Genomic DNA, 50,840 nt, shown 5'->3' with positions numbered 1-50,840 from the left:
CCGGAACAGAGCGCCCGGAGAGCACACTTCCAGGGCATCAGAGCAGAACGGTTCTTGTCAAATACATCCGTCAGGTATTGGCTTTGCCGGATGCTGATGTGGACTGCACCCGGATAGGCAGACAACTCCCAGCCACACGCCGCAGCTTCGGCTGTCACATACGCTGCCCGGTTACCTGTCGCCGATGCCGCATTTACGGCGCACGCCAGAACCGATCGCATCGGTTATCTCCAGCATGCCGCCGGTTGTCTCCAAGCCTTCATAAGGATCGTTCAGGAAGTGTTCGAACTCGGCGAATTCAAGCGGATAGGAAAGACGCGGCAGGCTGACTGAGAGATGTGCCGACTGCGCCGCAATGAGCCGAGGGCCGAAGGCGGTGCCCACCCGATAGCGGCGGCCGGCTACTTCGCAAAGGCGTGCGGCAGTCTGGACGTTGCGCAGCCCACCGAGCCGCATGACCTTGAGATTGAAGCCATCGCAGGCGTTCATTTTGATGAGGTCGAGGATGTCCTTCAGCGATCGCGCACATTCGTCGCCTTCAATGATGACTTGGCTCCGGTCCGTCAGGAACTTCAGGCCATCCCAATCGTGCGCCTTCACCGGCTGCTCGATGAGATCGACGCCGTATTTTTCCAGAGCCAGCATGACGGGCAGGAAATCCTTGGGGCCATAAGCCTGGTTGGCGTCGACGGAAAGGCCGACCCCGGGGCCAACCTGCTGACGCACCATCTCCACGCGCTTGACGGCCATATCGCCATCGGCGTCGATCTTGAGCTTCAGGCTGCGATACCCCTGCGCGGCCAGTTTACGGGCATCGTCAGCCATGGCTTCGGGTGATTTGAGCGGTAAGATACGCTGCAGTGGAAGCGCGCCGTGCCGGCGTCCGCCAAACAGGACATAGAGCGGTACCTCGAGCAGTCTCGCGACCAGATCGTGCAGGGCGCAGTCGAATCCGGCCTTGGTGGCGTCATGCTCGTGGATGGTTCGGCCCATGACATCGAGCAGTGCTTCGATATTGAAGGGATTTTTCCCCACGAGGGCTTCGCCTATCGCGTGAGCCGCGGCCTCCGATCCTGCAAGCGTGTCCGCGTAAAATCCCATTGCCTCGACATGGCCTTCACCCACCGTGCCATTTTCGGAAGTGAGGCTAACGATCAACCCGTCAAGGGCTGCGATCGTGCCCTTGGAGTTGGTCCAGTCGGGGTCCTCCTGCGGCTGTATGCACCTTTCAATCCGGTAGGAGGCTATTCTGGCGAGGTGTCTGGAGGGTGTCGTCATCTGGTAGTTGCCCGATCCGTCAGGTTGAGTGTCCAGCTTGAAACTGCTTTTCGAGACGCCTGCTCATCCGCGACATGCCGTTGCAGAAGATGAAGTAGAATACAGCGGCGAAAACATAGCCTTCCAGTTCCATCCCGATCCATTTGCTGTCGTTTACGGCGGCATTGATCATGCCGAGAATGTCGAAGAGGCCGATAACGATCACCAGTGAGGTATCCTTGAAGATCGCAATATAGGTGTTGACGATTCCGGGCACGGAAACGCGCAGAGCCTGGGGTAGAACGACGAGAAGATTGACTTTCCACATCGACAAGCCAAGCGATTTTGCCGCCTCGGTCTGGCCGTTGGGAATCGTCTGCAGGCCGCCCCGAACCACCTCCGCCATGTAGGCGGAAGCGAACAAGGCCACGCCGACGACCGCCCTCAGCAATTTGTCGACGGTCACCTGGGTGGGCAGGAAAAGGGGCAACAAAACGGAGGCCATGAACAGTACCGAAATGAGCGGTACTGCGCGCATGCATTCAATGAACGAGATCGAAAGCCATTTGACGACCGGCATTTGCGAGCGACGGCCGAGAGCCAGCAAGGTGCCCAGGGGTAGCGAAACGGAAATGGCGACAGAGGCAATTACGAGGGTGAGCGTGATCCCTCCCCATTTCGGTGTGCTGACAATTTCAAGCCCGAACCCGCCATACAGAAGAAAGAAGCCGAGAAAGGGAAAGATCAGGATCAGAAACACCGCGACATGCTGCTTGAAGGGTAGGCGCGGAATGATCAGATCAAGGGCGCACAAGGCGGCGATCGCCGCAAGCAGGTTTATCCGCCAGACCTGATCCTGGGGATAAAAGCCGTAGAGAAACTGGTTGAAGCGCGCCGCGATGAAAGGCCAGCAGGCACCGTTGCGAGCGCAATCCCCGGCCGAGTTACCCGTCCATGTGGCATTGATGAAAGCCCATAGGACGACGTGATAGGTCACGTAGGCCAGAACTGCAAAGGATCCCAGGGTCAACAGGACATGAAGGGGAGACTTGACCAAGTTCTCCTTGATCCAGGTTCGCTTCGAATTTACCGGGCGCGGTCGTTCCATATACTCCGGTAGCGCCGTCATCGGCTCGCTCCGGCGAGCGCGATTTTGGCATTGTACCAGTTCATGAAGCCGGAGGTGAGCAGGCTGATTGCGAGGTAGAACAAAAGGGTAATGAAGATGATCTCAATGGCTTGGCCTGTCTGATTGAGCGACGTGCCTGCGAACACGGACACAATGTCCGGGTAGGCGATGGCTACGCCAAGGGAGGAATTTTTGATCAGATTGAGATACTGGCTCGTCAGGGGTGGAACGATCATGCGCAGCGCCTGGGGAACGATCACGAGCCGCATGGTCTGGCGTCGGGTCAGGCCGAGGCTCAGCGCGGCCTCGCTTTGCCCCTTCGCGACCGCCATAACGGCGCCGCGCACGATTTCCGCGATAAAGGCGGAGCTGTAGAGCGTCAGCCCCATCAGCAGCGCGACAAACTCCGGCGGAAGCCACAGGCCTCCCTTGAAATTGAATCCCGTCAGGTTTGGTATGCTCCACTTGATCGGGTTCTTCACAACAAGGGCGGTTAGGATGACGATGGCCAGGAAGAGGCCGAACCCGAGCAAGTTCGCGTGCGAGATCTGCCGACCGGTTTGCCCCTGCCTTCGCATGGCCATTTTCGTAAGACCAAGCCACAGCAGCGCGCCGACGATTACCGCCGCCACCAGCCAGATCGTGGTAGCGGTCACAATCGGCTTTGGAATGTTAAGGCCGCGAACATGCAGGAAGGCTACGTCAAAGACGGACCAACTCTGCCGCTGACTTGGCAACGAGGCGAGAGCGACGGTGTACCAGAATAGCAATTGCAAGATGAGCGGGATATTCCGCACGATTTCGATATAGCTTCGGCACAGTTTCTGCAAAGGCCAGTTGCCCGACAGTTGCGCCATTCCAATGGCGAACCCGAGTATCGTGGACATAAGGATGCCAATAGCTGAGACGGCCAGCGTGTTGGCGATGCCGACCAGGAGGACGCGTCCATAAGTCGAAACGCCAACCGTATATGGAACGAGCGCGAATGAGATGTCGAATCCTGCAACCTTGCCAAGGAAGCTGAAGCCAGACGCCAGTCCGAGATGCGCGAGATTGATCACGGCGTTATGGACGAAGTACAAGGCAGCCAGAATTACGATCAGCAGGATCACTGTCTGGATGAGGATGGAACGAGAGCGCGCTGTATTCATGATATGACGACAAACCTCACGGACGATGGCATTCCATCAAATCCATCGCTGGCAAGAGATGGAATGCAATCGCGAGGTTCGACTTTTATTTAGCCGGCGGCGCGTACATCAGACCGCCGTCGCGGTAGAGCGCGTTTAATCCGCGGGTCAGACCGATGGGCGACTTCTTGCCCAGATTGCGGTCAAACGATTCAGCGTAATTGCCCACCTTGAGAATGATGTTGTACGCCCAATCCTGCGACACTCCGAGATCTTCACCAAGCGAATCCTCGACCCCCAGCAGGCGGCGGACGTTGGGATTAGTGGATTTTTCCTTCTGTTCGGCGACATTGTCACTGGTCAAGCCGAATTCTTCACCGAGAAGCATTGCGTAAAAGCTCCAGCGCACGACATCGGTCCACTGGCTGTCGCCCTGCCTGACTGCGATGGCCAGCGGCTCCTTTGAGATGGTCTGGGGCAGGAGCACATGGTCGGCGGGGTTTTCCATCTGGCTGCGGCGGATCGCGATCTGCGAAAGGTCGCCCGTCATGACATCGCAGCGCCGGCTGTCGTAAGCTTTGCGGATTTCATCGCTCTTGTCGAAAACGACAGAGGTATATTTCATGCCATGGGTCTGGAAATAATCGGCAAGGTTCAACTCGGTGGTAGCACCCGTACGGGCGCAAATGGTGGCGCCGTCGAGTTCCTTGAGGCTTGAGACCCCGAGATCTTTGTGCACCATGTTGCCCTGACCGTCGTAATAGTTGATCGCGGCAAAATCCAATCCGAGCTTGGTGTCGCGGCTCAGCGTCCACGATGTCGTGCGCGGCAACATGTCGACTTCGCTGGATTGCAGAGCGGTAAAGCGGTCCTTGCTGTTGAGCGACACATATTCGACCTTGCTGGGATCGCCAAAAATGGCGGCTGCCGTCGCTCGGCAGGCGTCGACGTCAAATCCTACCCATTGACCGGCGTCGTTCGGCGCGGAAAAGCCGACGAGACCCTCACTCACGCCGCATTTTATGAATCCGCGCTCCTTGACGGTGTCGAGCAATCCCGCGCTTGCTGGTGCCGCTCCAGCCGCCATCAGCGACAACGCGCCGAGGGCCATCATCCATTTCCTGCCGTTCATATTATCCTCCCAGTCGGTTTTTATTGGTTGTGCTTAGCCTTCATACTAAAGCCGCGTCGCTCGACACGACCATCGATAGCGCATTTGAAAGCCGGCGAATTCCGTCCTCGATCTGCGCGGGATCGTTCAGTGAATAGGAGAGGCGGATCGTGTTTTCACCGCCACCGTTGGCATGGAACGAGGCGCCCGGCACATAGAGGACCTTCGACTGCTCAAAGACCTGCATCTGGATCGCCGTCGCATCAATCTCGGCAGGCAATGTCAGCCAGACGAACATTCCACCTGCCGGCCTGGTCCATTCAATGCCACGCGGCATGTATCCAGAAAGCGCGTCCAGCATCGCATCGCGCTTGAGGCGGTAGGCCTGCGTAAGCGTTTCGCCCCGAGTGTCGAAAATCTTTTGTGCGACGTCATGGACGATCATCTGGTTCAGGCACCCCGAATTGAGGTCGGAGGCCTGCTTGATCGCGACCAGTTTGGAGATCACCTGGGTCGGAGCTGCGATCCATCCGACCCGCAAACCGGGCATGAGAGATTTGGAGAAAGTGCCGAGATAGAGGACGTCGGGACGCTGGGGGTGAGATTTTGCAAGCCGCAGCAGCGAAGGCATCGGTTCGCCCGAGATCTGTAACTGTTCGTAGGCCTGGTCTTCGATGAGAGGTGTCCGATATCGTGCCGCGAGATCCAGAACCGCCAGCCTGTCTTCCATCGAAAGGCTCTGTCCTGTGGGATTGCCGTAGTCAGGCATGAGGTAAAGAAATTTGGCGCCTTGCTTCAGGGCGTTTTCAAGAGCGCTGATGTCGATCGCGGAGGGGGAGGCCGAAACGGACGCGATCTCAGGTGCAAACAATGAAAACGCCTGTAGGGCGCCGACATAGGTCGGGTTGGCGACAACAATCCGGTCCCCGGCATCCAAAAAGGTTTTCCCGACGAACTCAAGCGCCTGCTGGGACCCGCTTGTGATGATGATTTCATCGAAGCTGGTCTGAGCATGCTTTGCGGACAACTCGCGTGCCAGAAATTCTCGAAGCGGAAGATATCCTTCCGAGGGGCCGTATTGTAGCGCTTGCTGCCGACGCTTGGGATCGGCAAGAATAGCGCCCGCCGCCGCGGCGACTTCGTCTGCCGGAAAGAACTGCGGATCGGGGGCGCCGCCGGCGAATGAGATCACGCCTGGTTCGGCGAGATATTTCGCCATTGCGCGAATGGCCGACGGTTGAATTGCCCGGGCGCGCCCGGAAAACAGATCGGTCCAATCGCCTCTCATGATGTGCTCCGGCTCGGCGCCGTTCCGGCTTTGGATGACCGCGGCGCTGGCTGTCGCAGGGGCCATGGCTGCATGTGTGCTGTCACCGTTGGGACCGTAAACTGACTAAAAGGACTAAAAGCTAACTATATGAACTTTCGGGCGAAGGCAATCCGAAAAAAATCCGGATACTGCGCTCATTTTGGCGCTGCTGGCATACGTTCGTCTGGATAGCGAAGAAGCCATCGAAGTCGGGGCATCTATATTATGTATTTGATATTGCACAGATATTGTTACGGAGGCCGCAGCCGGAGCCTCGATATTGCCCCGCAATCTTCAGAGCTGATGTGCCATCATCCAAAGCAATTGAAGTCTGGACAGGAGCGCAATAAGCCATATAGTCATTCTTATGGCCTATGGTGTCGTGGCGATTGACGCGAAAGAGACGTCACCTGCTACCGCGAGCCGGGCGGGGCGGGTCATTTCAAGTCGGCCTATGGGTCAACAACATCGACGGCGCAACGGCAGCGTCCGCTGCTCTTTCATGGTCAAGCTGTTCGGATTGTCATGCTAGCCACAAAATCGAAACTCCTCGTACTTGCAAAACTGCCTCCCGATCTCACTGAAGCTTTAGGCGCGTGTCACGATCTCGTATCTGCCGGAGATCGAGCCGATGCGGACCAATGCACGATAGCCGTCACCACCGCGATGCGCGGTCTCACAGCCGTTGATCTCGAACAATTCCCCGGCATTGGGCTTGTACTGTCACAGGGCGTTGGACGGGACAAACTCGATCTCGAAGCAGCGTCGGCGCGCGGCGTCCGGGTATCGATTACGCCAGACATCCTGACGGAGGACGTGGCGGATTTCGCCATCGGGCTCATGTACGCCATCGCCCGTCGAATTGCCGAGGCGGACCGGTTCGTCCGCGCTGGCCACTGGTTGAAAGTGCGGATCCCGGTCTCGACCAGTCTAGACCGCAAGCGCCTTGGAATCATCGGTATGGGCAAGATTGGCCGGTCCATCGCCCGGCGGGGAAAGGGGCTCGGCATGACGGTCGGTTACACGAACCGTAGCCGAAAGGACGATCTCGACTACCGTTACCATGACGATCCGGCAGCATTGGCGGCGGACAGCGACATTTTGATCCTGGCGTGTTCGGGAGGCCCGGAGACGCACCACATATGCGATGCGGGCGTTCTGGAAGCACTCGGCCCGACGGGCTTCGTGATCAATATCGCGCGTGGATCGGTGATCGACGAGGCGGCCCTTCTCGATGCACTCCAAGCCGATCGCATTGCCGGCGCGGCGCTCGACGTCTTCGCCTCGGAGCCAGATCTCGATCCGCGCTTTGCCGCGCTGGACAATGTTGTGCTGACCCCACATTCCGCCTCTCTCACCCGCGAGGTCCGTACAAAGCTGATTGGCTGCATGATCAAGGAGATTGAAGCGCACGAGGCAGGCAACCCGCTCAGCTACGCGATTGTCTGACGCAGGTTTGCCTATTTCAGCTTTAGATCGAAGCGCACGACGTCGCCGCGATAAATGCCTTCCGCGACGAGCACTGTAACGCCTTCGCTGTCCACGACTCGGCGGTGCACAAAGGCAACCGGCGCATTGAGCGGCATGCTCAGCGATTGAGCTATATCCATGTCGGCCGTACCGATCGTCATGGTTTGCCGGGCGTCGGTGATCTCGAGACCCTCAATGTCGTGGATCAGGCGCAACGCGGTCTTTGTCTTGACGTCCTCGAGCGAGATCAAATCCCGCAGTCTTTCATCAATGTAAATGTCGGTAATGAGGAAGGCGGCGTTCTTGCGCCAATGCCGCCGGCGGAGATGGCGATAACTCGGTGCCAGGGTGCCGATCTGATAGGCGACGCTTTGGAGTTCGACATCGCGTTCTTCAGACAGGATCTCGATACGGGCATCGTCGCTCGGACGCAGCAAACCCGACCAGTCTGTCCCTACCGAGCACCAAAGTTCCTCCAGAGGGCTGCGCCGGACGAAAGTACCCTTGGCGCGGTAGCGCTCGATCAGCTTCTCCTGCTCAAGGATATCGAGAGCTTGGCGAATCGTGGCACGGGCCACGCCGCACTCGTTGGCCAGGTCGTCGACGGTCGGAATCTGACTGCCCAACGGCCAGTGGCCCGACTCGATACGGCGGCGAAAGAAAGTCGCAAGCTGGATATACCGTGCAATCGCGCTACGGGAAAAATCCATCCTCGGCTTCGGTTTTTCATCCATGACGGTTACCGGGGCGCTCCTGTTATGCCTATGGGCTAGCTTAAGTTCTTTTTCAACCCCTGTCATGCAGCGCCCAACATCGCTGATGCCATGCCACCCTTTCGGATTCGACCGGTTCCATACCCTAAATTACAGACGCGCGCGTTTGAATCCCGGGCCTGCGGCGGCAGCTGCGGCGGCGATCATGGCCTCCAGCGTGGTCGGGTCCTGCCGCATGGCCCAGTAAAGCGGACCACCCCGACAGGCCGGGAAACCGAAGCCATGGACCATCACGACGTCGATGTCACTGGACGTAAAGGCGATCTTCTCGGCAAGAGCGTGCTTGGCCTCGTTAACGAGCGCGCCAAGGGCGCGAGCACGGATTTCGCTTGGCGCAAGCGGCTGCGCCACAATGCCTTTCTCGCAACGATAGGTGTGGATGAGTTTATCGATGGCGGGATCCGATCGCGGCGTGGAGCCGTCGGGATAGGCATACCAGCCCGCGCCCGTTTTGCGACCGAAGCGGCCGACCTCGCAGAGCAGATCGGGCAATTCGACATATCGCTCATGCGGGTCGCGCTTTGACGCCAAGTGTTTGCGACGGGCCCAGGCGATATCCAATCCCGACAAATCGCCCACTTTGAATGGTCCCATGGCGAATCCGAATTCCTCCATTGCCGCGTCGACCTCTTCGGGAGCGGCCCCATCCTCGACCAGCAACTCGCAATGCTGACGATAGGCCGCATAGATGCGATTGCCGATGAAACCTTCGCCCGGCTTGGCCAGAACCGGGATCTTGCCAAGCCGTCGCACGAGCCGAAACACCCCGGCAAGCGAATCAGCTCCGCTTCGGGGTGTTCTCACCACCTCCACCAGGCGCATGATTTGTGCCGGATTGAAGAAGTGCAAACCTATCATGTCGGTCGGCCTGCCTGTCGCTGCCGCGATTTCGCCGATATCGAGATACGACGTGTTGGTGGCAAGGATCGCGCCAGGCTTGGCGATAGCCGCCAGTTCGGCGAACAGACGCTGCTTGGCTCCCAGGTCCTCCACGATTGCCTCGATCACGAGATCCGCGTCGGACAGCGCGCCAAGACTTGTGGAAACGGTAATCCGCCTCAGGTGACCCACGGCGTCGGAAGCTTCCATCCGACCACGCTTTACCGTTGCGTCGAGAAGGGTGCAGATGCGCTTGCGCGCTGCATCGCCTGCCGCTTCGTCATGCTCGACAAGCGTCACCGGATACCCGGCTGCAAGAAATGCCACGGCGATGCCCGCGCCCATCGAACCGCCGCCGACGAGACCGATCTTTTCGATATTCCGGGGCTTTGCCGGGTAAGCATCGAAAGCATCGCGCGTCGCGCGCTCGGCAAAGAACCCGTAGCGCAACGCCTTTGCCTCCGGGCTCTGCCGCAACTGATTGAATGCGTCCCGTTCGCGCTTGAGCGCTTCCTGCGCATCGAGCGTGGCCGCATTCTTGATCATCTCGATGGCCATAGCGGTCGCCGGGGTGCCACCAGACTTCAAAAGTGCCGAGCGCTCGGCCTTTCTTATTGTCTCGTCCGGTTCCAGCGGCAGGGCCATCTGCAAGACGAGCCGTTTGCCGGCCAGTTCGCGTGCCAACGACATCGCCGCAGCGAGCAAATTTTCCTGAACCAGGAGATCGATCATGCCCAGCTTGTGGGCTTGATCGGCTGTTACGCGCCGACCGGTTGCAATCAGTTCGATCGCGCGCGCAATGCCGACGAGGCGTGGAAGTCGCTGGGTCCCCCCGGCTCCGGGCAGGATACCGAGCTTAACCTCGGGTAGGCCGACGATTGCTGTCGAATCGGCGATGCGGGCATCACAGGCAAGGGCAATCTCGTATCCGCCGCCCAGCGCAGCGCCGCTTATGGCGGCGACAACGGGGAAGGGCGCTTTTTCTATCGCCTCGATCACCGCCGGCATTTCCGGCTGGGCGAGGGGGCCCTCGAATTCCCTGAGATCGGAGCCGGAAATGAAATTGCGCCCGGCCCCGATAAGAACGAGACCCAAGGCCTTGTGATCCGCTGCTTCGCGAAGAGCCGCCATAATGCCGCGGCGCATGGCTACGGTGCTTGTATTGACCGGCGGGCTGTCGATCACCGCAAGCGCTATGTTGTCGCGAAACTCCAGGCGGACAACTGGCGGGTCAATCGGGCGTCCACTGTCTTCTTCGGCGTATTCGGGCATGCTGTACAAGTCCTGGCTGCGAGGGTGGCTTACCGCCCGACAAAAGCCGGCGCTCGCTTTTCGATCACAGCGCGCGTGGCTTCGCGCGCGTCTTCGGACATCATCAAACGGGTGCTGTAGGTCTGCTCGAGGGCGTAGCCCTCGTCGACAGACATGAATTCCACCCGGTTGAGCGATTCCTTGCCGAGCCGCAGGCCGAGCGGCGCCTTAGCTGCGACGACAGCAGCCAGTTCGTCGGCCGTGGCCTGAAGGCGGTCGCCGGATACGACGTCGCTGACCAAACCCACGCGCCAGGCTTCGTGGGCATCGATCGGTTGCCCCGTGAAGATCATCCGGCGAAGCGTGGATTGAGGGATCAGGCGGCCAAGATGCGCAGCGCCGCCACAACGCCCTACATTGATTTCGGGAAGGCCGAATTTGGCGGTTTCGGAAGCGATCCGGATGTCGCAAACGGAGGCGAGCACGCAACCCGCCCCGAGCGCCGGTCCGTTGACCGCAGCGATCACCGGCACGGCAGCGTTGCGGACTGCGGAGAACATGCGCCGGACGATTTTCGCGCGCGCCGGATCTTCTTTTGGCGTCGCGGCGAGGAACTCGTGCAGGTCGAGCCCGGCGCAGAAAGCCCGCTCGCCGCGCGCGGTCAGGATGATGCAGTTGATTTCGTCCCATTCCGAGGCCTGCTCGAAGAGGTCACCGATTTCGTCGTAGATCGCGATGGTCAAAGCGTTGACCGGGGGACGATCGAGCCAGATGCGGGCCACGCCGTTTGATTTTTCAATTTTGATCGCGGCCATGGCGGCGCTCCGTTAAACAGAAATCAGGGGTTGGATGACTGCGCCCGCGCGCGGGCGAGATTTTCGAGAATTTCCGCCCTCCGGGCTTCAGCGTTGCGGCTCAGATTGTCGTAGAGGCTGTTGCCATGAGCATCGATGGCGACGGTGAGCGGTCCAAGCCGGCTCACTTCGAGTACGGCGATGCGATAATGGGAAATCATGTCCGGCCATGCGACGTCGACGACACCGCGGATCGCATCGGAAAGTATGGGACACCCGCCGCCCAGGAAGGAAAGATAGACGCCGCCGACCTCACGAAGGGCCGCCGCGCTTTTGTGGTCGAGCCCTCCCTTGCCTCCCACGCATGAAAGGTTGAGCGAGCGGATGATGCGCGGCATTACCGAATTGAACCGGGTGCTGGTCGTCGGATTCATGTAGACAACTTCCATTTGCCCATTCGTTTCCCTGCTGAAGCTGCCGAGATGGAAAAAGGCGGCTCGTTCGAGGTCGACGGGAAGCGGTTGGCCCCGGTCCAGGTAATCGATGATCCGCTCATGGGTGGGGATACCGGCGGTCGCTGCGATCCGGCCGTTGACATAGATCATTTCGCCGAGCTTCAGCTCGCGCGCGATTTCAGCAGTCATTGGCAGGGCTACGGTTCGATGCTCAGCCATGAGGCTATTCCAGCCGCTCAACCGTGCCGTCGCTGTAAAGACGGGCGCGGGTACGTCGATTGATCCAGCAGTTGAAGCTCACGGCAACCGGCGTAAAGCCGTGCCCGGCAGCATAATTGATATGCACGCCGAGAACGGTCGTCTTGCCGCCGGTTCCCATCGGACCAAAGCCTGTGGCATTGATGGCGTCGGTCAGGCGCTCCTCCATGGCGGCCAGGATGGGCTCTTCGTTGGTGCCGCCCAGCGGGCGCAGCGTCGCCTCTTTCGACATCTTTGCGCAGTAATCGAAAGTTCCGCCAATTCCCACGCCCATGATGACGGGTGGGCAATGCTGGGACCCAGCCTTGATGGCGGTGTCGAGGATGAAGGTCTCGATCGTTTCGAGATCCGGAAAGGTAAACAGTTCCATCGCTGCCCAGCGGCCGGAACCGAGCGCCTTGGGCGAGCATACGAATTCGATATAGTCGGCCCCGCCGATGAGATCGAAGGTAACGATCGGCATATCCTTGCCGTAATAGCCGCGCTCAAGCGTCAGCGGATTGGTGACATGCTTCAGAAGCGGCGGGTCGATCGTTTCGACAAGATGGTTGAAGCCTTCCCTGATAGCGCCCCTGATGTCGGCACCCCAATCGGCCTTGGTGCCTATGCGCACGAAATAGACGGGTATACCGGAATCGGAACATACATAGCGGCTCTGGTCCTCGGCCATATGCGCGCTCTGGAGCATCATGTTTAATGTGCGTCGCGCGGTTTCCGACTCCTCGCGATCGCGCGCCGCGGTCAAGGCGGCTTTGGTGTCGTCGGGCACTTTGCGCAGCGCCCACCAATAAAGATCCTGTGCGAGCCGGCTGACATCCGCGTCCGAAATCGGCATTGAAACTCCTTCCCGCACACCGCCGCTGAAACAATTCAAGGCACGCATCGCTTGATTAGGTCATAAATATGGATTATTGACTTGATGTCAATTCGCAAAGTAATGCCGATAGCGCGATGCTCGGCCATGCCGAACCTTGGATGGGAATTCGCGATCCATGAATGCAACAGTTTCGGTGCCGGTCAACGGGCTTGCCATCAGCACCTCGGTTTATCGGGCGAACCGGGAAGCTCCATGGCTGGTATTCAGCAACTCGCTGATGACCGACATGCGTATCTGGTCACGGCAAGTCGACCGGTTCAAGAAGGATTATCAAATCCTGTGCTACGATCAGCGTGGCCACGGCGGCACGCCCCCGCACGGCAACAGCGCCCACATGGACGATTTGGCCGGCGATGTACTGGGTCTGCTCGATCATTTCGATATCGGCCGCTGCACTTTCATCGGCGTTTCCATGGGCGTGCCGACCGGCCTTGCCCTCTATCGCAAGGCGCCTGAGCGGATTGCGCGATTGGTGCTGAGCGATGGCCAGGCCAGGACCGCCCCCGGGGGGGCTCAAGTCTGGGAGGAGCGTTTGCAACAAGCGTTTGCCATAGGGCTTTGCTCCCATGCGCAAGACACCCTCGGTCGCTGGCTTGGCCAGACGTTCCGTTCCGCGCATCCCGAACTTGTTGCCGAGTATGTGCACATGATGCAATCGACAAGCCCGGACGGCTTCCAGGCGGGGGTGCGGGCGCTACAGAATTTTGATTATTCGGAAACGCTGGCCCGACTGGCGCTTCCGGTATTGCTCGTCGTAGGGGCCAATGACGGCAACCTGCCGGCAGTCATGCAAGCGATGTCCAAAACGATCGCCGGATCGCGGTTTGTTGCGATTCCCGACGCAGGTCATCTGCCGCCGGTCGAGCAGCCGGATCGGTTCAACGACGAATTGGATCGCTTCCTTCAAGGTTCAAACAATGCGACATAAGGACATTAGTCCATATGATTGACACTAATGGGCATCCACTCTACGCTCGCGCCAACGGCAACACCGCAAAAGAGTCGGAGTCTCGCATTGAAACTGCATTGGTCGCCGCGCTCGCCTTTCGTCCGAAAGGTCATGATTGTCCTTAACGAAACCGGCCAGGTCGACGATGTCGACTATATTCGCACGATCGTAACGGCGACGACAGCGCCCAATCCCGATCTTCTGTTGGACAATCCACTTTGCCAGATTCCTACCCTGATGCTGGACGATGGTTCGACATTGTACGATTCTGCAGTAATTTGTGAGTTTTTCGACGAACGCGCCGTCCGTGCCGGCCTTTTCCCGCCGTCCGGCCCGATGCGCTTCAAGCAACTCCGCTGGCAAAGCATCGGTGACGGGCTGAGCAGATTGCTGCAGGTCTACCGTAACGAGGCTTTGCGCGAAGAAGGCGGCAACGCCGTCTGGATTTCCGCCTATCGAACGAAGATCCAGGCCTGTCTGCAACGGATCGAAGCCGAAGTCCTGGATCTCGAAGACACACCCTTCGGTATCGGACATATCGCACTCATTTGCGGTCTCGGCCAACTTGACTTTCGTTTCGGGCATACGGGATGGCAAGCGCGCTTTCCCAAGGCTGCGGCCTGGTATCAGGCCATGTGCGGCCGCCCCTCGGTGGTGGCGACTGAAGTCGACGACGACAGCATGGCAACGGTCGGGTCGTCGCCCTTCGCCCAAGCCAAGGTCCCGCTGGAATGGTAGCGAAGACAGAACGCTCCGGTCCCCTTGCTCATATCAAGGTGCTTGATCTCAGCCGCATCATGGCCGGTCCTTGGTCAACCCAGATACTGGCCGATCTCGGCGCGGACGTCATCAAGGTCGAACGGCTGGGACAAGGAGACGATACTCGCAAATGGGGTCCCCCTTATCTGAAGGACAAGGAAGGCCTGCCCACGGCTGAATCCGGATATTACCTTTGTGTCAACCGCGGCAAACGTTCAATCGAACTCGACATCGCGACGGCGCAAGGCCAGGAAGTCGTTAGAGCGCTTGCCGGCCGATCCGACATCGTCCTTGAGAATTTCAAGGTTGGAGCGCTGGACCGCTACGGGCTCGGTGCCAGCGATCTGCGCGCACTCAATCCGCGGCTCATCTATTGCTCGATCACGGGCTTCGGCAAGACAGGCCCGCGGGCCGAACATGCAGCCTACGACTTCATGATCCAGGCGATGGGTGGAATCATGAGCGTCACCGGCGAGCGGGACGGCATGCCAGGCGGCGGGCCGCAGAAGGTCGGCGTGCCGATCGTCGACATCATGACAGGCATGTATGCCGCAATTTCGGTTCTTGCCGCCCTGGCGCGGCGGGATCGGACCGGCCGCGGCGACACGATCGATATCGGCATGCTCGATGTGCAAGTCGCCTTTCTTGCCAACCAGGCGATGAATTACCTGGTTTCGGGAAAAACGCCTTCCCGGCACGGCAACAAGCATCCCAATATCCAGCCTCAGGACGTCTTTCCCGTTCGTGACGGACACATCGTGATTGCCGTGGGCAATGACGGGCAGTTCGCGGCTTTCGCTGCTGCGCTGGGGCGGCCGGAATTGGCGAGCGACCCACGTTTCTCCCTTAATGCGGAACGGGTCAGAAACCTCGATAGCCTGCATCCCCTGATTTCGGAAATCCTTGCCACGCGCGACATTGCCGACTGGATAAAAGCGCTGGAAGCCGCCGGTGTCCCCTGTGGCCCGATCAACACGATCCCGATGGCGTTCGCCGACGAGCAGGTGCGGCATCGGCAGATGCTGCGCGAGTTGCCACACCCGCTGTCCGGCACCGTGCCGCAGGTCGTCAGCCCGCTGCGTTTCGAGGAAGCGTCGATGGCATTTGAAACGCCACCGCCTCTGCTTGGGCAGCACACCGCGGAAATCCTGCGCGAACTCGGCCTGGATCAGGCCGCCGCTGCCGAAACGAACAAACGTAGCCGGAGATGAAGCCCGCCATGGTGAACACGGGAAGCGGAGATGCACGGATACCCCTGCCTCATCCAAGCTCCATGAGTCCGGCGCAGCAAGCTGTTTTCGACGCGGTCGTCAGCGGTCCAAGAGGCACGCTGATCGGGCCGCTCCGGGCCGCATTGTACAACCCAGAACTGGCCGACCGCTGGCAGCGGTTGGGGGAAATCCTCCGCTACCGGACCAGTCTGCCGCCGCGCGTTAGCGAATTAGCCATTCTTGTCACCGCGCGTCGCTGGAATAGTGATCTCGAGTGGATCGTCCACGCGCGTGCCGCACGCGAAGCGGGTTTGCCCGAATACACGATCGACGCAATCCGGCTGGGCGAACCCCCTCGGCTCGACACCGACGAGGATGCGTGTGTCTATGCCTTTGCACGGGAGATGCAAATGTCGGGCATTGTCTCGAGCGAGACTTATGACCGCGTCCTGCAACACTGGAAGGAAGTCGGCGTCGTCGAACTTACGGCAGTCATCGGATATTACACGATGGTTTCGATGACGCTCAACGCTCACTGGATCAGCCTGCCCCATAGCGAGGAGGCCCGACTGAGCAGCGAACCTTCCAAGGATCACACCGTTCTTACCGAGCTGCCTCAGGCTGCCGCCATACCAGCTGCCTGAGAGATGGAAGGGAGGGGCAAACATTCCGGTGCCGTGAGGCGTGAATCCGGACGCCCAATGCGCCTGCGGCGCTTTTAAACTGACGTTAGCGAGCCATCACAATTGACTGCGCTATGTCACTGTTTCGCTTGCCAGAGAAGAACTGGTGCGCCGTTCAGCGCCAATGCGTTCTACTCGGTTGTCCTCGCAAAAGATTTCTATGTAGCGCCTTGTCTGCTTCTGGCCCTTGTCCGAGATAAGGATCCGAAGAGCCCATCGATCGTTTCTTCGGCAATACCGAAACAGGTTGATGCCCCGCATCCGCTGGTCACAACGACAAGTCGCACGGCGTCCGACGGTGTATCAGTCAGGCGCCAATTGCCCGACGCGGACGCATAGGTGCCGGTCCAACGCTCCTGGACCATGCGGCCCGGAAGGTCGAGCACGCGGTCGAGCTCCGAAAGCATCAGTTCGTCAACCGCGGAGGACGCGAAAGGATCGGGCGTGGGCGCATAATGATGGCTGTCACCTACCACCAGCGATCCGTCAGCGGATTGCGCTATGACTAGGTGGATGCCGTTTTCTCGATGCAGGGGCATGTCCTTGTCGAGCCGGGCCGACAGCGCCGCCATTTCCGGCAGATGAGCGTAGCCAGCCGATCGGCCAACGCTGAGATCGGACAACACGGTTGTCATCAGCTTGACGGGTTTTTCAGGCATGACTCGCAACATCTGCAGTTTGCAGCGGGTAAGTCCGTAGGCCGAGAGCCGCTCGGAATACAGACCCGTGAAATCATCGCCCGGACAAACCACTGCTGCTTCGGCTTCGATGATATTTCGAGTGGTTATGACGCGCGGTGGCTCCACTGCGACCACGCTTTCACCCCACAAAAAGGTGACGTCATGCCATTCGGCGAGAAAGCGAGCCAGCAGCGCGACCGCCGTTCGCGATTCTACCCGGATTTCATGAGGGCTGTAGAGCGCACAGGCCAACGGCCCGGTACGCAGGCATGGAACGTGCGAAGACGCCTCCGCGGCCGTGATCCGCCGGCACTGCTGTCCCGCCTCCGTCTTCAGGAACGCGTCGATGACAGCTTCGGATTCAGGCAAATGCGCTGCGATCAGCATACCGCGCTGCAGCATTTCAATGTTTGCGGGTCCAACAATTTCGTTCCAGATGTCACGAGTGCGCATCGCCATGTTCCAGCAATCGCCGGCTGCTTGCCCTGTGACGGTAACGAATCCAAAATTGCGGACCGATGCTCCGTTAGCCTGCGTATCGCGGTCGATTACGATGACCCGCTTGCCCGCCTTTGCCGCCACATAGGCATGAGCGAGGCCCAGAATCCCCGCCCCGACCACCGCTAGGTCGTAACTCGCCATGCTGTTTCCCGATTAGAGCTAGTTAAGGGCTTGCCGCGTATGGCTTCAGCACACAACACGCGGAGCTGTCTGTGATCCCATGGAAAGGATACTGGCATAGAAGACTAGTAATCCATCACCGCCGGTATATCAGTACGGCTGCCTCCAAAACCCAATGGTCACACGATAACAGTCCGCGGAGGCCAAGCGAGCGAGCGCCAAGGTTGGCTATTATAGCCTAGCACATTTTCGCTCACCATAATCGGCTTAGACATTAGTTGCCCGAGATTGCTTCGTTGTACGCTGCTACATCCTCCTTTAGGTCGGCAAGCACCTTATTCCAGTCGGGCGTCCAGATTTCGACCCCTTCAAGCGCTTCGTGCAGCTTCTTGTAGTTCTCGTCGTCAGGATGGATGTCGCTGCGCGAAGGAAGCCCCTTGGCGATCAGGCTGATATCCTTCTGGGCAGCTTCCGAGAGCAGAAAGTCGATGAGCTTCTTGCCATTCTCGGGGTGCGGCGCATTGTTCACCAGCCCGATATAGTCGGGAAGTGAGAACACGCTCTTCTTGCCGTCCGGGCCTTCCGGGATGAAGATCTTGATGTTCGGGTTGGCTTCCGACTGCGACAGGTTCATCTGCATGTCGCCGTTGGCTACATAGATTTCGCCTTTGTTGACCAATGCCGTCAGCTTGCCGGTCGAAGCGGATGGTCCGAGATTGTTCACCTGCAGCTTCTTGAGATAAGCAAGGCCGGCTTCCTTGCTGCCGAAGGCATGAAACGTCTGCAGCATCAGCGCGGTGCCGTCGCCAGCCTGACCGGGGGTCGAATACTGGATCTTTTGCTTGAACTTCGGGTCCAGCAGATCTTCGTAAGATTTCGGCGCCTCTTTCAGCACAGCGGAATTATAAATGAAATTCGGGTAGTTGTTGACCAGCGCATAGAACAGGCCGCCGGCGTCCTTGCTGCCGGCGTCGATCTGGTCGGCGCCGGCTGGGGTATAGGCTTGCAGCAAGCCATCGGCCGCGGCTTTCTGCATGAAGGGCGGCAGCGTCACCAGCACGTCGGCCTGCGTGTTCGACTTTTCCTTGGCGATGCGGTCGGCGACGCCGCTGGAACCGGCTTCGACGAACTGTACCTTGATGCCGGTTGCGGCCGTGAAGGCGTCGAATTGGGTGCCGAGCCAGCTCGGATCGCCGTCATGCAGCCCATCGGCGCTGTAGATAGTCACGACGCCATCGGCAAAAGCCGGCAAGGCGCTCGCTGCGAGCAGCAAGCTTGCGGCTGCGGCCAGCGTAAATCTTGTTTTCATGATATCTCCCTGTGGCTGCACTCAGGTGCCTTCGTGATCTTATTATTGCTTTTTTGTGGCTGGTTTTACGCGGCCAAGCCAACATCGAGTGGAGAGTGTTGGGGGGTCGCCATGATAAGTAAAATCCATTTATCTTATGGAAAGCAAAGTTACGCTTATGGAGCGGCCGAGTGCGGCGTTCTTAAAGTCTGCTGATCAAGTGGAAGAGCAATCGCCACTGGCCTGGGCGGACGGCCGATAGCCGAGTTCGTCGAGCAGACGAAGTCTGAGCACAACAGCAAGATTCGATGTGCAAGGGCAAGATGCTGGAAAACGCAGGTCTGGGAATATGATTACAGTCTGGTGTCGCGGCATCAATCCTGTGCGCCCAGCTTAACGAGCACGCATCTGTCTTATTCGAGCCGCGACTTGGAAGAGAGGCCTCAGATGTTAGATGCACCCAACAATGATCGCCGCCTGTTTAACGACGCCGCAGTTTCCCGCGCCATCGACGAACAATACACTGTAGTTGAGTTTGCCTCGGGCCGAGCGGACCGGATCTCCTCGAAATCGTCCGCGTGCGCACGCGACCTGATGTCATTTGGTCCATTTCGATTGAGTGCAACCGAGCGACTCCTGACGCGGGATGGCGACCAGATTGATCTGGGTGCAAGGGCACTAGACATACTGATCTGTCTGTTGTCTCGTCCTAACGAGGTCTTCAGCAAGCAAGAACTCCTCGATCGGGTATGGCCAGATGTCATCGTGGAAGAAGGAAGTTTGCGCTTCCAAATAGCCCGTTTGCGTAAGACGCTCGGTGATGGGGTCGACGGCGCGAGGTACATCGCGACGCTCACTGGGCGCGGTTATTGTTTCGTGGCCGCGATTTCTCCCACACGGCGCAGTGCGAGCACAGACGACCAATCCTCGATAGCTTCAGAAGATGATTTGGGCACTCGTCTCACGCGGATGATCGAGTGCATGACTGAAACCGCTGCCGTCGCTGCTAAGCCGATCGGGTCATGCACGGTCACTATCTTTCAATTCAGCGAAGATAGCAAAACGGCGGTGATCGTGGCCGTTGCTAATGCGATGGCGGGAGCGAAAGCGGAACCGCAACCTACCTGTCCGCACTTCCGACCGAACAGACTGTCGACCGGTCGCAACTTCCCCTTGACCGCTGTTGTCGAAGACCGAACCAAGCATGTCGAGCGCTCGTCGACAAACTAACCGGCGGCTGAATGGAGGCCCACGCCTCGCCCCCATGTCTGCAGGCCAGTAAGCAACTTATTCGGCCCGACCATTCGGGACATCAAGTTTTGGGTCGCTGCCCAACAACGCGCGGCGCACGCGGTTGGGGGTATCCTGAACATGTCTCGCGAACGTCGATGTAAGGTGCTGCTGGGATGAGAACCCGCATATCAGCGCGATCTGTGAAATCGTCAGGTCGTCTCCCGCAAGGAGCTCCTGTGCCTTGTCGATCCGGCGGCGGATGAGGAATTGGTATGGCGAGCATCCAACGGCGGTCTTGAAGCCTCGAGAGAAGTGAAACGCGGAAAGTCCCGCTGCAGCTGCTATTTCGGCGAGCCCGATGTCTTTTCCTAGATGCGCTTCAATAAAATCGACGGCGCGTCTCAGCCTGTAAGGCGCAATAACGTGGTCCGTATCTGGTAGCGCGTTGTACGTGGACGAGTAGGCACGAAGTAATCTGACCCCCACGGCGAGCGCGAAACTATCCATCATGGCGTTGATGCCGAGCTGAGTTTGCCGCAACTCCTCGGCGAAACGATGGCCCATGTTCGCAAGCACCCTGTCCGGCGCCAATAAGTTCGGCACAAGCTCCACAGCTCGGCCTTCTATGGTATCACTGCCCAACAGTTGCTCCAGGCGGTTGGGGGAAAGATGTAGATGAAGGCAATCCACGTCGCCGCTACTTGAGTACCAGCGGCTATCGGATTCCGCTGGAACCACTGAGACGTATTCATGTCGCGGACTTAAAGGTCGCGTTGGCCCACCTCCCACCGCCGCACCGAAGCTTTTTGGGCTGTTGAGATAGATGATTACGACGTGATCCAACAACGGAGGAACGTCGAACTCGATGGGCTTGCGCTGAGGAGGCTGGCGCAAAGCCCCGAATCCTTCGTAATCGGAATAGACGTCGGGCAGCGACAGGGATGTCGAAACGTGCGCACGGTCGTAGGACCTGAGTCCAACGTTGGTTTGGAAAAGGGCCTTGCTCATATTCATACTAGCCTAAGCGTTGATTAGCCGTTTCGACCGTGAGTTGTCTGCAAGGTAGCATAGCGATCGACGCTGGCGCGAAATACCTGAGTGACCGGGCGTCCGCTTGGTGGCGGGCGTAACGGTTGGTGCATAGGCGCAAGGTTTAGCGAGCGGAGTTTCGCTTGGGCAGACGCGCCTGCGAAACGGCTTGGTATGCTCATTCGGCCACGGCCCTCCTTATACGGCCCGGGGGGTAGACCCAACGATGATTCCAATCTCGATCATATTCCTATGTCCTTAAATTCGATTTGGGCTTTCTGTATCTGCTGGGCTGGATCTGCTGGGAAGGAAGCCGGTCTGGCCTCAGTCTTCCATCGACCTCTGAGGAAGTTCAGTAGGCGTGATTGAGACCCACTGACGATTTGTTCCCGGTCAGCGAATCAGGCTGCCAAATCCGCGAACAGAGGCGCGTGTCGCGGAAAACACGAGAACGGCGAAGATTAGCACCCCCAGGCATACAAGGGCGGCGCCGACGCCAACGAGTGGCTCCAGGTCCGGCACGCCCAACCCCTCCAGGAAGAGGCCCGGCATGAACAGCAAGAGACCGGCATTGTAGATGAGGTAGTGGGCTGCCGGCCAACGCCCGGCCGAGCTGGCGGCACCAAGGTCATAAAATATGCCAAACAGGGCACTCGATACCCAACCTAGCAGATTGATGTGAGTGTGCGCGGCAATCAAAGCGTAGTTGCGGGAGATGCCCATGTACATCCCCATCGAGATGCCGATGGCGAACCAGACTACCGCAGTCCGGAAAAAAACTTTAGAAATTTTCAGCATTACCGTACCTGTTATTGTCGTTTGGAGTAGAGTTGCAGGCTCTCCTGTTAATTGTATTTAATACTTCGATGAACTAAATCCAACTGATTAAGCTGCCCTGTGTCCGACAGAAGTATCTCGGGATTCCGCATCGCGCATGTTATGCGTTGTGAAATCCTGCGAGCCTTCCATTACGCCGAGCCAGCGCGCTCGGCCTGAGGCCCGTTAGCATTATCGATGGATCATGTGCTGTGCCGAGTGCGGATCGAAGTCGGCGGGGGCACTCGACGATCTTCTGGTGCAAGCGGTCTCCTCACTGTGCGGCCTCTTCGATCAGATCAGCGACGACCTGTGGCCGTGAGACCATCACAACATGGGACGCCCCCTTTACGACAACGGTGCGCTTGGAGCCTGCCCGCTCGGCCATGAAGCCCAAAGCCTTCGCGGGAATGTTCTTGTCACTATCGCCATAGACGAACCATGAGGGTATTGCCTTCCAGGCAGGCTCACCTGATTTCTCCGTCAACGCTGCCTCGGTGATCGGGCGTTGACCCGCCGCCATCAGGGCTGCCTGGTCCGATGGTACGTCATGGGCGAATTGCTGATGGAATTTCGGTTGATCGATGGAGAGATCCACGCCGCCATCGGCAAGTTTGACGGGAGCCGCAAGCGCCTCGCCTAGCGTGCCGCCGGGAAATTTCCCGGCTAGATCTGCGGCAGCCTCTCCTTTGTCCGGTGCAAAGGCCGCCACGTAGACCAAGGACTTCACGTTGACGTGACCATTGGCGGCCGTTGTGATGACCTGCCCTCCATAGGAATGGCCGACCAGAACGACTGGCCCCTCGACGCTGCCGACCACCGTGGAGACATAAGAGGCATCGCTTGTGACGCCGCGTAGCGGGTTTGCGGCGGCAACGACCTGGTAGCCATCCTTCTGAAGGATTTTGATGACGCCATTCCAGCTGGAGGAGTCGGCAAAAGCGCCATGGACGAGAACAACGGTAGGTTTAGCTTGCTGAGCAGCTGCAGTGCCCGAAAGAAGAGCGCCGACTATGGCGATGGTAGTAGCAAGCTTTGACATGGTAATTTCCTTTCTGAGTACCGATATTGCCTGATTTGAGGGTGACTATCAGGCCTGGCTGAGGCCAGAACGTCGGCGTTGATTTCTGCCAGGCCTGAGATGCGCCTTCGTAAATCTTCAGCGGCACGTAATATTGTGACGATACGGCCTATGTATTGGCTGTACTTTTACGTGATTGTCGATTTTGTAGGCGATTGCCGTTTTATATGCCGGCGTCATTTCCTCGCGGTCCAGATCAACGCGACTGCGGAATAGGGCTTCTGCCGCTTCACAAATCTTTGCAACGAATAACGAGCCAGGAACGCCGCGCTGCTGCATGTTTGGGTGCAAACATCACACGGTTGAAGCAAAATGGCCCTTATAAATCTTTCCCACCCAATCGCTGCATTCGTGAATGCGGCCAATGCCTGCGATCTGGACGGCCTGGTTGCGACCTTCGCCGCCGACGCCCTCGTCAACGACCAACTCAACGAGCATTGGGGGTGGGCCGCCATCAGGGAATGGGCCGAGAGCGAAATGATCGCCGACAAGGTGACCATCTTCGTCGTCCGCGTCGTCGAACATTATGGGCACTCCATCGTGACCGCCAATGTTGATGGCGATTACGACAAGCGCGGCCTGCCCGAACCCCTGGTCCTCAACTTCTATTTTTCCACTGCTGCGGGAAAAATTGTCCAACTCATCGTGCTGCGCAACCTGTCGGACATATAGCGACGAGGTGAAGCCGCTGGTCGTTTCACGTCGACCAGCGGCACAAGTCCGCCTCGGCCCGAAGTGCGCAAGCGCATTGGGCGACGGGCGAGCGATCCGGCTTTTGCGCCGTGATCGCCCGCCGGATGCGTCAGAGGTTGTAAAGGCTTCTTGCGAAGGCGCCGATCCCCTTTGCCTCGAGGAGGCTGATCGGGGCTCGGAACGTGACCCGCACGACGCCTGGATGTCGGCCGATCTCGATGGCCCCGGCGATCGTTGCCCGGTTCTTCACCTCGGGAATGCTGAGGCCAAGTACATCGGCTGCCCGTTGCAGGCCGTTTTCCGTCGCCTCGTTGAGATTGGCTCCCGTGCCGATGAACGTCACCGGCGCGTCCTCTTCGATCTCGGCGACGCGATGGCTCCGCGCCAGTGTCTGCGCCCTGCGCCGTTCTTCGTCGCTGAGCGGACGGGCCAGATGCGGCACGTCGTCGACAACCGGGAACAGGATCGGCCCATCGATATTCAGGCCCTTGATGACGCTGACTTCCAGCGTGACGGTTCCGGCCACATCACAGGTATGCCCCGCTATCTCGCCGTCTCCCTGCAGGGCGTGCAAGTCGCCCATATAGATGCCGCCGCCCGGAACCTTGACCGGGCAGATCAGGATGGCACCCTCCCGGACCGTATTTACATCGAGGTGGCCGTCGGTCTTGTGCAGCGCCAATTCGTCCGGCGTCAGGGAATAGATATGCGGCGCGGCAAGCAGAAACGCCCCGAAATCGCCGGCATTGTGCGAATCCGGCATCGCCTTGGAAGGCGTGGTGCCGAGTTGCCCGAGAAACGGCCGCAGCCGTGTCACGACGCCGACAAGATCGGCCGGCGTGAATGTCAGGATGGGGTGCTGGATCGAGGCATCCGGCAAGGCCATCAGGCGCTCGGCATCCTGCGCCATGGCTTCCGCCTGCGACTTGCCGACGGTGAGGCCGACCTGCCGGCCTTCGTCGAAGACGATGGTGTAGCCGTTGGCGAAGGTGAAGGGCGTGGCGTCCGCGCCGCACTTTTCGCAGCGAATGGCGGTTTGCCCGATGCCCTCGACCCGCGTTTTGGGCCATTCGGTGCCGCAGCCGGGGCAGACGGCCGCGCAGAACGGGTCGCCATTGAAGCGCCCTTCCATGACGGTGTCGTTGCCCGATGCGGTCGCCGCCGAAGTCACGACGAGAGATCGGATGCGGATGGCGATGGCGTCGCCGACCTCCGCCCCTTCGACGGCTACCGGACGCGTGACCTCATGGCCGCCACGGATCTCCGGGGTGATCATCGGTCCCCAGCAGCCGGGCGATGTATTGGCAATAATAATGCCGCCATCAGCGACCGGCCCGAGCATCGGCGCTTCCGGATCGAGAATACCGTTGGTCAGTTCAGTGACAAAAACCGTCCGCGACGCCCGCCGCGACTGCGTTTTGATCTGGATCGTCATTTGTTTCTCCTTTTTGCGGCATGCGTCTCGACTGATCATCAACGGCACATTCGAACGTGGCTCAGAGAGCAACGACACCTGGATCGCAGAGTGGGAACAATTCGCGTGAAAATCAAATCCCGCGCCCTAGAGCCGGATCCATCGGCCTATACGCTTGGTGGCGAGCGGTAATTTTACGCAATTGCCGAACTTGCAGAGGAACGTCGTTTCGACCGGTCGCGGGCTAAGCTCGGCCTCGAAAACGCGCCATTCGCAGCCGCTAACAACGTTTCACAATGCATAACGAGCGCTTCTGCGCAGCGTCTGTTTGGATACATCCCGGCAAGTGATTTTGGAGTGCAGCTTATTGCACGTTTAGGGGATGCATACGATGGATTCGCAGGCTTATCAGTATCGGAACACCGATTTTTCAGCGCCGCAGTCTCCGGACACCAGTCTGGATGATGCGGCCCCCACCATGAATCTGCCCGATACGCAAGGCGGGCCGGCATGGGGGGGAAAGAGCGAGAGGCGTGCTTTTTTCTTTGCGAAAGCGCCAGAGGGATCAAGAGAAGGAAGTCGCTTGGGTAAAGGTCGCCGCGCAGGGCCTCTGTCTCAAGAATCTGCCGCCAGGGCAACGACGTTGCTCGAGGACGTCTACCGGTCGATCCCCCATAACCCTGAAGTGGCGCGAGCAACCGCAGTCCGTTTGGTCGATCTTCTGACCATGGAGGCAGCCGGATCGGGGAGGATGCAGGGCGGGTTGGCTCCGTGGCAAAAGCGCAAGGTCGAGCACTATCTGAAGGAGCATTTGGACAGCTCTCTGCGCCTCGAGACACTGGCCGAGCAGGTTTCACTGAGCGTCAGTCACTTTTGCCGGGCTTTCAAGGAAAGTTTCGGAACAACGCCGCACATGCTGATCATTCGCATGAGGCTGGAACTCGCCCGACGGCTGATGTTGGCCACGCAGGACCCGTTAAGCCAGATCGCGCTGGCCTGCGGTCTGGCGGACCAGGCCCATCTTTCGAAACTGTTTCGCGGTCAAATGGGTGACAGTCCGAGCGCTTGGCGCCGGCGGACCCTTGCGGAAGTCAAAGCGGGGACCAGCAGGCGAGCACCGCCTTCAGAGACGCCTTGGCTGGAGCTATAGGAAGTTTTTACGCCAGCCTGGCGAGCAACCGGGCGCCGGCTTTCAGATCGGTTGTGTATGCCTGTCTGTAAAGCAGTCATGCACCGACCGGAGAAGCATTCGGGTGGCCCGCGCCAAAACTCGCCCCAGACCGCCGCCAGCAGTTTCCGTCACTTCAAATCGAAAGATATGGGCCGATTATGGGCGGGCATTTTGAAGATCGCGCGTCTCGAACCCTTCGCTGAAACGGGTATATACCTCGCCTAACAGCCTAATGCTGTCCTCGGTCCGTCCCTGTCTGGTCAACAGATCCGCCATGCTGGATGATGTGCGTAGTTCCCAACTCAACGTGGCCTGGCGGCGCGCGATATCCAGTGATTGCGAAAAGCAGGCTTCTGCTTCCGCGAGGCTCGATCGTCCCATCGACGCGAGAATGCTTCCCTTGATCCGCATCATTTCGGGCATGTCATAGGAGCCTTGATGGTGCTCGCCCCAGGCAAGGGCCTCATCGATCGTGGCTAGGGCTGCATCGTAGTGTTCAAGAGCGGCCTGTCCTTCAGCGATGGCCGTCAGAAATGTCGTAGTCTGTATGTTGTGCTTTTCGGCATTCAGAATATCCAGTGCAAGATGCAGCAGTTCCAATCCGGCTTCGGCATCGTCGCCCCTGATGAGCAATTCGCCTTGCAGGCCAAGGCCGACCGCGTGGTAAGGTGTGAGTGAGTACCGTTTTGCATGCGCTACCAAACGGTCCGCTAGGTCGGCGGCTTTTCGAAAATCGCCGCACCAGATAAAGACCGGTGCGGTGTAGATCAGCGAAATGCAAGTGCTCACCGGCTGGTCGTGTTCTGCCGCCTCGTCGATTGCCTGCTGCGCGATGGCGAGCGCCTGATCCGGAAAGCCCCTTAGCCAGAGTGCCCTGGTCAGGGCGACGAGGGCTCGAATCCGATGATCGTAGCCGAAAAATCTGATACTCGCATTTGGCGAAGCGGCGGCTTGCTTGAGGCCGGCTTCGCAATGGTTTTGGGCGGCCGTCTGGTTTCCGACCAGATGCTGGGCGACGCCAAGCATCCAGTCGGCCATGATAATCCCGGCCGGATCAGCGACCGAGCGGGCCGTCGTTTCACTTTGCTCGGCTACGGCTAATGCGCCGCGAAAATCGCCAATCCGGGTGAGAAAGATATTCAGACCAGCCAGCATCCGCAGCCGATGCTCGCTGTCGCCCAGCGTCTCCGCTAGCGCCAAACCCCGCAGGATTGCGGCGCGGACGTCGTCGCCGTTACCCTTGGTGAACATCGACGATATCGCCAGCGTTTCCTGGAGATCCATCTCGACGGACGTTCCACGATCGGCATCGGCCAGTTCCGAGAGCGCTCGTTCGCTCCATTCCAGGCATTCGCCCAGCAGGGATAGATCGAGAAACAGCGGTGCCGCCAGCGCGGCGAGCGTGGTGCCGATCGAAGTTTGCCCGCGGTCGGAAAAACTCCATGCCAGCGCTGCGCGTACATTGCCGAGATGTTCGGAGACGGCGACGGTGCTGGAGACACGAACCGTTGTATCGGGCCCTGCCAGGTGCACCAGAAAGCGTGTAAAATAGCTGGCGTGACGTGCTGATACCACATCCACCTCTCCGGCTTCAGCAAGCTTCGCGAGAGCGTATGCGCGGGTCGTTTCAAGCAGGCGATAGGTCGTTCGCGTTTCGACGACAGTCATGGATATAAGCGACTTCTCCACGAGACTGGCTAAAGCATCGGCAACCTGCGTATCAGTTTCGCCGTGGTCGGACGCAACCGCCTCGGCAGCGTCGAGGCTGAACACGCCGACGAAGATGGAAAGTTTGCGGAGGGTCGTTCGCTCCGGCTCCTCAAGAAGTCTGTAGCTCCAGTCAAGCATCGCGTTCAGCGTCTGGTGTCGAGGCACTGCGGTACGCCTGCCTCGCCAATGCAATCCGAAGCGGCTTCCCAAAAGCGCCGCGGTTTCATGCAAGCCATGGGCGTTGACGCGGCTAGCGGCAAGCTCGATAGCGAGCGCGACGCCACCCAGACTGTTACAGATATCGCCGACGACAGGTGCATCCAGATCGGTCAGTTCGAGCGATCCTCCGCTTGCAGCGGCCCGTTCGACAAAGAGCCTCACTGCCGGAAATCTCATGGCTTCCACCGCGCTCAGCCTGATATTTTCGATAGGGCTTTCGAGTGGGTCAAGGCGATGGATGTGCTCACCTTCGACGCGCAGCGCTTCCCGGCTCGTCGCCAGGATGTGTACATCGGGAGCCGCGCTGAATATCAGTTCGGCCAGCACGGCGACAGTCTGGATGACGTGCTCGCAATTGTCGAGGACCAGAAGCAGCTTTCTCTCCGCCAGCGCGGCGATCAACGAGGGGACAGGGTCGCTCGCCTGCACGGTCAGGCCAAGTGTTGCTGCAATCGTGCCTGCGACGAGGCGCTGGTCGGTGAGCGATCCGAGGTCGACGAATGCGACCGCTTCTCCAAACTCCCGCCGGAGCCCATGAGCGACGGCGATGGCGACGGTCGTCTTGCCCATGCCGCCGGCACTGACGATCGTGACGAATCGATCTGTCACCAACTGCGCCAATATGGTTTTGACCGTATCGTCGCGGCCGATCATCCGTGTCAACGAGGTTGGCAGGCAAGAATCCATGTGCGCCATCTTCTTAGGCGCGCCGTGGGGGCTTCTTCGCTGCGTGATCTTTGAAACCGGAGCGACAAAACAGTAGCCGCGTCCGGGGATGTTGGTCACATACCTTGCTGCTTCCTGACCGTCGCCAAGACTCTTTCGCAACCCGGCGACGTGAACACGAAGCCCGCTTTCGTCAACCGTAACGTTCGGCCAGACACGCTCGATAAGTTCCCTGTTGCTGACGATTTCGCCAGCTTGTTCGACCAGGGCAACCAGGACATCGAGAGCTCTGCTTCCCAGTTGCACCGGCCTGCCGTCGCGTTCGAGTAGTCTTTCGCCTGGATAAAGGCAGAAAGGCCCAAATGAGACGGCGTTCCTTTCAGGCCTGCCATCAATATCCATTTCTCTCTCCAATTGACTGCGCATCCGACACCGCTATGAGCATCGTCAATAAATTGTCGCTGCGAGGTGCTCGAGGGACGGGGATGCCCGCCAAGCCGTACGCATGGGCGATCTGGATCGCCGGGAGCGCTCTTCCGCCCTGTGTGGCTTCGACAATTGCTTCCGTTGACAAAAGCGCCGCCTGGCGCATGCCATGCGGTCCGGCCGTGGTGCGCGTTCAGCTCGCCCATATCCAAAACGGAATTCGGAGGGTGGCGCCAGTTAGGCTTTGTGAGGCGGCGTTAGCAGCTATTAGCAAAAGCAGATCTCCGGGTGGGAGGCGACCTGCCGCCCAAAAATCTTCAATATTCTTTGGCGGTAGACACTTCCGTTGAAAAAGTATCCTGCGACACATGGAGACCCACTGGGACGCTTGCCGTGGAAATTCTGGCGATGATCGAGGCTGCCGGCGCGATCGCGTGCGGGTCACTGTCCCATGCGCAAGGAAATACGAACACGGCAGCGCCGACCAGGCATATGATGGCCAATCGCATGTCAAACTCCTGTATGATTGTCGAGATAATCATTATTACGATAATCATATAGGAGTTTGACCAACGCTTGCAAGTGCCGAATGATTGGTGTCATAATCATTTCCTGCCTTTGCGGAGCCACCGATGTCATCAAAAAAGCCTGCCCGCGCCGAAACGGCAAAGCTGGCAGATTTCATGTGTTTCGCGATCTATTCGGCCAACCTCGCCTATTCGCGCGTCTACAAGCCCGTGCTGGATGCGCTGGGCCTCACCTACCCGCAATATATAACCATCGTTTCTTTGTGGGAGGAGGACCAGCAGACGGTCAAGGCATTGAGCGAGAAGCTTTTTCTCGAGCCGAGCACGATGACCCCGATGCTCAAGCGGCTGGAGGCCATGGGCTATCTCACGCGCAAAAGAGACAAGGTGGACGAACGCAACGTGCGCATCTCCTTGACCGATACCGGCCGCCAGCTTCGCGAAAAGGGTTTTGGCTTCGGCGAACTGACTATGAAGGCCACCGGGCTCTCGCCCGAGGAATTCCCCTTGCTGCAAAGAGCGATCGTCAACCTTCGCGACAATCTCATCAAGGCCAGCAAGGGGGAACTGTGACGCTTCCGTCAGCCGCGCGGCTTGGTCGTTGCTTCCGGCAGCGTCGCTTCGTTGGACGTTCGCGCTTCCGCCAATAGGTCCTGGATTACCTTTTCGGACTTGTCGTAGGCGCCTTCGCCGAAATAGTGATAGCGGATCTGCCCCTTCGCATCGATGAAGTAGTGGGCCGGCCAGTAATTGTTGCCGAACGCCCGCCAGATTTTGTAGTCGTTGTCGATGGCCACCGGATAGGTGATCTCGAAGCGCTCGACCGCCTGCTTGACGTTGTCGACTTTCCTTTCGAAGGCGAACTCCGGCGCGTGCACGCCGATGACCACAAGCCCCTGATCCTTATACTTCTCGGCCCAAGCGCGGACATGAGGGACCGTATGAATGCAATTGATACAGGAGTAGGTCCAGAAGTCGATTAGAACCACCTTGCCGCGCAACTGCTCGGTGGTCAGGGGTGAAGAGTTCAACCACTCGACTGCTCCATCCAGAGACGGGAAATGACCCTCGACGGGAAGACCGCTGCGAACGCCCCTTCTGCCATCCACCGCAACCGCCGACAGGCTGCTGGCGATAGGATCTTTAGTTGGTCTCTGCTCGTTCGAATTGAAAACATCAAGAAGTGTCTGTTCGATGCTGGCGGTACCGGAACTGGAGATGCCGGCGAGGAAGCCGGTGTCGGAACCCGTTCCGATTGCGGCCACACCGACAAGAACGGCGATGCCCAGTCCGCGCCTGACCCAGTCGCCGGCACCCAGGGATTGTTTCATGGCTGCGAACACGCGTCCGCCAACGAGAACTGCCAAGGCGAGCGACGTCGCAGCACCCGCCGAATAGGCAAGGAGAAGAAAAGTGGTTCCCGCTGTGGCGCCTTGAAGGGCCGCGCCGGTTAGCACGAGGCCGAGGATCGGACCGGCGCAGGGGGCCCACAGAAGTCCCGTTGCCACACCAAGGAGCACGGAACTGCAGATCGTCGCTGATGCCCGTGGCCCGCCGGTCGCGTTCAAAAGCCGGTTCCCAAAGGAAACGATCGGCCGTGTCAGCACCTCGGCCAGACGTGGAGAAATGAGCGTCACCCCAAACACGGCCAGAAGGACCAGCGCGGCGGCACGGCCATATATATTGGCATGAACCGCCCAGCTACCGCCGAATGCCGCAAGCGTGGCGACCGCGGCGAAAGTGACCGCCATGCCAGCGAGCATCGGCAGCGTGACCTTGAAGAAAGGTTGTTGCGCGCGAGCAAAGACGAATGGCAGCACCGGCAGGATGCACGGGCTGAGTATCGTCAATACGCCACCGAAATAGGCAATGATCAGAAGGGTCATCTAGCGGGGGTCCTTTCGCTAAAAAATATCGACATAATGATTATTACAATAATAATTATGTCGCATGAGGGAATTTGTCCAGTGCGATGTGCGGGATGATCGCCACCGGCCGACCGCTGCTATCTTTTCAAAAGGCCTCTTCGTGGGGGATTTCGAGGGTGCCTGCCATTAAAACCGGCCGAAATCTCCTGCACAGTGGTTGATCGGCATGACGGGCGGCGTTTCGTCGTCTATGGCGCCCATCGGGTGAACACGAAATCGTGCATTTTCACCCTGGATTCGTGACAAGCGAAGCATGTTTCGTGCTGCTCCGCATCTGCGGGTTTGCCGTCGATAAAACGCCCGAAGCCCCAACCGCCGGTTGCCGCATATTTCTTCGCGTCCTTGACCATTATCTGGACTGTGGTGGCCGCACCGGGAATAAGGGCTGGCTCGAATTCTGGCGAAGGGACATGCTTCCAGGCAAGCTTGGCAAGGACAGCTCCATCGGGAAAGGGAAGTGTCCCGGCCCGATAGGCGTCGATTGCCACTGAATTTCCCAAAACGACGCGCAACTCGTTCAAGGGCTCGGCTTCAAGCGCCGGCGCGATCAATTCCCACTGTCGATACCCCTCGGGGATCGTGACGCCGAATATGGGCGAGGCTCTTTCTTCGACCGTCGCCTCGGCGACGATTGGTCCAAGAGAAAACAGAACGATCGCCATGACAATTCCACACAGTCCAACCACAACCGCCCTCATACTGGCCTCCTTTCATCTGTGTTGTGTTTATGGCCAGCCGCTTGCCGGCAGGGCTCATGGGCCACAATTAAACGCCGGCCAGTTCCGCTACGGCGTTGGCAAAGGCTTCGGGCGCCTCCTGCGGCAGGTTGTGCCCGACGCCGGGAACGATCCGGTGATCACGTCTGTTTTTGAAATGGACGGCAGTGGACTTCCCATCCGTCGCCGCAACCACGCCGTCATTGTCTCCGTCCAGAGTGATGGAGGGCACGTTGATTGCAGGCAACACAGCCAACTTGCTTTGAATATCGGCATAGCGCGGATCGCCAGCCACCAGACCGAAGCGATGACGGTAAGAATGAATGACGACGTCGGCATAGTCGGGGTTGTCGAAGGCTATGGCCGCGCGTTCGAATGTAGCGTCGTCGAATTTCCAGTTAGGCGACCACTGCGTCCACAGGATGCGTGCAATTTCGTTCCGGTACTCTTCCAAGCCAGCACGGCCGCGCTCCTGGTGAAAATAGTACTGATACCAGAGTGGGACTTCGCCTTTTGGCGGGACGGGCTTTTGTGACTTGGCGATATCCTGAATGAGATAATTGTTGACGCAGACGAGCCCGATGCATCGCTCCGGATGGAGAGCGGCCGCAACACAGGCGGCGCGGCCACCCCAGTCATAACCGGCGACCACGGCCCGCTCGATATCGAGCGCGTCCATCAGATTGATCAGATCGGCACCGAGTGCCGCCTGCTCCCCGGAACGGAGCGTCGATCCATCGAGAAATTCCGTCGGCGCGTAACCACGCAAATAGGGAACGATGACGCGCATGCCGCGCGCCATCAAAAGCGGGGCAACGTCGGCATAGCTGTGAATGTCATAGGGAAAGCCATGCATCAGCATCGCGACCGGCCCCTCGGCGGGGCCACCGGCATAATAAGCGATACTGAGCACCCCGGCATCGATTTTCATCAGCGGTTCAAGGCGTTTCAACGGCGAGAACGCACCGGGAGCGGATGCTGTACCCATGGTGTTGCTCGCTCCGGCAGCGTGGACACACGCGGGTTCTGCCGCTCTCGCGAACTGGGAAGCTGCTAGCCCAATAGTGGCGGCTCCGAGAAAGAGCCGCCGATTGTGACTGATTTTTTCCAGCATGGAAAAGATTCCTTTCTGAAAGATAGAAAACCAAGGCGTAGCGCATGGCGGTCTACCTGCGCCGTCTACGTCACCGGGATGGGGTCAGTATCCATCGACTTCGATGACGGCCTCGGCGAAAGCCTTGGGGGCCTCTTGAGGTAGATTGTGGCCGGTGTTCTTGATGATCCGATGCGTCCGCTTTCCGGAGAACTTTTTGGCGTAGGCGGTGCCGTCCGACGCGGGTGCGACACCGTCCGAATCGCCGTCCAGGGTGATCGTGGGAACCGCGATGACCGGACCAGCCGCCAGTCGCTTTTCCAACGCGTCATAGCGCGGGTCGCCGGCTGTGATGCTCAACCGCCAGCGGTAATTGTGCATCACGATGCTGACATAGTCAGGATTGTCGAAGGAAGCCGCGCTACGATCGAACGTGGCGTCGTCAAAGTCCCATTTCGGGGAATTGACCTTCCAGATCAGGTTCGCAAATTCACGCCGGTTCGCGTCGTAGCCGGCCTTGCCGCGTTCGGTGGCGAAATAATACTGATACCACCAGCCATGCTCGACCTGCGGCGGCAGGGGCAACTTGTTGCGCTCGAGATTGTTGATCAGATAACCATTGACCGACACCATCGCCTTGCAGCGCTCGGGCCACAGCGCGGCAATGATATTGGCCGTGCGCGCGCCCCAGTCGTAACCGGCAAGGATCGCCTTTTCGATCTTGAGTGCATCCATCAAGGCGATGATGTCGAGCGCAACCACCGACTGCTGGGCATTGCGAAATGTTTCAGTCGAGAGAAAACGTGTCGTGCCATGACCGCGCAGATGCGGCACGATCACCCGGTAGCCCGCCGACGCCAGCAAGGGGGCGACGTCGACGAAGCTGTGAATATCGTAGGGCCAGCCATGCAGAAGAATGACCGGCGGACCGTCAGCAGGGCCATCCTCAGCATATCCGACATCGAGATCGCCGGCGGATATCTGCTTCAGCAAGCCGAATGCCGTATGGCCACCTGCACCAGATGGCAGTGCATGAACGGAGTTTTCCTCGGAAGCTTGCGCGCCAGCTCGTCCTGTGGCGAGTAGCTGTGCACCCGCCATCGTCATGGCCGCGAGGCCGAGAAAATGGCGCCGGTTGTCATCGACGGGGTCAGTCATTGCATCGTTCCAATCATTATCTATGAGGGTTGGTATTCGGCCGGCGGTCTGGCGTCAGAGGGAGGTGCTTAGCCAAAGCTTCGGCGCTGGGGGGAGGCGCTCTGCCGGCCGACTTTCGGGTGCGCCACCTGCTCGTCTCGCGGCAGGCTTTGCCGTAGGTCCGGCTCAGATCAGATTGATCGTGACGCCAATATTTCCGCGCGTGGCCTTGGAGTATGGGCAGGTCTCGTGCGCCGCATCGACAAGGCTCTGGGCAACGCCACGCTCCAGACCAGGCAGGCTGACATTAAGGCGGGCCTGCAGGAAATAGCCGCTATCGTCCTTCGCCAGATCCATCTCGGCATCAATCGCGGTGTCGGCAGGCAGCGCGATCTTCAGCTTGCCGGCTGCTAGGCCCATCGCCCCGATGAAGCAGGCGGACCAGCCGGCCGCGAACAGCTGCTCCGGATTGGTGCCGCTGCCGGCGGTGCCGGGAGACGAAAGCTTGATGTCGAGGCGGCCGTCGGAACTGCGCGACTGGCCATCCCGGCCTCCCGAGGTGTGGGCCTTGCCCGTGTAAAGGACTTTCTCGGACATCGTATGTTCCTTGTTGAATTACTGTTTGGTATCGGCCGGAGCGCCGTGCACCCAGCGGCGCACGGATGGTGCTCCAGCTTTTTTGGCTGAAAGTTGAGAGCTACCGTAGCGACCTGAACGCGGCGCGGATTTCCGAGCTGAACAGCTCGGGTTCTTCCCACGCTGCGAAGTGGCCGCCCTTGTCGACCTGGTTGAAATAGATGAGGTTGTGGTAGCTTTTTTCCACCCAGCTGCGCGGCGCCTGATAGATCTCGCCCGGAAACACCGTCACCGCGGCCGGGATATCGATATCGACGGCGTTGAAGTTGTTGGCGTTGTTTTCCCAGTAGAGCTGGGCCGACGAGATCGCGCTGTTGGTGAGCCAGTAGAGCGAGATATCGTCGAGCATTTCGTCCTTGGTCAGGGAGCGCTCGGCATCGCCGCCGCTGTAGGTCCACTGGTTGAACTTGTCGTACATCCAGGCAGCGAGACCGGCAGGCGAATCCGACAGCCCATAGCCGACGGTCTGCGGACGGGTGGTCATCATGGCACCGTAGGCGCCGTTCTTGCTGAAGAAGGTGCTCAGTTGATCGTAAGCCGCCTTCTCCTCGTCGGTGAGGCCAGCCGGTGCCGGATCTCCCGCGCTCATCGCCCTGGCGGCATCGGCGGGCACGGTGGCCGGCATGTTGACGTGGATGCCAAGCAATCCCGGCAACGACTGCTTCGCCATCCTGTCGCAAACGACGGAGCCCCAGTCGCCGCCCTGCGCCACATAGCGCTCATAGCCGAGGCGCTGCATCAGCACGTCCCAAGCCAGCCCCATGCGGTCGGGGCCCCAACCGGATTCAGTCGGCTGCTCTGAAAAGCCGTAGCCGGGCATCGAGGGGATGATGACGTCGAAGGCGTCCTCGGCTTTGCCGCCATGTGCCGTCGGGTCGGTCAGTGGATCGATGACCTTCAGCATTTCCAGCACCGAGCCCGGCCAGCCATGGATGATGAGCAGCGGAAGCGCATCCGGATGCTTCGAACGGACATGAATGAAGTGGATGTCGAGCCCGTCGATCTCGGTGACGAACTGCGGCAGCGCGTTCAGTTTTGCCTCTGCCTTGCGCCAGTCGTAGTCGGTCCCCCAGTAGCGTACGAGATCCTGGAGCTTCTCCAGTTGGACGCCCTGCGATTGATCCGCGACAGTCTCCTTGGCCGGCCAACGGGTTGCCAGCACGCGCTGGCGCAGGTCGGCCAGGTCTTCGTCGGGAATATGCACGCTGAACGGCTGGATTGCGGGCTCGTTGGAGGCAGAGGCCTGTGCAGAACCCATGCCGATTGAGTTTACAATCGTCGAAGTGACGAGGGCTGCAGTTGCCGAATTGACAAGAAAACGACGCCGATTGGTCGTTAGAAATTGTTCTGTCATAGTGGCCTCTCTTATGATGATTAGTCGATTTCATAGGCGATAACATGAGATGCGCCTAGGTAATATTCCAAAAGTACGGTAGACATCCGCACCTTTCTTTTACGTATTTGTCAGATTTGCAGATGATCGCCGCTTATATCTAGCTGTCGTTTCCCCGCAGACATCCGGACCGAGGCTCTTGCGAGGACGGTGCCAACATTCGATACACGATGAACGGCGCCCAGTGGGGTGCCGTTCATCGTCATTTTATGCTGTCAGCGACCCCAGATACCCCGCCCGTGTGAGTCCGCCGGGTTGTAGGGCGATCCTGTCGAAACGACACTCTGGGCCATCGTCTTCGGGGCATTCTTGATGGATGCCTTCTGGGACGCGTCCGTGCCCGCAGTCGCGTACAGTTCAGAGGGGGGCATAAAGTTGTCACTCCCGGCGGAAGCGCTACCTGCGGAAAGGATGATCGCCGTGAGGGCGAAAGCAATTGTCTTCATTTCGGTTCTCCAGTTTAAGGTGGTGTCCATCAGACGACGTGCTCGGGAGGATGCGTCGTTCGGACAGCTCCGATCTGGGGTTCCGGTGCTATCCTTTCCAGCGAATTACACGATGCTTAACGTCACTTAACGCCGCTAAACGCTAAGCGTGTCCACGAAAGCTGAAGAGCCTTGATCGCTCCACTATTCCTAGCGGCGAATAACAAGCCAAGGTTGCACCGCCGCTAAATACGTTGCTGCCGGCCAATCAATGGGGCACGCCTGGATGGGAAAATACGGGTTGCAACGGCTGCGGTAGCCGAACTGCGGGGGCGTTGCCGGCGGTAATCACGATCTGCTCGCCGCCGGGCATGCGCAGCACCTCTTCGGGTATGCGTGAGGTGTTGAACGCGATCCGGTACCTGGCCCGCTCGGGCGGCGGCTGGCACATGCTGCCGAAGGATTTTCCGCCATGGCAGGCCGTCTACCGGTGGTTCCGCCGCTTCGTGCGGCGTTTCATGTTCCAGACGACCCACGACGTGGCGCTGATGCTGGATCGCGAACGGGTCGGGCGCGAGGCGAGCCCGACAGGTGGCGTTATCGACAGCCAGTCAGTCAAGGCTCCGGAAGCGAAAACAAGAGGTTACGATGCGGGCAAGAAAGTCGTCGGACGCAAGCGACACATTGCGGTCGACACCGATGGCCGCCTCTTGATGGTCAACCTCACGGTCGCCGACATCTCCGACAGTGCAGGCGCGCAGATGATCCTCGACACCGTGCGCAAGCGCTGGCCGTGGCTCAAGCACCTCTTCGCCGACGGCGCCTATGATCGCACGAAGCTTATGGACAAGGCCGCCTTCCTCGACTTCACAATCGAGATCGTCAAACGCTCCGATGCCGCCGTCGGCTTCGAGGTCCTGCCGCGCCGATGGGTCGTTGAACGCACCTTCGGGTGGATGACAAGATGGCGACGCCTCGTGCGCGATTATGAAGAGCGCATCGACTGCTCGCAAGCCATGATCCATGTCGCCCTCGGAAGTCTCCTCCTCAGGAGAATCTCTCACCAATAGGCATTATCAAACAGATGGGGTGATTGGGGTCTCGGCTGAGCCCGGAAGCGGCCGGCTGCTCCTGTTGGATGTTAGAACGTAGTCGCTTTGGAGCGCCACAAACATCGGAAGGGAGCAGCCATGACGTACTCTGCCGGACTGGACGTGTCTTTGGAAGAGACCGCGATCTGCATTGTCGATGAGGACGGCCGGATCGTGACGGAAACGCGTGCGGCGAGCGAGTCGGAGGCGTTGAGCGAAGCGTTGCGCAAAGTTGGGCTTACGCTCGAGCGGATCGGTCTGGAAGCCTGCTCGCTGACGGCCTGGCTTCACGATGGGCTGCGCGCCGCAGGTTGGCCTGCGATCTGCATCGAGACGCGGGCTGCCAATGCAACCATGAGAACCATGCCCAAAAAGACCGATCGCAACGACGCGCGTGTGCTAGCGCAGATCATGCGCACCGGCTGGTATCGGCAGGTGCATGTGAAGAGCCGGCAGTGCCGGCCGAGTGCGCGAGTTGGCCGGCGCCGACGCCGAGGTGATGGCGATGGTCGAGCCGCTGCTCGCCATCCTCGCCGTCATGCTGAAGGAGTTCGCCCGGCTGACAAAGCAGGTTCTTGACATTGCCCGCACGGAGAAGGTCTGCCGGCAACTGATGAGCGCACCAGGCGTCGGGCCGATCACCGCGCTCGCCTTCCGCGCCACCATCGACCGGCCGGAGCGGTTCGGCTCGTCACGGGCAGCGGGGGCGCATCTGGGGCTGACGCCGACGCGCTACCAGTCGGGCGGACCGACATCCAGGGCAAGGTCAGCCGCTGCGGTGACGAACTCGCCCGCACCGCCCTTTACGAAGCGGCGCATTCGCTGCTCGTGCGCTCGAAGAAATGGTCGAGCCTCCGAGCGTGGGGCATGAACATCGCCCGACGCCGCGGCATGGCGCGGGCGCGCGTGGCGGTCGCCCGCAAGCTGGCGGTAATCCTGCATCGCATGTGGACCGAGGGGCCGGATTGCGCTTTGGAAAGGAGCCGGCCGCGCTGGCGGCGTGAACCGGGCCGACGAGAAGGAGCAGGGAACACTACCAGAGTTCTTGCCCGAAAGGGCGATGTCCAGATCGTTCCGTCGGGGACGACGGGCGAGGCGATCTCGTTGAGTGTCCCGAACCTGCCAACTAAAACCATGGCAAGGTCGTGAAACAGATTGAGACGTCTCGCTCTCCTGACCCATCATGCGGCGGCCCAAGCGCCGACCGCGAAGAGAAGTGAGTGACCCGCGGAACGCTCCAGCAAAAAAGTGCAGGAGCATCTTGACCGCGACGACCCCCAATCAGAGAAGACTCTCAGAACATTCCGCCGCCGGCGCCGATGACCTGACCGGTGACCCAGCGAGCATCATCGGAAACCAGCAGCGCAACGATGTCGGCAATATCCTCGGGCAGACCGACACGGCCGAGTGGCGTGTTCGCCACTTCCGCTGCGATGATCGCCTCGCCTGCGTTCTTCAATGCTAGCGTCAGCACAGCGCCGGGCATGACGCTGTTGACGGTGATGCCGCGATGCCCGATCTCGTGCGCGAGCACACGGACGAGATGATCGACTGCAATCTTGCTGGCCGCATAGACGCCTGTGCCTGTTCTGGGCATCACCGTAAGCCCGGCCGAGATCGAAACAATTCGCCCCCCGTCGCGCAGGCGTAAAGCGGCCTCCCGTAGGGCGATGAACCCGGCGCGCGTATTGGTGGCGAACTGGGCATCGAACATTGCGTCCGTGGTGTCGATGATCGTGCCATGGCGCACGTCGGCCGCGTTGTTGACGAAGATGTCGAGCCCGCCGAAATGGGCGATCCCCTGGTCGAACAGGCCGCGTAGCTCGCCTGCATCGGCCACATCGGCGCCGAGCGCGATTGCCGTGCCGCCGTTGGCCTCGATGCCCTGAACGACCGCTTCGGCATCGGCCCGTTCGGGCGGATAATAGGCGACGACCACACCGGCCCCATCACGGGCCAGCTGTTCTACGATGGCCCTGCCGATCCCACGTGAGCCGCCGGTCACCAGCGCATTCTTACCGTTGAGAGACATAGCTCATACTCCAGAACTGCGCGTGGATCAGGCCGCGGTGTTGCGGCGAAGGGGAGCGAACGCATTCGACCAGGCGATGAGCTGGTCAAGCAGCGACTGCAACGCCGGCTGCTGATATTCGCCGGGCTTGAAGACGCTGAAATTTGCAAACTCCGTGATCAGTGAAAGTGTGACCTGACTACGGACATCAGCAAGCTGCAACTCCCCAGCGATCAGTCGCAGATGCTCCACAGCGCGAGCTCCACCAACGCCGCCATAGGAGACGAACCCGACGGCCTTGTTGTTCCACTCAACGTAGAGATAGTCGATCGCGTTCTTGAGGACACCGGAGATGGAGTGATTATACTCCGGGGTGACGAACACATAGCCGTCGAAGGATGCGATCTTGGCAGACCACTGCTTTGTATGCTCGTTCTGATACTGCTGCATCGTAGGAGGATAAGGCTCGTCCAGATGCGGCAGCGGGTAGTCGAGCAGGTCGACCAGTTCGAATGTCGCGTCATCGCGCTGTGAGGCGAGTTGATAAACCCAGTCGGCGACCGCTTTGCCGTTGCGGCCTGGGCGCGTCGAGCCGAGGATGATTCCGATCTTTGTCATGGATTAGACTCCTTGCGTATTGGGTTAAGAACGGACGGATACGAAACCTGTTTCGCGCCGCCTCTTTGAGAAGAGCGGTACTAAATCGCGCCGCTCCGTGGCCGGTTTCGCTTTATGAAGGCTGGTCTGCTCTCGAAGCGATCCAAAGTTCCAATGAACGTGTCTGGTAATCCGTCAGTTCATTAGAGAGCCACCACGTAATCTCATCATTATACGGTTGGATACGATGGAAGCTTTTACGCAGTTGTCGAGTTTGTAGATGGCCACCAATTTCGATCGGCTAGTCGTCGTTGTTCCAAAGACAAAGCTAGCTCGGGAAGATTGGACAGCGGGTTAAGTGGATTTTCTGCCTGGCGATGGCCAATATTGTTCGGACAGGAGAGACCATGACGAGACGACCGCGCCGTAATCACACGCCGGCTTTCAAGGCCAAGGTGGCTCTTACCGCCATCAAGGTCGAAAAGACCCTGGTCGAGCTGGCCCATCAGTTCGACGTACATACCAACCAGATCAAATTGCCGTAGATCAGTTGGCAAAATTTGATTGCTTCGAGTGCCGGCTCAACGGATATAACGTGGAGCGGACCGGCTGCGAGACAGGTTCGGTATGAGCTTCTGCCGAGCGACTTCATACGCTTGCCAGTCAGTCGCATTCGGCAGTGCCGGAATGGTGACCAATTCGCCCTGATCAAGCCCAGCCAGAGCGGCGTCGACCATATCCTCAGCGCTCATGACGATCTGGCTCGGAAGGTGGTCCACCGGCGTTCCTGCAATACCCCAGAACTCTGTGGCTGTCGCCCCTGGCAAGACCACCTGTACCCGAACACCTTTGCCCTTGAGTTCGTGATCGAGGGATTGGCTGAAAGCCAGCACGAAGGCCTTGGCGCCTCCATAGACGCCATTCAACAATTCGGGATGGATGGCAACGATCGATGAGATGTTGATGATCGTGCCGCCGCCCCGCGCAACAAAACCTGGCGCTGCCGCATAGGTCAGGCGGGTAAGCGCACTGACATTCAGTTCAATCAACGCCTGCATCTTGTCGACATCCGATCCGAGCAGTGGCGCCGTCGCTCCGATCCCGGCATTGTTCACAAGCATGGTGACGCTGTGGTCGCGGCGCAGGGCTTCTGCGACACGCCCAAGGTCGGCTCTGTCGCCGAGATCTGCGGCGATCACTTTCGCCGCCCGCCCGGTGTCTTCGCCTATGCGCCTTGCCAGCGCATCCAGACGATCACGGTTGCGGGCGACGAGGATCAGATCGTAGCCACGACGCGACAGGCGATCCGCGTAAACCGCGCCGATGCCCGACGACGCTCCGGTGATTAAGGCAACGCCCTTGTTCGAGTTCATATCCGTCTCCTTCTACGCGGCATGACCGCAGTTCACTGGTGGCGCAGGAAGGTGCCGTCACGAGTGATTTGATGTGGCTGTCCAAGGTGCAGATGCGCCCGATCAAGGCGTATTTCCAATGTCAGGCCGCATTGCCGGTCGGTGATTAGCGGCACCGTATTCGTCGTAGGTATAGGGTGGCGCGATGCGCCGAAAGATTCCCCAAAGTTGATTACAACCTCTGAGGATCTGCCGCCGGCTGTAGATATTCAACAATATATCTGTGGGCCTGGCATCCAAAGTCGCAAGCGCTGTTATGAATGCCCACACATCTCTATTTCAAACGTTCCTGATGATGGCGGGCACGTTAACCGCCATCATTCACGCGCGGGCAGGCCAATGTTAAGCTAGCCCTGATGGGACGAGCAGGGCTATTGCATGCCGCGTAGCGCATTTACGTTTGCGCAGAATTCGGCATAAGGCTTGCTCTGAGCCGCGTCTTGGCATTCTCTCATCATCATCTCGCGGTCGGATTGGGGCCTGGCCATGAAGGCAGTTTTGAATTCCGGCATAGGCTTCAGCACTTTCATGCTGCTATCGGTGTAGAAAGATTCCAGGAAGTCAGCAGCATCAAGTGCGCCAGCTGACGCTCCGCCGCTGGAGAGGGCAAGTGCCGCACCTAGACAAATAGCTTTAATACGCATGGTATGATCCTTTAGGTTGTCGGATCGCCTTACCGACGATCGAGTTGATGAGAAATTATCGCCTGAGGTTTACCGGCAGAAGGACAATTTCGGGATGACACGGGAACCGCATGGTAATATCTTCACCGTAGGCCAGTATTATTTAGCTTATTCCCGCTTTGTTTTGGCGTGTATTTAGCAATTTGATCCGTTCGAGCAGCTGTCTCTCTTGTGGAAATTTCTACGGACCAGAAACTTCTTCTATAAGCTCCATAAGATGACAGTATCGTACATAGACAGTCGTTCTTTTACATGATCGTCGAATTTGTACACGATCGCCATCATCTGTCGGTGCTGGAGGAGGCGGGTTTGATCGCCACCTTAAAAGACGGGCGGGTGCGCACCTGCGCCATCGTTCCCGAGGCGCTGGCACCGGTAGCGGCGGATGAACTCGTCGGTGGCCAGCGTCATAATCTGCTGGCGGTCAGCGCTGTCGCGGCGATAGTCCTCGTAGCGGAAGGCATGACTTTAAGTGGCAAGCTTTTCCTCGGCCAGAGCGTTGGCGTCCTCCAGAAGCTCGAAAAGGGCATGCTTGGCTTCGTCGGGCGGGATCGAACCTGCCTTGGCAGATTCGATGCTGTTTGTGGCAACATAATAGAGTGGGCTTCGCCCTGCCTGCGGCCAGCCTTCGAGAAATATCTGCGCTTCTTCGACAGAGCCGATCGGACGAATGCCGAACTCACCATCCTTGGCCCAGATACTCGCGCTGAAGTTCTTCATGGGCTTACCTCTCATGCAACACGCGAACTAAAACGCCGGAGCGCGGGGGAGGTTGCATGACCATCGCCGAGCGCAAGGCGCGTGAAACCTACGACCGCGAGAACCCATGGCGGCCGATGTCCGATGTCCGAGGCCAAGCCGGACGGCACTGTCGGCGAACTGCTGTTCAACGACATGGCTGGGAATTTCAACGTCGACGCCTACCGCTATTTTCTGGACCATGACGGTGACTGGTATCGGATCGACCCACCAGGCCGCGTCAAGCCGTCCTTCTCGAGGACTTCGATGACGCCGTTCAAACTCGATGCATCGGCGAACGCACCATGAACCAGGACGATGGTGGGCTTGTCAGTTTGCGCATATGCGTTGCTGAATATGGTTCCCGCTATTGCCAATCCTACCAACACTCTCTTCATCTGTGATTTCCTTTGAAAGTTTGTGAACCTGTACGGACGGACGGCTGTCGGCCGCCGATGACAGTGACCCGCGTGGAGCACTGCTTCCGGCAGGGTGCGCGACCGATACCGCGCCAACGCCCGGTGATGAGCCATCGTTGCGTCATGATATGCTTCCCCTCGGCCGAACCGCCCGTGGATATCGGCGATCCCGCTAAGGCGCGAACCGCGTGAACACGAAATCATGTCCTTTCACGCGAGCTTCGTGGCACGCGAAGCAGGTTTGGTGCTGCGCCTTGTCGACCGGCTTGCCGCCGACAAATCGGCCGAACCCCGGCCGCCGGTCTCGGCGTACTTTACCGAGTCCTTGACCATAATCTGCACCGTGGTGGCGGAACCCGGGATGGAGGCGGGTTCGGATTCGGGCGACTGGATGTGCTTCCAGGCAAGCTTCGCAAGAACGGTTCCGTCGGGGAACGGAAGCGTCCCTTCACCGTATGCCTCGATCGCCGTTGCATTGCCCAAAACCGCCCGAAGCTCGTTCAAAGGCTCTGCCTCCAGCGCGGGCGCGATCAGTTCCCATTGCCGATATCCCTCGGGAATCGTGACGCCGTAGATCGGCGATGCGTCTTTCACAACCGCACCGCTTTCGGCTCCCAGAGACGCAGCCATTGCAACTGACGCCAATATGATCCCGGAGGGCAGGAGGTGTGACGGTTTCATTGAATGGCTCCGTTCTGCCGACATTAGAAGCGGTCGACATCGATGACGGCCTGAGCAAAGTCTTGCGGCGCTTCCTGCGGCAGATTGTGCCCAATGCCGCCCGTGATCAGCCGGTGTTCGTATTTTCCGGAGAATTTCTTGGCGTAGGCGTCAGGAGCAGGATGCGGCGCGCCATTTGCGTCGCCTTCCATGGTGATGGTCGGCACGGCGATGACAGGAAATGCGGCCAGCCGCTTTTCCAACTCGTCATATTTCGCCTCGCCATCGGCCAGCCCGAGACGCCATCGATAGTTGTGGATCACGATGCTGACGTGATCGGGATTATCCAACGCCGCTGCGCTGCGCATGAATGTTGCGTCGTCGAAATCCCATTTCGGCGAGGCAAGCTCCCAGATCAGCCTAGCGAAATCGTGCCGATATTCGTCATAGCCGGCCCGGCCGCGTTCGGTCGCGAAATAATACTGATACCACCATTGCAGTTCGGCCTTCGGCGGCAATGGCGTCTTGCCGGCTTCGGGACTGCCGATCAGGTATCCGCTCACCGAGACCATGGCCTTGCAGCGCTCAGGCCACAGCGCTGCAATGACGTTGGCCGAACGGGCGCCCCAATCATAGCCGGCAAGGATCGCTTTTTCGATCTTCAGCGCGTCCATCATAGCGACGGTGTCGAGCGCCACCGCTGAGGGCTGACCGTTGCGGAACGTATCGCCGGAGAGGAAGCGCGTCGTACCGTGGCCGCGCAGATAGGGGACGATCACGCGATAGCCGGCCGATGCCAGCAATGGGGCGACTTCGGTGAAGCTGTCGATGTCGTAGGGCCACCCATGCAGCAGGATGACAGCCGGGCCGTCGGCTGGGCCTGTCTCCGCATATCCGATGTTCACGGCGCCCGCGTCGATCTGTTTCAGCGAGGTGAACGGGGCGCCCGCACCGCCCGATGGTGTGCGCCGGCCTGATCCGCCCGTCTGCGCGCCCGCCGCTGTGATCCCGACGAACTGCACTGCGGCGATGGTCGCGGCCGCCGCGCCAAAGAAGCGCCGGCGACGATCGTCGATTTCTTCCGGGATGTTGGTCGTGTCCATTGGTAAACCGTCCCCGTGGTTGTGTTGTGAGTGAGATGAAACTGCCCAATTGTGTTTGGGCTAGACCAGATTGATCGCGACTTCGATGTTGCCTCGTGTGGCCTTCGAATACGGGCAAGTTTGGTGCGCCGCGTCCACGACGGCTCGCGCAACTTCGCGGTCGAGGTTCGGCAGGCTCACATTGAGGCGAGCGCGCAGGAAATAGGCGTCGTCCGCAACGTTCAGATCCAACTCGGCATTGATCGCCAGTTCGGCGGGCAGCTTGACGTTCATCTTGCGGGCGGCGATCGCCATCGCACCCTCGAAGCAGGCCGACCAGCCGGCTGCGAAGAGCTGCTCGGGATTGGTGCCGCTGCCGGGGCCGCCGGGCGTCGAGAGCCTGATGTCCAGCCTACCGTCGGAACTGCGGGACGCTCCTTCCCGGCCGCCGGTTGTGCGGACCTTGGCGGTGTAAACCAGTTTCTCTTTGGCCGTCATGGTTTTGAAATCCTTCTTGATGAAACATTGGTCGTGCAGCGACGCCGCCTCAAGCGACCCGAACTTCCTCATGGAATTGTAGGAGGTTGAACAGCATCGACGATGCGGGCATGATCATTCTCCTTTGTTCGGTCGGCAGAGAGACTTCCTGCTGCCTGGAAACACATAGAGAGAGATCGCCTGAAGCACCCGTTATGCATTGTGATGGGATGTTAGCGCTCGCCAGCACAACGAAAGTAGACATCATGATAGGGCCGTTGGTGCAGGCGAGTGAGACGATAAATTTTGGCCCTTTCACATTGACTGCGAAGGAACGACTGCTCCTGCGGCGGGGCGCTCCCGTCTATCTGGGAACGCGCGCTTTCGACATGCTGACAATTTTGACTGCGCGACCTAACCAGATCGTCAGCAAGAAGGATCTGCTGGCTGGTGTCTGGCCCGATGTCACCGTCGAGGAAGGCAGCCTGCGGTTTCATATAGCCAATCTGCGAAAGGCTCTGGGGGACGGCAAGGATGGCGCACGCTACATCGCGACCTTGACGGGACGCGGCTACAGCTTCGTGGCGCCCGTCTCGCAATCGAGCAGTGGGGGAGAAGTACAAGAAGATTTCGCCACCAGCTACCCGCATGCCAACCTGCCGAGCCGTCTGACCCGCATGGTTGGGCGCATCGATGAAACTCTCGCGCTATCGACCAAGCTGACTGCCATGCGCTTCGTCACGGTCGTCGGCACGGGCGGGGTCGGCAAGACCACCATTGCGGTGGCGGTGGGGCACGATCTAATCGAAGCGTTCGCCGGCGCCGTCCACTTTGTCGATCTCGGGGCGCTGAGCGATCCGAACCTGGTTTTCACAACCGTCGGCTCAATGCTCGGGCTGTCGATTCAATCCGACGATCCTGCGTCCGCCCTGATCTCATATTTGGCGGACAAGCGCATCCTCCTGGTCCTCGACACTTGTGAGCATGTCATCGACGCGGTGGCAGACCTGGCGTCCCGCATCTTCGCCGCTGCACCGCAGGTTCACATACTGGCGACGAGCCGCGAACCCCTCCAGGTCGAAGGGGAACACGTCTATAAGCTGGCGCCGCTCGCTTGCGCGCCGGACGCTCTGGAACTCACCGCGACCGTTGCGCAAACCTTCCCGGCGACCCAACTGTTTGTGGAGCGCGCCGCGGCGAGCGGCGCGCATCTGGACCTCGACGATGCGGATGCCGCGGTCGTGGCAGACATTTGCCGGAAGCTCGACGGCGTGCCGCTCGCGATTGAATTGGCTGCCGGACGAGTTGCGAGCTACGGTCTGCGGAAAACTGCGGTACTTCTCGACGAGCGCCTGACGCTGTTGTGGCCAGGGCAACGCACCGCGCCGCCGCGCCAGAAAACGCTCCAGGCTACCTTGGACTGGAGTTACGGACTCTTGTCGGGGCTCGAACGTCGGCTGCTTCGCCGGCTAGCCGTGTTTGTCGGCCATTTTTCGATCGAGGCCGCCCTGGAGGTCGTGACGAGCGCGACCGTTGACGATGCGCACGTGTTTGGCGCCATCGATAGCCTCATCGCCAAATCGATGCTTGCGGCGAGGCCAGCCGGTGCAACGATGCGTTATCGCCTGCTTGACACGACCCGGGCCTATGCCCTCCAACGCGACGTCGACGATGCCGAACTCGTGAGCCTGGCCGCACGTCACGCGACCCATTATCTGCACTGGCTGGAGGAGACGGGAGCCGAATGGCCGACCCTGTCGAGCGCGACGCAACGGTCGCTTCATCTCGCCGGACTCGCCAATGTGCGCTCGGCGCTGGAATGGTGCTTCGGACCCAACGGGAATATTGAAGTCGGCGTCCGGCTGGCGGCCGCTGCTGCTCCAGTTTTTCTGTCGATGTCCTTGCTGACTGAATGCCATCGCTGGACGGTTCAGGCGGTTCTTGCCCTCGACGACACCACGCGCGGCGGATTGGAAGAGATGCATCTTCAGGCGGCCCTGGGGGTATCACTGATGTTCACGCGCGGAGGGAGGGATGCAGCACGCGTGGCGTTGAACAGAAGCTTTGCCATTGCCGAACGATCTGGCGATGCGCTCGATCAGCTTCAGATACTCGGCCCCCTGCAGATGTTTCACCTGCGCACCGGGGAGTTCAGGACTGCGCTGCAGTACGCGGAGCGCTGTTCCGTCATCGCCGGAACGCTTGAGGACGCCGTCTCCACCACATTGGCGCATTCCTTGACGGGAATTTCGCTTCACCTCAGCGGAGAGCTGGGCCGTGCCCAGACCGCGCTCGAAGCGGCGGTGCTACATGGACCGCGTTCGGACCGGACCACGACAAACTATCTCGGCTTCGACGGCAGGATTCTTGCCGGCGCGGTTCTGGCGAGGACACTTTGGCTGCAAGGCTATCCGGATCGGGCGGTAGAGCGCGTTCTGCTGACGACCAGGGATGCAGAAGAGTTGGCTCACCCATTAAGTTTATCCATTGCATTGATTTGGGCGGCCACCGTGTTCCTTTGGACCGGAAGCCTCAAGAGTGCTGAGGAGCATATCAATCGTCTTTTCTCCCATGCCGAATACAATTCGTTCGGCCCTTACCTCGCATTGGGGCGCGGCTACGCTGGCGGCATCCTGATTCGCCAAGGTGATGCGAATAGCGGGGTCAGCATGCTTCAGCACTGTTTGGCGGAGCTTCACGCCGCCCCATACGAACTCCACACCACGCCGCTCAATATCGCGCTCGTTCAGGGCCTTGCCGCAACAGGCCGGTTCCCTGAAGCTTTGGCACTGGTCGACGAGACGACCCGATTGGTCGAGGTCAACGGGGAACTCTGCTATCTGCCGGAATTGCTGCGCGTCAAAGGCGGCCTTGTCCTTGCAGCACCACAACCCGCTACCGACGAGGCGGAACTGTATTTCAAGCGAGCGCTCGAACTCAGTCGCCGCCAAGGCGCGCGGGCATGGGAACTGCGCACCGCCACCGACCTGGCCGCCCTTCAGGCCGCCCGCGGGCAACATGAGCGCGCCCGAGCACTTCTCCAGCCGGTCTTCGATGGTTTCGCGGAAGGCTTGGAGACAGCCGACCTGAAGTCCGCCGCACGCGTGCTGGCGTCAATGTAATTGGCTTGGCTGCCATCCTGCCCTATCGGCCCGGATCGGGCATCGATCATTCGTGAGGCTCGGAATCTCAAGCGACCGCTCTAACGGATCGGAGCACGAGCTATAGCCCTCTTCGTCGATCCATTTGCGGCGGACCACGAGTTCATCGCGGAAATAGCCGAGATGGGCGATCGGCCCGCCGAACGATGTCAGGCCGAGTTTGAAAAAGGCGTGAAACACTTCGCCTGCTGTTCCCTGAGGCACATTCTCAGCGACCGCCATCTTCGGATACGACCTCCCGAAACAGCTCCCGAATCTTGTCCTTAGCAATCGCCAGAGCTTCGATCCCAAAGGGCGTCGCGCGATAAACACGACGATGCGATCGCCCGGCGCGTTCTGTGATCGATTGGAGATAGCCCTTGCGCTCCATGGCATGGAGCATTGGATAGAGCGTGCCCGGACTGACGCGGTAGCCATGCCGCGCCAGCTCTTCGATCATCCATTGCCCGTAGAGATCGCCTTCGACGGCATGATGCAGGACGTGCAGTCGGATGAACCCTGACAATAGCTCCTGGTGCTCCATGCCCTGATTGCCCCAATATAATCTCAAAATCGAATATCGATATCGGAAGCCGATTATATGGTTGTTGATTAAATCCACAATCCGCCGGAGGGTCAAAATGGAAACCGAAGCGATGGAGCATTCCCATGATCAGCAAGATGGATCGCGATCCCCGCCATCACGCGCAGGACATGCAGGCTCGGCTGGCAGGAAACGGTGGTCATCTGCGGAGGAAATCGAAACGGTGGAATAGCTGCTCTTTCCCCATCCAGTCGGATTAATCCCGGTCCGGGTGGGCGGTGGACTCGTGGCTTGTGGCAGAACGGTCCTGCCACATCCTCACGGAAACGCCTGCCTCTTTCTCCATTTGTGACGGAGCGAATCTTGGTGTCGCCTATTTCTGCCGCTGAAACAGCGTCGTCACAAAGGAGCGGTATCAATGGCCAATCTCACATTCGTTCAGCCCGTATCAGTTTTCGTCGGCCTCGGCTTTCCCCGTGACGTGGAAACCGTCCTGGACGCCTACGACCTGTTGTTGGAATGGAATGGCATTTCGGACTTGGACTACCACGGTGCGCTTGCGGTTTGCCGCAAAGCTCTCAGTGGTGAGAGAACGGCCGAAGACGCGCGGGAGGCACTCGAACGCTTTGCCAGTAGCAGGGGCATCCTTTCGGAAGAAGCTCTCGACCAGGCCGCTAGCGACTTTGCCCAGGATTGGGGACGGCTAAGCGCCTAGTGCGTTTTCCGAATAATTGCGGTTACGTATCATAGCCAGCATGTGCGAACATGTTTTCGCATTCCTTTGGTGTG

The 50,840-nt window shown here is 59.3% G+C and carries 43 protein-coding genes and 8 pseudogenes; 17 read left to right on the top strand and 34 right to left on the bottom strand.

Annotated features, from left to right (window positions below; all coding sequences use genetic code 11):
• Positions 1–171: 171 nt before the first annotated feature.
• The 5 genes from ACX3P1_RS22735 to ACX3P1_RS22715 form a co-directional block, all read right to left on the bottom strand.
• On the bottom strand, positions 172–1,278 hold the full coding sequence (locus ACX3P1_RS22735; protein WP_459081861.1) for a mandelate racemase/muconate lactonizing enzyme family protein: 1,107 nt from the start codon (positions 1,276–1,278) through the stop codon (positions 172–174).
• A 19-nt stretch (positions 1,279–1,297) separates the two neighbouring features.
• A complete protein-coding gene (locus tag ACX3P1_RS22730; protein ID WP_459081860.1) occupies positions 1,298–2,386 on the bottom strand; it encodes an amino acid ABC transporter permease in 1,089 nt (362 codons plus the stop codon).
• Positions 2,383–3,537: an amino acid ABC transporter permease gene (locus tag ACX3P1_RS22725; RefSeq protein ID WP_459081859.1), complete on the bottom strand. Its 1,155-nt coding sequence runs from the start codon at positions 3,535–3,537 to the stop codon at positions 2,383–2,385. The genes ACX3P1_RS22730 and ACX3P1_RS22725 overlap by 4 nt, the downstream gene beginning before the upstream one ends.
• A gap of 85 nt (positions 3,538–3,622) precedes the next feature.
• Positions 3,623–4,648: an amino acid ABC transporter substrate-binding protein gene (locus tag ACX3P1_RS22720; RefSeq protein WP_459081858.1), complete on the bottom strand. Its 1,026-nt coding sequence runs from the start codon at positions 4,646–4,648 to the stop codon at positions 3,623–3,625.
• Positions 4,649–4,688: 40 nt separating this feature from the next.
• Positions 4,689–5,981, bottom strand: coding sequence for an aminotransferase-like domain-containing protein (locus ACX3P1_RS22715; RefSeq protein WP_459081857.1), 1,293 nt, complete (start codon positions 5,979–5,981; stop codon positions 4,689–4,691).
• A 480-nt stretch (positions 5,982–6,461) separates the two neighbouring features.
• Between ACX3P1_RS22715 and ACX3P1_RS22710 the strand changes: the two genes are divergently transcribed.
• The gene (locus ACX3P1_RS22710) at positions 6,462–7,385 is read left to right on the top strand and encodes a 2-hydroxyacid dehydrogenase (protein ID WP_459081856.1); all 924 of its coding nucleotides are present in this window, start codon (positions 6,462–6,464) and stop codon (positions 7,383–7,385) included.
• A gap of 11 nt (positions 7,386–7,396) precedes the next feature.
• On the opposite strand, the gene ACX3P1_RS22705 is transcribed toward ACX3P1_RS22710, so the two are convergent.
• From ACX3P1_RS22705 to ACX3P1_RS22685, 5 genes are all read right to left on the bottom strand, one after another.
• Positions 7,397–8,140: a GntR family transcriptional regulator gene (locus ACX3P1_RS22705; RefSeq protein ID WP_459081855.1), complete on the bottom strand. Its 744-nt coding sequence runs from the start codon at positions 8,138–8,140 to the stop codon at positions 7,397–7,399.
• A 129-nt stretch (positions 8,141–8,269) separates the two neighbouring features.
• On the bottom strand, positions 8,270–10,330 hold the full coding sequence (locus ACX3P1_RS22700; RefSeq protein WP_459081854.1) for a 3-hydroxyacyl-CoA dehydrogenase NAD-binding domain-containing protein: 2,061 nt from the start codon (positions 10,328–10,330) through the stop codon (positions 8,270–8,272).
• Positions 10,331–10,359: 29 nt separating this feature from the next.
• The gene (locus ACX3P1_RS22695; RefSeq protein ID WP_459081853.1) at positions 10,360–11,124 is read right to left on the bottom strand and encodes an enoyl-CoA hydratase-related protein; all 765 of its coding nucleotides are present in this window, start codon (positions 11,122–11,124) and stop codon (positions 10,360–10,362) included.
• A gap of 23 nt (positions 11,125–11,147) precedes the next feature.
• Positions 11,148–11,777, bottom strand: a complete 630-nt coding sequence (locus ACX3P1_RS22690; RefSeq protein WP_459081852.1) for a fumarate hydratase C-terminal domain-containing protein — start codon at positions 11,775–11,777, stop codon at positions 11,148–11,150.
• Between the two features lie 4 nt (positions 11,778–11,781).
• Entirely contained in the window at positions 11,782–12,651 is an 870-nt protein-coding gene (locus ACX3P1_RS22685) for a fumarate hydratase (protein WP_459081851.1), read from the bottom strand.
• A gap of 157 nt (positions 12,652–12,808) precedes the next feature.
• Between ACX3P1_RS22685 and ACX3P1_RS22680 the strand changes: the two genes are divergently transcribed.
• The 5 genes and pseudogenes from ACX3P1_RS22680 to ACX3P1_RS22660 all read left to right on the top strand — a co-directional run.
• Positions 12,809–13,621 (top strand): alpha/beta fold hydrolase, encoded by an 813-nt coding sequence (locus ACX3P1_RS22680; protein WP_459081850.1) that lies wholly within the window; start codon positions 12,809–12,811, stop codon positions 13,619–13,621.
• Positions 13,622–13,648: 27 nt separating this feature from the next.
• Complete coding sequence (locus ACX3P1_RS22675) at positions 13,649–14,380, top strand: glutathione S-transferase family protein (RefSeq protein WP_459081849.1); 732 nt, start codon at positions 13,649–13,651, stop codon at positions 14,378–14,380.
• Positions 14,374–15,612 (top strand): CaiB/BaiF CoA transferase family protein, encoded by a 1,239-nt coding sequence (locus ACX3P1_RS22670; RefSeq protein ID WP_459081848.1) that lies wholly within the window; start codon positions 14,374–14,376, stop codon positions 15,610–15,612. The genes ACX3P1_RS22675 and ACX3P1_RS22670 overlap by 7 nt, the downstream gene beginning before the upstream one ends.
• An 8-nt stretch (positions 15,613–15,620) precedes the next feature.
• Positions 15,621–16,256, top strand: coding sequence for a carboxymuconolactone decarboxylase family protein (locus ACX3P1_RS22665; RefSeq protein WP_459081847.1), 636 nt, complete (start codon positions 15,621–15,623; stop codon positions 16,254–16,256).
• A gap of 40 nt (positions 16,257–16,296) precedes the next feature.
• Positions 16,297–16,436, top strand: a pseudogene (locus tag ACX3P1_RS22660) (GFA family protein); the annotation flags it as partial.
• Between the two features lie 17 nt (positions 16,437–16,453).
• On the opposite strand, the gene ACX3P1_RS22655 reads toward ACX3P1_RS22660, so the two are convergent.
• Both ACX3P1_RS22655 and ACX3P1_RS22650 read right to left on the bottom strand, forming a co-directional pair.
• Positions 16,454–17,617 (bottom strand): TIGR03364 family FAD-dependent oxidoreductase, encoded by a 1,164-nt coding sequence (locus tag ACX3P1_RS22655; RefSeq protein WP_459081846.1) that lies wholly within the window; start codon positions 17,615–17,617, stop codon positions 16,454–16,456.
• 253 nt (positions 17,618–17,870) lie between these two features.
• The gene (locus ACX3P1_RS22650; RefSeq protein WP_459081845.1) at positions 17,871–18,905 is read right to left on the bottom strand and encodes a 2-aminoethylphosphonate ABC transporter substrate-binding protein; all 1,035 of its coding nucleotides are present in this window, start codon (positions 18,903–18,905) and stop codon (positions 17,871–17,873) included.
• Positions 18,906–19,331: 426 nt separating this feature from the next.
• Between ACX3P1_RS22650 and ACX3P1_RS22645 the strand changes: the two genes are divergently transcribed.
• Positions 19,332–20,114 carry a winged helix-turn-helix domain-containing protein gene (locus tag ACX3P1_RS22645; RefSeq protein WP_459081844.1) on the top strand — a complete coding sequence of 261 codons (783 nt, stop codon included), beginning with the start codon at positions 19,332–19,334 and terminating at the stop codon, positions 20,112–20,114.
• A gap of 57 nt (positions 20,115–20,171) precedes the next feature.
• Here the strand turns inward: ACX3P1_RS22645 and ACX3P1_RS22640 are convergent, their stop codons facing one another.
• From ACX3P1_RS22640 to ACX3P1_RS22630, 3 genes are all read right to left on the bottom strand, one after another.
• Positions 20,172–21,125, bottom strand: a complete 954-nt coding sequence (locus tag ACX3P1_RS22640; protein WP_459081843.1) for a helix-turn-helix domain-containing protein — start codon at positions 21,123–21,125, stop codon at positions 20,172–20,174.
• Positions 21,126–21,539: 414 nt separating this feature from the next.
• Positions 21,540–21,944, bottom strand: a complete 405-nt coding sequence (locus ACX3P1_RS22635) for a hypothetical protein (RefSeq protein ID WP_459081842.1) — start codon at positions 21,942–21,944, stop codon at positions 21,540–21,542.
• A 292-nt stretch (positions 21,945–22,236) separates the two neighbouring features.
• Positions 22,237–23,004 (bottom strand): alpha/beta fold hydrolase, encoded by a 768-nt coding sequence (locus ACX3P1_RS22630; RefSeq protein WP_459081841.1) that lies wholly within the window; start codon positions 23,002–23,004, stop codon positions 22,237–22,239.
• Between the two features lie 351 nt (positions 23,005–23,355).
• Between ACX3P1_RS22630 and ACX3P1_RS22625 the strand changes: the two genes are divergently transcribed.
• Positions 23,356–23,715, top strand: coding sequence for a nuclear transport factor 2 family protein (locus ACX3P1_RS22625; protein ID WP_459081840.1), 360 nt, complete (start codon positions 23,356–23,358; stop codon positions 23,713–23,715).
• A gap of 130 nt (positions 23,716–23,845) precedes the next feature.
• Here ACX3P1_RS22625 and ACX3P1_RS22620 read toward each other — a convergent pair whose 3' ends face one another.
• A complete protein-coding gene (locus tag ACX3P1_RS22620; protein WP_459081839.1) occupies positions 23,846–25,171 on the bottom strand; it encodes an acetamidase/formamidase family protein in 1,326 nt (441 codons plus the stop codon).
• A gap of 370 nt (positions 25,172–25,541) precedes the next feature.
• Here ACX3P1_RS22620 and ACX3P1_RS22615 point away from each other — a divergent pair, with 370 nt between their 5' ends.
• Positions 25,542–26,300: a helix-turn-helix domain-containing protein gene (locus tag ACX3P1_RS22615; RefSeq protein WP_459081838.1), complete on the top strand. Its 759-nt coding sequence runs from the start codon at positions 25,542–25,544 to the stop codon at positions 26,298–26,300.
• Between the two features lie 177 nt (positions 26,301–26,477).
• Here the strand turns inward: ACX3P1_RS22615 and ACX3P1_RS22610 are convergent, their stop codons facing one another.
• Positions 26,478–29,342: an ATP-binding protein gene (locus ACX3P1_RS22610; RefSeq protein WP_459081837.1), complete on the bottom strand. Its 2,865-nt coding sequence runs from the start codon at positions 29,340–29,342 to the stop codon at positions 26,478–26,480.
• Positions 29,343–29,659: 317 nt separating this feature from the next.
• Complete coding sequence (locus tag ACX3P1_RS22605; RefSeq protein WP_459081836.1) at positions 29,660–29,851, bottom strand: hypothetical protein; 192 nt, start codon at positions 29,849–29,851, stop codon at positions 29,660–29,662.
• 123 nt (positions 29,852–29,974) lie between these two features.
• On the opposite strand from ACX3P1_RS22605, the gene ACX3P1_RS22600 reads away from it, so the two are divergent.
• On the top strand, positions 29,975–30,442 hold the full coding sequence (locus tag ACX3P1_RS22600) for a MarR family winged helix-turn-helix transcriptional regulator (RefSeq protein ID WP_459081835.1): 468 nt from the start codon (positions 29,975–29,977) through the stop codon (positions 30,440–30,442).
• A 29-nt stretch (positions 30,443–30,471) separates the two neighbouring features.
• On the opposite strand, the pseudogene ACX3P1_RS22595 reads toward ACX3P1_RS22600, so the two are convergent.
• From ACX3P1_RS22595 to ACX3P1_RS22570, 6 genes and pseudogenes are all read right to left on the bottom strand, one after another.
• Positions 30,472–31,755 (bottom strand): annotated as a pseudogene (locus ACX3P1_RS22595) (cytochrome c biogenesis protein DipZ); the annotation flags it as partial.
• A gap of 230 nt (positions 31,756–31,985) precedes the next feature.
• The gene (locus ACX3P1_RS22590) at positions 31,986–32,459 is read right to left on the bottom strand and encodes a cytochrome P460 family protein (protein WP_459081834.1); all 474 of its coding nucleotides are present in this window, start codon (positions 32,457–32,459) and stop codon (positions 31,986–31,988) included.
• A gap of 103 nt (positions 32,460–32,562) precedes the next feature.
• Positions 32,563–33,627 carry an alpha/beta fold hydrolase gene (locus ACX3P1_RS22585; RefSeq protein WP_459081833.1) on the bottom strand — a complete coding sequence of 355 codons (1,065 nt, stop codon included), beginning with the start codon at positions 33,625–33,627 and terminating at the stop codon, positions 32,563–32,565.
• Positions 33,628–33,711: 84 nt separating this feature from the next.
• Complete coding sequence (locus ACX3P1_RS22580; RefSeq protein ID WP_459081832.1) at positions 33,712–34,764, bottom strand: alpha/beta fold hydrolase; 1,053 nt, start codon at positions 34,762–34,764, stop codon at positions 33,712–33,714.
• A 165-nt stretch (positions 34,765–34,929) separates the two neighbouring features.
• Complete coding sequence (locus ACX3P1_RS22575; RefSeq protein WP_459081831.1) at positions 34,930–35,340, bottom strand: organic hydroperoxide resistance protein; 411 nt, start codon at positions 35,338–35,340, stop codon at positions 34,930–34,932.
• A gap of 100 nt (positions 35,341–35,440) precedes the next feature.
• A complete protein-coding gene (locus tag ACX3P1_RS22570; protein WP_459081830.1) occupies positions 35,441–36,733 on the bottom strand; it encodes an epoxide hydrolase family protein in 1,293 nt (430 codons plus the stop codon).
• Positions 36,734–37,568: 835 nt separating this feature from the next.
• Here ACX3P1_RS22570 and ACX3P1_RS22565 point away from each other — a divergent pair.
• Together ACX3P1_RS22565 and ACX3P1_RS22560 are read left to right on the top strand one after the other, a co-directional pair.
• On the top strand, positions 37,569–38,267 hold the full coding sequence (locus ACX3P1_RS22565; protein ID WP_459081863.1) for an IS5 family transposase: 699 nt from the start codon (positions 37,569–37,571) through the stop codon (positions 38,265–38,267).
• Between the two features lie 120 nt (positions 38,268–38,387).
• Positions 38,388–39,292 (top strand): annotated as a pseudogene (locus tag ACX3P1_RS22560) (IS110 family transposase).
• Between the two features lie 290 nt (positions 39,293–39,582).
• Here the strand turns inward: ACX3P1_RS22560 and ACX3P1_RS22555 are convergent.
• Positions 39,583–40,320 carry an SDR family oxidoreductase gene (locus ACX3P1_RS22555; RefSeq protein ID WP_459081829.1) on the bottom strand — a complete coding sequence of 246 codons (738 nt, stop codon included), beginning with the start codon at positions 40,318–40,320 and terminating at the stop codon, positions 39,583–39,585.
• 27 nt (positions 40,321–40,347) lie between these two features.
• Positions 40,348–40,917, bottom strand: a complete 570-nt coding sequence (locus ACX3P1_RS22550) for an NADPH-dependent FMN reductase (protein ID WP_459081828.1) — start codon at positions 40,915–40,917, stop codon at positions 40,348–40,350.
• A gap of 386 nt (positions 40,918–41,303) precedes the next feature.
• Here ACX3P1_RS22550 and ACX3P1_RS22545 point away from each other — a divergent pair.
• Positions 41,304–41,429, top strand: a pseudogene (locus ACX3P1_RS22545) (transposase); the annotation flags it as partial.
• 48 nt (positions 41,430–41,477) lie between these two features.
• Here ACX3P1_RS22545 and ACX3P1_RS22540 read toward each other — a convergent pair.
• Together ACX3P1_RS22540 and ACX3P1_RS22535 are read right to left on the bottom strand one after the other, a co-directional pair.
• A complete protein-coding gene (locus tag ACX3P1_RS22540; protein ID WP_459081827.1) occupies positions 41,478–42,269 on the bottom strand; it encodes an SDR family NAD(P)-dependent oxidoreductase in 792 nt (263 codons plus the stop codon).
• 410 nt (positions 42,270–42,679) lie between these two features.
• On the bottom strand, positions 42,680–42,952 hold the full coding sequence (locus tag ACX3P1_RS22535) for a hypothetical protein (protein WP_459081826.1): 273 nt from the start codon (positions 42,950–42,952) through the stop codon (positions 42,680–42,682).
• Positions 42,953–43,273: 321 nt separating this feature from the next.
• On the opposite strand from ACX3P1_RS22535, the pseudogene ACX3P1_RS22530 reads away from it, so the two are divergent.
• Both ACX3P1_RS22530 and ACX3P1_RS22525 read left to right on the top strand, forming a co-directional pair.
• Positions 43,274–43,369, top strand: a pseudogene (locus tag ACX3P1_RS22530) (transcriptional regulator); the annotation flags it as partial.
• A gap of 465 nt (positions 43,370–43,834) precedes the next feature.
• Positions 43,835–44,038 (top strand): hypothetical protein, encoded by a 204-nt coding sequence (locus tag ACX3P1_RS22525; RefSeq protein ID WP_459081864.1) that lies wholly within the window; start codon positions 43,835–43,837, stop codon positions 44,036–44,038.
• On the opposite strand, the pseudogene ACX3P1_RS22520 reads toward ACX3P1_RS22525, so the two are convergent.
• The 4 genes and pseudogenes from ACX3P1_RS22520 to ACX3P1_RS22505 all read right to left on the bottom strand — a co-directional run.
• Positions 43,975–44,127 (bottom strand): annotated as a pseudogene (locus tag ACX3P1_RS22520) (alpha/beta hydrolase); the annotation flags it as partial. The gene ACX3P1_RS22525 and the pseudogene ACX3P1_RS22520 sit on opposite strands and share 64 nt — an antisense overlap.
• A 193-nt stretch (positions 44,128–44,320) precedes the next feature.
• Positions 44,321–44,778 (bottom strand): annotated as a pseudogene (locus ACX3P1_RS22515) (cytochrome P460 family protein).
• Between the two features lie 74 nt (positions 44,779–44,852).
• Positions 44,853–45,911: an alpha/beta fold hydrolase gene (locus ACX3P1_RS22510; protein WP_459081825.1), complete on the bottom strand. Its 1,059-nt coding sequence runs from the start codon at positions 45,909–45,911 to the stop codon at positions 44,853–44,855.
• 60 nt (positions 45,912–45,971) lie between these two features.
• A complete protein-coding gene (locus ACX3P1_RS22505) occupies positions 45,972–46,388 on the bottom strand; it encodes an organic hydroperoxide resistance protein (RefSeq protein ID WP_459081824.1) in 417 nt (138 codons plus the stop codon).
• 245 nt (positions 46,389–46,633) lie between these two features.
• Here ACX3P1_RS22505 and ACX3P1_RS22500 point away from each other — a divergent pair, with 245 nt between their 5' ends.
• Positions 46,634–49,489, top strand: coding sequence for a winged helix-turn-helix domain-containing protein (locus ACX3P1_RS22500; RefSeq protein ID WP_459081862.1), 2,856 nt, complete (start codon positions 46,634–46,636; stop codon positions 49,487–49,489).
• A gap of 99 nt (positions 49,490–49,588) precedes the next feature.
• Here ACX3P1_RS22500 and ACX3P1_RS22495 read toward each other — a convergent pair.
• Positions 49,589–49,750 (bottom strand): annotated as a pseudogene (locus tag ACX3P1_RS22495) (chromate transporter); the annotation flags it as partial.
• Positions 49,737–50,051: a PadR family transcriptional regulator gene (locus ACX3P1_RS22490; protein WP_459081823.1), complete on the bottom strand. Its 315-nt coding sequence runs from the start codon at positions 50,049–50,051 to the stop codon at positions 49,737–49,739. The pseudogene ACX3P1_RS22495 and the gene ACX3P1_RS22490, both read right to left, overlap by 14 nt.
• A 418-nt stretch (positions 50,052–50,469) precedes the next feature.
• On the opposite strand from ACX3P1_RS22490, the gene ACX3P1_RS22485 reads away from it, so the two are divergent.
• Positions 50,470–50,766, top strand: a complete 297-nt coding sequence (locus ACX3P1_RS22485; protein ID WP_459081822.1) for a DUF982 domain-containing protein — start codon at positions 50,470–50,472, stop codon at positions 50,764–50,766.
• Positions 50,767–50,840 lie beyond the last annotated feature (74 nt).

The organism is Mesorhizobium sp. A623, assembly GCF_054489405.1.
Note: the sequence above shows the minus strand (reverse complement) of the source record. Positions and strands in the feature narration are given on the sequence as shown.

Excerpts from the sequence above, each read along its gene's own strand:
- ACX3P1_RS22725 (WP_459081859.1), bottom strand. The coding sequence starts at position 3,537 with ATGAATACAGCGCGCTCTCGTTCCATCCTCATCCAGACAGTGATCCTG.
- ACX3P1_RS22550 (WP_459081828.1), bottom strand. The coding sequence starts at position 40,917 with ATGACAAAGATCGGAATCATCCTCGGCTCGACGCGCCCAGGCCGCAAC.
- ACX3P1_RS22650 (WP_459081845.1), bottom strand. The coding sequence starts at position 18,905 with ATGAAAACAAGATTTACGCTGGCCGCAGCCGCAAGCTTGCTGCTCGCA.
- ACX3P1_RS22715 (WP_459081857.1), bottom strand. The coding sequence starts at position 5,981 with ATGGCCCCTGCGACAGCCAGCGCCGCGGTCATCCAAAGCCGGAACGGC.
- ACX3P1_RS22565 (WP_459081863.1), top strand. The coding sequence starts at position 37,569 with ATGCGCAGCACCTCTTCGGGTATGCGTGAGGTGTTGAACGCGATCCGG.
- ACX3P1_RS22615 (WP_459081838.1), top strand. The coding sequence starts at position 25,542 with ATGGATTCGCAGGCTTATCAGTATCGGAACACCGATTTTTCAGCGCCG.
- ACX3P1_RS22635 (WP_459081842.1), bottom strand. The coding sequence starts at position 21,944 with ATGCTGAAAATTTCTAAAGTTTTTTTCCGGACTGCGGTAGTCTGGTTC.
- ACX3P1_RS22590 (WP_459081834.1), bottom strand. The coding sequence starts at position 32,459 with ATGGCGATCGTTCTGTTTTCTCTTGGACCAATCGTCGCCGAGGCGACG.
- ACX3P1_RS22580 (WP_459081832.1), bottom strand. The coding sequence starts at position 34,764 with ATGACTGACCCCGTCGATGACAACCGGCGCCATTTTCTCGGCCTCGCG.
- ACX3P1_RS22630 (WP_459081841.1), bottom strand. The coding sequence starts at position 23,004 with ATGTCAAAGCTTGCTACTACCATCGCCATAGTCGGCGCTCTTCTTTCG.
- ACX3P1_RS22655 (WP_459081846.1), bottom strand. The coding sequence starts at position 17,617 with ATGGCGAGTTACGACCTAGCGGTGGTCGGGGCGGGGATTCTGGGCCTC.
- ACX3P1_RS22555 (WP_459081829.1), bottom strand. The coding sequence starts at position 40,320 with ATGTCTCTCAACGGTAAGAATGCGCTGGTGACCGGCGGCTCACGTGGG.
- ACX3P1_RS22500 (WP_459081862.1), top strand. The coding sequence starts at position 46,634 with ATGATAGGGCCGTTGGTGCAGGCGAGTGAGACGATAAATTTTGGCCCT.
- ACX3P1_RS22535 (WP_459081826.1), bottom strand. The coding sequence starts at position 42,952 with ATGCGTATTAAAGCTATTTGTCTAGGTGCGGCACTTGCCCTCTCCAGC.
- ACX3P1_RS22700 (WP_459081854.1), bottom strand. The coding sequence starts at position 10,330 with ATGCCCGAATACGCCGAAGAAGACAGTGGACGCCCGATTGACCCGCCA.
- ACX3P1_RS22680 (WP_459081850.1), top strand. The coding sequence starts at position 12,809 with ATGAATGCAACAGTTTCGGTGCCGGTCAACGGGCTTGCCATCAGCACC.
- ACX3P1_RS22600 (WP_459081835.1), top strand. The coding sequence starts at position 29,975 with ATGTCATCAAAAAAGCCTGCCCGCGCCGAAACGGCAAAGCTGGCAGAT.
- ACX3P1_RS22605 (WP_459081836.1), bottom strand. The coding sequence starts at position 29,851 with ATGCGATTGGCCATCATATGCCTGGTCGGCGCTGCCGTGTTCGTATTT.
- ACX3P1_RS22485 (WP_459081822.1), top strand. The coding sequence starts at position 50,470 with ATGGCCAATCTCACATTCGTTCAGCCCGTATCAGTTTTCGTCGGCCTC.
- ACX3P1_RS22575 (WP_459081831.1), bottom strand. The coding sequence starts at position 35,340 with ATGTCCGAGAAAGTCCTTTACACGGGCAAGGCCCACACCTCGGGAGGC.
- ACX3P1_RS22645 (WP_459081844.1), top strand. The coding sequence starts at position 19,332 with ATGTTAGATGCACCCAACAATGATCGCCGCCTGTTTAACGACGCCGCA.
- ACX3P1_RS22665 (WP_459081847.1), top strand. The coding sequence starts at position 15,621 with ATGGTGAACACGGGAAGCGGAGATGCACGGATACCCCTGCCTCATCCA.
- ACX3P1_RS22510 (WP_459081825.1), bottom strand. The coding sequence starts at position 45,911 with ATGGACACGACCAACATCCCGGAAGAAATCGACGATCGTCGCCGGCGC.
- ACX3P1_RS22490 (WP_459081823.1), bottom strand. The coding sequence starts at position 50,051 with ATGGAGCACCAGGAGCTATTGTCAGGGTTCATCCGACTGCACGTCCTG.
- ACX3P1_RS22695 (WP_459081853.1), bottom strand. The coding sequence starts at position 11,124 with ATGGCCGCGATCAAAATTGAAAAATCAAACGGCGTGGCCCGCATCTGG.
- ACX3P1_RS22625 (WP_459081840.1), top strand. The coding sequence starts at position 23,356 with ATGGCCCTTATAAATCTTTCCCACCCAATCGCTGCATTCGTGAATGCG.
- ACX3P1_RS22710 (WP_459081856.1), top strand. The coding sequence starts at position 6,462 with ATGCTAGCCACAAAATCGAAACTCCTCGTACTTGCAAAACTGCCTCCC.
- ACX3P1_RS22705 (WP_459081855.1), bottom strand. The coding sequence starts at position 8,140 with ATGGATGAAAAACCGAAGCCGAGGATGGATTTTTCCCGTAGCGCGATT.
- ACX3P1_RS22610 (WP_459081837.1), bottom strand. The coding sequence starts at position 29,342 with ATGCGCAGTCAATTGGAGAGAGAAATGGATATTGATGGCAGGCCTGAA.
- ACX3P1_RS22540 (WP_459081827.1), bottom strand. The coding sequence starts at position 42,269 with ATGAACTCGAACAAGGGCGTTGCCTTAATCACCGGAGCGTCGTCGGGC.
- ACX3P1_RS22525 (WP_459081864.1), top strand. The coding sequence starts at position 43,835 with ATGTCCGAGGCCAAGCCGGACGGCACTGTCGGCGAACTGCTGTTCAAC.
- ACX3P1_RS22730 (WP_459081860.1), bottom strand. The coding sequence starts at position 2,386 with ATGACGGCGCTACCGGAGTATATGGAACGACCGCGCCCGGTAAATTCG.
- ACX3P1_RS22720 (WP_459081858.1), bottom strand. The coding sequence starts at position 4,648 with ATGAACGGCAGGAAATGGATGATGGCCCTCGGCGCGTTGTCGCTGATG.
- ACX3P1_RS22570 (WP_459081830.1), bottom strand. The coding sequence starts at position 36,733 with ATGACAGAACAATTTCTAACGACCAATCGGCGTCGTTTTCTTGTCAAT.
- ACX3P1_RS22640 (WP_459081843.1), bottom strand. The coding sequence starts at position 21,125 with ATGAGCAAGGCCCTTTTCCAAACCAACGTTGGACTCAGGTCCTACGAC.
- ACX3P1_RS22505 (WP_459081824.1), bottom strand. The coding sequence starts at position 46,388 with ATGACGGCCAAAGAGAAACTGGTTTACACCGCCAAGGTCCGCACAACC.
- ACX3P1_RS22620 (WP_459081839.1), bottom strand. The coding sequence starts at position 25,171 with ATGACGATCCAGATCAAAACGCAGTCGCGGCGGGCGTCGCGGACGGTT.
- ACX3P1_RS22690 (WP_459081852.1), bottom strand. The coding sequence starts at position 11,777 with ATGGCTGAGCATCGAACCGTAGCCCTGCCAATGACTGCTGAAATCGCG.
- ACX3P1_RS22585 (WP_459081833.1), bottom strand. The coding sequence starts at position 33,627 with ATGCTGGAAAAAATCAGTCACAATCGGCGGCTCTTTCTCGGAGCCGCC.
- ACX3P1_RS22685 (WP_459081851.1), bottom strand. The coding sequence starts at position 12,651 with ATGCCGATTTCGGACGCGGATGTCAGCCGGCTCGCACAGGATCTTTAT.
- ACX3P1_RS22735 (WP_459081861.1), bottom strand. The coding sequence starts at position 1,278 with ATGACGACACCCTCCAGACACCTCGCCAGAATAGCCTCCTACCGGATT.
- ACX3P1_RS22675 (WP_459081849.1), top strand. The coding sequence starts at position 13,649 with ATGGGCATCCACTCTACGCTCGCGCCAACGGCAACACCGCAAAAGAGT.
- ACX3P1_RS22670 (WP_459081848.1), top strand. The coding sequence starts at position 14,374 with ATGGTAGCGAAGACAGAACGCTCCGGTCCCCTTGCTCATATCAAGGTG.